Source organism: Anabaena sp. CCY 9910, assembly GCF_963920875.1.
GTDB classification, from domain to species: domain Bacteria; phylum Cyanobacteriota; class Cyanobacteriia; order Cyanobacteriales; family Nostocaceae; genus Trichormus; species Trichormus variabilis.
This window is the reverse complement of sequence record NZ_CAWUDJ010000001.1, coordinates 403,701-461,371: the sequence shown is the minus strand read 5'-3', so window position 1 is coordinate 461,371 and position 57,671 is coordinate 403,701. Positions and strand designations below refer to the sequence as shown.

Here is a 57,671-nt window from a genome sequence, read left to right as displayed (position 1 = left end):
TGGTATTTTCCTCTTAAGGCAAGCTTTTATGGGTGTTCCCAAAGAAATAGAAGAAGCTGCCAGGATGGATGGTAGTTCGGAGTTAGGCTTGTGGTGGCATATTATGTTACCTGCTGTGAGACCAGCATTGGTAACTCTGGCTATCTTCGTATTTATCGGCGCTTGGAGTGACTTTTTGTGGCCGTTGATTGTGATTCAGGATGAGAATTTGTATACCTTACCTTTGGGTGTAGCTAAACTGGCGGGGACGTTTTCCCTTGATTGGCGTTTGGTTGCGGCTGGTTCCGTAATTGCGATCGCTCCTGTACTAGTATTATTTCTTATACTACAGCGTTACATCGTAGAAACAGATATTGGCAGTGGTGTGAAAGGTTAACTAACAAGCACCGCTTTTTTTTAGCACTACCCACACGGTTTTCAATATCAGACTGAGGTCGTAAGTTATAGACCATTTACGTTGATAATCTAAATCCATCTGTACGATAGTTTCAAAATCTTTAATATTGGAACGACCTTTAGTTTGCCATTCTCCCGTCATTCCTGGTTTAACCCGTAATCTTTCCCAGTGGCGTGGTTCATAATGAACGACTTCATCAGGTGTGGGTGGACGGGTTCCCACTAAACTCATATCCCCTTTCAAAACATTCCAAAATTGGGGAAACTCATCTAAGCTGGTACGACGCAAAAATCTACCCATAGGGGTGATACGTGGGTCATTCACCGACTTAAATATGTGACCCTGAGCTTGGTTTTTTACCAAATGCTTCACTTTATCGGCGTTAACCACCATAGACCGGAATTTCCAAATGCGGAAATGTCTGCCGTTTAGACCGCAACGAATTTGAGAATAAAATATGGGGCCAGGATCATTAATAATAGTAAGTATAGCAATGGGAACTGTGATAATAGCTGCAATTATCAGTCCCACAATAGCACCGATAATATCAATTAATCTTTTTCTAATGCTAATAGTTGAATAGTGTACAGGCTGTTGTAAAAAGTCCGCATTCATTGGATGATTCACAATAGCTAATCTATCCATAGTAAAATGTTCCGGCTTAGGCGTAAAATCAGGTACGGACATGACTGTAAAGTAAAATTTTCAGTTTTTGGTCAAATAAATTATTCTATGCTAGGTGTAAATATACACAAAAAGTCACTGGCATTAGAAATTTACTGCCCGGAGTTCATACAATCTTTTAATTTGACTGAGGCATTTTAAGTTTTGGTTATATTTTAATTAAGTATATTCATTAAAATATAGCGGCGATCGCTGCACCATAGATCAGTACTAGTCACAACTAGCTCACATAGCTGAATAATTTTTGGTTCAGTCTCCACCTTGGCAAAATTTTTTTGTCAAACTGAGGTAATTTTTTGATATATGGAGTCAGGATTTATTGTAATCTTGATAAACTATGACGCTTTTAAATTACACACTCACTTGTATAGTTTGTCGATAGTTGATGGTTGACAGTTAACCGTCAACTGTCAACGGCCAACACGAAAAAATGTGCAAGTTAAAGCAAAGGTAGCTTCAGGCTTCTTTTGTTTTCCTTGCCTACTGCCAATCAATTTAGCAACTGTGGGTAACACAATAGGTTAATTTACTATTGACCAATCGTTACTAAGAAGGCTAAAGTGTCAGCTTTAATGTCTTGAGTTTGCAGTGGAACTATTTGCATCTGCAAACGTCTCGATGTCAGAAAATAGGCAAAAATATCACCTTCCCACAGCACTTTCCGGAAAATTAAAAAAACACCGGAAAATATTGCAAATAATCTCTGTAGCTCCTCACAATTCACACGCATGAAGTCACCTTTTCTCTTACTCGGACTCATTAGCACAATTCTTTTATCTACTCCAGCAAATGCAGCTCGCTTAGAATCATGGAAATTTGATCCTAATCGGAATCAACTAAATATCACGACTGATTCAGAAGTTAAGCCCAGAGCTTTTTTAATTAATAATCCAGACAGAATTGTCATCGACTTACCAGGAACAACTTTCAAAGCTAATACTCAACGTAAAAATTTCGGAGCCGCCGTGCGAGAAATTCGCATTGGTAAGGTTGAGAACAATACTGCCAGAATCGTGGTGGAGTTAGCACCAGGTTATACAACTTCTCCCGACAAGTTAGTAATTAAAGGTGACTCTGCCTCACATTGGATTCTCAATTTCTCAGCTATTAAGAAGGACGCTGATAATACAGAAACAAGTGAAGAAAAAATCTCAATTCCTGTAAGTAATAATTTGGAATTTGCAGGTGTTGTTCCTTTAAGTAGAGAAATATCACAGCTAGATTCTCAAATTAAACAATTGATGAATCGCTACAGTTCTCTCTCAGCCGGAATGTTTTTCTTAGATATGGAAACTGGTGAGTACCTGGATATCAATGGTGAAAAAACATTTGCCGCAGCCAGCACAATTAAATTTCCGATTCTCATTGCTTTGTTTGAAGAAATTGATGCTGGTAGAATTAACCCCAATGAAACTTTGGTAATGCGGCGTGACCTGATGACCGGTGGTTCGGGAACAATGCAATATAGAAAAGCAGGCAGTAAATTTAAGCTGATGGAAACTGCCAGCAAAATGATGATTATCAGTGATAATACCGCCACGAACATGATTATTGACCGATTAGGTGGTAAAAACCGATTGAATCAAAGATTTCGCAGTTGGGGATTACAAAATACAGTCATTCGCAATTTACTAGGAGATTTCAAGGGAACTAACAAAACTAGTCCTAAAGATTTAGTAAGATTAGCTGCTTTGATTTCCAACAATAAGTTGCTAAGTGCTACCAGCAACTCACAGGTTATGGACATTATGAGTCGCTGTAAAAATAGAAGCTTGTTGCCCGTAGGACTGGGTAAAGGTGCAGTCATAGCCCATAAAACAGGGACTCTTGGAAGAGTTTTAGGAGATGCAGGAATTATCCAAACACCCTCTGGTAAACGTTATTTGGCAGGTATCATGGTGGCCAGACCTTTTGGTGATGCTAGAGCTAAAGCGTTCATCAATCAAGTTTCTCGCCTAGTATATGGCTATCTAGACCAACCAACATCGGCCAGAAATTTTTGATTATAGCTTCATAGGATATGAGGTAGTAGGGGTGTTGTTGTGCGCCCCTACTGTTATCTCTTTCAGGACTTACGCAACTCGCACAATATTAGGGTGCATTAGATGAGGAATATCCTCTAATGTGTACGAAATTATTAGGGCTGACGCACCCTACAGTTAGTTTAATTATGACGCTTGCATAAGTCCTATCTTTATTGCAAAGATGATTAAAATCGCTATAATCGCCGTTCTTTTTCTAAAGCCTGAAGCAGGCTATCTACATATATTTCCAACTCAGAACTTCGTCTTTGGGTTGATTCAATAATAGGTGGGCTATCAGGAAAATTCACTACATAACCACCGACTGGAATACCTAAAGGTTTTAAGTGACTACCTGCTAAATAACTCTGGAAATCTGTTGGTGGCTTTTTGAAAACATTGATAAACCAGTCACCCGTTGACTTAGCAATATTATCTGATTTGAAGCGAATCAATCCCAGAAGATTAAAGAGATTAGTAGCTTGAATTAAAGCATAAGTTTCTTGAGGGCTGGGTTTAACACCCCAGCCTAATTTATCAATAATATTTGCCAAAAATTTGGGAACTGCACTATCAGTACCAGTATTGACAGGAGCCAAAAGTATAGATGTTTGTCCTTTGATGAAGAGGCTTTTAAAGAAAGTTCTGTTAATACTTGGGTCTTCCATTCTATCCCAGTAAGTATCTGGCTCATACCCAAGATAATATTTAATTAATTGGGTTGCTTTAGCACGTTGTTGCTTGAGATCATTGATGAGGATTTCTAGGTTTTCGACAATAACTTGAATTTTGCGTTCATTTTTCGCCTGCTCTGATGGGTTTGATGTTTTGGCTACTATATCACCAATAAATTCTTCCAATTCTTTGCGCTCTCTTGGTAATGCTGAAAAAGCCTCCAAAAGAGCAACATACTTACAGCCAATGCTATGTCCTATCCATGAAAATTTCCGATCATTTAAATATACTTGATAATCATAATTAGCAAGTTTTGCCATTCTAATTAACTCTGGGGCAATTTCGTATTCTTCCCTGATTAAAAACCCTGCTTCTGCATAATGATTAAAGGTAAAATTAAAAGGTAGAAGAATAATAGTGTAGCCGTTATCAAATAGATATTGTAATAAATAGCGATAGAATAGCATGGGGACAAAAGTACCGAAGAAAGCCCCACCAATAAATTGAATGACACCTTTGGGTTTTGGATGTAAAGCCACCCAGCTATGAGAAACAGGTTGAAACCTCAGTTTTGCTTTCATAATTTTTATACCTGATAAACACAACAAATTGAAGGCATCCTCAAGATTGAGAAGACCATAATTAAATTGAATTGTCCATAAGTACTTCTGCAAGTATGAAACTTTAGTTCATGATGATTACTAAAGTTGAATTCAGAGGTAAAAATATTTACTTTTGTCCGGCAATTGACTTACAACATCATGCTTAGATTAAGTGAGAATACCAAATTTTTGCGATTATTACCTACAACTTATATAGGAATCATATTTGATTTTTGAAAATATCTAAGTATCTGTAGGGTGGGCAATGCCCACCAAAACCATGATACGGTGGGCATTGCCCACCCTACGTATATTTCAGAAATCAAATACTAGTTCTATATCTGTTGATTCTCAGTATAGAGAGTAGACCAAATATAGATGAAATTCAATTCGGCAAAGAATTTATCTCACTTTCGGGTTGACTGATATCGCCTCATCAAATTGTAATTTTTATACCAAATATGAAATTAGTAGCATCAAATTACAAGCGGCATAGGCGAAGCATTATCATAGACATCGCTTAGTTTATTGCCTGACTCCTTACATAACTACTTTACGAACAAGTCTTGATACAACGGCAGAGTTCGTTATTCCTAAAGCTTGTTCATAAACCTATGTAGTTAGTTTTGGTTCAGAAACTTAAAACCCAATGAATTACCCGATGAGAAAGCTCCTCTTTGCTACAATCACCTAAATTTATTTTCCAAATTGGTATTGCTGAATCTTTATCTCAAAATCTTTTTGAAGCAGATTTTGACCATTGCTTAACTTTGTGTCTCTTCAATAGACTGCTGTGATTTAAGCTGAGAAGCTATTAAGGGGACTTTTGGGGCGAGAAAAAAACCAATCAAGCTCGCAAAAAGGATTGGTGTAAAAGGGCTAAAATTAGTCAGTTTTGATAACAACAAAGTTGTACTTATAGGTGTGCGTGTTACTCCTGCATTAAGAGCTGACATTGTACATATCATAGCTAGTGCAGGATTCAACCCCGGAATTAAAATTGCAATTGCTTTGCCAACACAAGCACCAGTAAAAAATAGGGGAATAATGAAACCACCACGCCACCCACCAGTGACCGTTAGACTGATTGATGCCATCTTACCCAAAGCTAAAATCAAGAGAAAAACAACTGAAAAATTAGTAGTTAGAACTGACTCTAATTCTTCATGTCCGAAATAGCGGGTTAGGGGTAAGAAGATGGCTAAAGTGCCTAAGCCCAATCCTGCTAAGGTGGTGCGTACATAGACAGGGACGGGAAGCATCGCCAATAATCTGTCACAGGTGCGAAAAATGGTCATAAAAATCCAGCCTGCAACAGCGCCGATGATTCCGAATAGGATAGCCCAAGCAAAATCATCCATGTTCTCTAAATTGTATTTGGGAAAATGCCAAGTGGGGGCAATTCCCAAATGAGTAATTAAGGCAAATACTAGATAACTCGCGCAACTAGAAACAATAGCTGGCATTAAAGCTTCATAGTATTCGACGATATGCTGATGGTGAAGGATTTCTAGGGCAAACATCGCTCCACCTAATGGTGCGCCAAACAAGGCAGTAAAGCCAGCAGCCATTGCTGCTAGACTCATGGATCTCATATCTTCTCCCTGGAGACCGAGGCGATCGCCTACCCATGTACCAAAAGAACCTGTAACTTGTACTAATGGCGCTTCTGGGCCTGCACTGCCCCCACCAGCTATACTCACCAAAGAGGCAAGAATCATCGCTGGATTTTTTCGTATATCCAAGCGCCCGCCACGAAAATGGATATTATCAACAATGACAGCAATTTCTCCAGGATTGCCTAAAAAGTGGATTACCAAGCCAACAATTAATCCAGCTATTGGCATAACTATTAGCAGACTCACACTCTCAAACCTCTCCAGTTGGTGAGTCATCAGTTCTAAAACATTCCAGTACAAACCAGCAAATAGACCACAAACAGTTCCCACCATTACCCAGCGTAAAACCCATCGTGAAATTAGTAGAGGATTACGTCTTACCAGACCAAAAAGTTGTAAAAACTTCCAGCGTTGAGCTTGGTTTGTGGGAGTACGCTTATTCGGTAGCACTGTTGATTCCCTAGCTAAATGAATCAAATGTTATAGATTCTTGACATTTATTATACTAATGTAGAAGGTAGGACAAAATACATACAAACTGACCAAAATTTTAAATAATTTGCAACCAGCTTTGCTACAAACCTGAGCAATGTTCTTTACTGATGACAATACAGGCTCAAAAGCTCTGCTTGGCTCAAATAAGTTTCATCCCTCACCAGGTTTGTTAACCTATCGAGTACATATCTGCTAATTCTTTCAATTTAAAAAGATTGATTCTTGGCTTATGTTCTCACCGCCTTTGGTTGAATGATAGCAGTACAGGAACTTTAATTAAGGTAGGTATTGAGCAATGGTACGTTTAAAACCGTGGCAGTGGGTGGTATTGGCAATGCCGATCGCCTCCATCATGATTTTCTTGCTAGTATCCGCAGGGATGCAGATTCATACTTGGGGAATAAGTTGGATTTGGGCTGTGTTTACCTTGGTATTTGTGGCTTGGCGTTGGTTGTTGGTGAAATGGACACAACCAGCCATTCGGCAAATAGAAGCTGCATTAGCCGAAGTTAAAGAAGAACTCAAATCTGCGGTGGAGGACACAACACCAAGCGTCAGCAGTGATAAGACACGACAAATAGAAGCAGCTTTACAAGAAATTATCACAATTGCCCAAGGCGATCGCCCGATTTGGGAAGATTGGACAACATTTTGGCAAAGATGTCAAGATTTAGTGAGAGCGATCGCCCTGATTTATTATCCCCAGGTGCAGTATCCCTTATTGAATATCTACGTCCCCCAAGCTTACGGATTGATTCGGGGAACAGTCGATGACTTAGATCAGTGGATGCAGAAGTTATCACCAGCACTCAATCAGGTAACAATTGGGCAAGCATACCAAGCATACGAAGTGTATCGCAAACTAGAACCATCGGCGCGAAAAGTCTGGCGTGCATGGAACTGGGCGCAGTGGTTGTTAAATCCTGTGGCTGCTGCTGCTAACCGGGCAACTAAGGGAACAACTAATCAAGCAAATCAGCAATTATTGGTGAATTTAGGGCAATTACTGCGGGAAGCCGCCTTAAACAACTTGTGTCGCCAGGCGATCGCTCTCTACAGTGGAACTACAGTAAATATCTCCACAGCTACCATTTCTACCCCAACCCTATCTAAAACCAAAACTCAAACACTAGAAAACATCCTCGCACAAGCCCAACCAGTCGAGAAAGTTGCCCAGAAACCCGTAAATATTTTACTGGCAGGAAGAACGGGAGCAGGAAAAAGCAGTTTAATTAATACAATCTTTCAAAGTAATTTGGCAGAAGTGGATGTGTTACCCAGCACCGCCGAGATTCAAAATTACCACTGGCAAACCCAAGATGGGGAAACCTTGAATCTCTTAGATACACCAGGATACGAACAAGTTAAACGGGGCGATTTACGAGATTTAGTATTAGAATATGCCACCAAAGCCGACTTATTACTGTTAGTCACCCCTGTACTTGACCCAGCTTTACAAATGGATGTGGACTTTCTGCAAGAAATTAAAGCCACAGTTGCAGACATCCCCGCGATCGCTGTGGTTACCCAAGTAGATCGCCTGCGTCCCATCCGTGAATGGCAACCGCCTTATGATTGGGAATTGGGTAACAGACCGAAGGAAATTGCCATCCGCGAAGCTACGGAGTATCGTGCTAACTTGTTAGGAGACTTTTGTAATCTAGTCCTACCCGTTGTCACCAGCGATACACAAACAGGTAGACTTGCTTGGGGAATAGAAGCGTTATCCTGGGGATTAATCCAGGCGATCGCCCCAGCTAAACAACTCAGACTCGCCCGCTTCTTGCGTAACCTAGAAGCCCGTACTGTGGCGGCTGCCAAAATCATTGACCACTACACCTTACAAATGGCAACCACCCAAGGATTGACAGCATTACTCAAAAGTCCAGTGCTTCAGTTCATTTCTACCATTTCCACTGGTTCCCCAACTTTAGCTTACCTACTAGCAGAACAAATCCCCGTGGAACAGTTACCCATTGTCATTGGTAAACTGCAAATGGCTTATGATTTATTCTCACTATTAAAAACAGAAGAATCCAGCACCCTCAACTTTGATCTATTGTCTCTGTGGCCACTACTTTTAGAAAACCCCACCACACCAGACCGTAACGCTTGGGCTTTTGGTCATGCAGTAGTTGAATACTGGACTCAGAATCTCACGGTTGAACAATTGCGGCAGCGTTTCGACTATTATTTACAGCAGGTTTGAGATTAACTAAAGAATTGTTTCAGCTTGAATTTCTCGAATAATTGTCAGAACTTCATCTTCTGATTGAATATACCGTGCTAACACTTGAGCAGTTGATTCAAGTACACGCTCAGAAAATAATTTAGCTAAGTCTTGCCGCAAACTCTGCCCAATGTAAAACTTGAGTAGAGCTTCAACTGTCATATCTCGACTAGCTGCAACTTTTTTGAGCGATTCTAATGTATCCGTTGGTATTTTTATTGACACTGTTTCTGTTGCACGGGCTTTTAAATGTAGTTGCAGTTCTTCATCAGGCTTGTTCATATAGTTTTCTTTCTGTGCGAGTAGCTGGACGGGCGGAGATAATACGTGTTCGACTACCACGGGCTAGATAAACTACGAGCAATAAACGTTGAGCAAGAGAATAACCTAAGATGAAATCACGTTGTTCGTTATTAGCAGTAGCATCACCTATTTGGTAAAAAGGGTCAAAGAAAACTTCTGCGGCTTCTTCAAATGTAACACCATGCTTTTCTATGTTACTTTGGGCTTTATTTTCGTTCCATTCAAATTCAACACCTTGTATACGATAAACAATATCCATTTTCCATGAGTGGGGATATATTTAATATTTAAAGCTTTGCCAAGGGAATTACAGATAAAAAATATCCAAAATTTAGGTGCGTCAGTGCCAGAAAAACTAGCTGTACCAAGAAATTATTCATACTGACGCACCCTACTAACTGAAGACATCGAATTTAGTTACTCTTCTTCATAAAGTCCAAATTCCTGGCGGAGTTCATCTATGGTTTGCGGATGATTCGTCTTAGCTTTTACTCGCTGTAAAGCATCTAGAAGTCGTGCTGCATTTTCAGGTGATTGAAATAAGTATGCTGTTTCTATAATGCTATTAAGTTCCGCAGTAGGAATTACAGACACACTTTCAGCACCTTCACGATTAACAATCACAGGTTCACGGCTATTAACTGCCTCTTCATAAATTTTGTCAAAATTATTACACGCCTCTGTATAGTTTGTTTGGCTAGGCATTTGTTATTCCTCAAGTTATCTATTAGTCTTTGGTGGAAGTTGACTATAGAGTTTTTGCATCCTAAATTTCTTTGGGCGGTGAATAGTTGATTCAAGGATGCTTACAGAATATTTTATCTAAATCTTGCCGCAAATCTTTTGCACGCGATTGTATGACCGACCTCCATCGGCGATCGCCTGAAATCTCTCTAATGACAACCCCCCATACAGTAATATGGTTGGCTTATGGAGGATAGGAACGAAAGAGGTAAGGCGATCGTATTTTCATGTTGTCAAAAGTAGTATGATGACATTTATATACCGGAGTCCACACAACAAGATTTGAGGTAGTAGAGTGTGATTATGCAGAATGTTTAATAAATTTATTAAATAAACCATTAAATAATTAAAAAATCAGAAGATGTAGGAACCCTGATCGCAGTTCTTATTTTTTCGCCCAAAAGCCTAATGCAGTAAGGTTTATGGGATTTTTTTGGGAGAGTTGCTATCGGCAGATTGCAACTGTGGTTATCAAAAATTAGATTAAAGGACTAATAGTAACTTCGCCATTTGTTAATTTCGCCCAAATAAAAATCTGTTTTCCGTTGTCACAAGAAACTTGATATTTAGGCGATTCAACAGTCCAAAACTCCCCCTGATTTACCCTGTCAATTTTTTCACATTTGAATCCATTCTTAGCAGCATATTGTTTTATATCTTTGGATATATTCTCTACCGATTCATCGGCTGGAAATGATTTTACATCAAGCTTTTGCTCATTATTATACTGGTTTACTGAAGTGCTGTTTGTGCAACTTAGAGATAGTAATAATGGGATCAATAGTAAAAACTTGAATTTCATTACGAAAAAGTCTACTGCTATAAAAATTGATTTTATCCGGTTTGTTGCACAAAATTTTTACTTTATAAAAATCTACAAATTCTTTTGCAATAGAAAAAATCAAGCCAATACCAAGCTTGATGATTGCTGATGTAATACAGAAATGCACGACTGGCGTGCTTAGTAGTCGCCACAAACACTAACTACTTACTTAGATTATGGCAATAACCTTGGATGGCTACATTATTTTTTATCGAGTTTTTGAAGATAGTGTTGTGGTTGTGCAAGTGTTAGCGGTTATCAGGAATAGAATCCATATTTGCAGATGTGGATGATGAGTAAATTTTTGAGTGGCTGGCAGAAAGTGACAAGTATTAGATTAGCGTGAGTTCGACGGAACCTAGCTCCAATCCCTTCCCTACAAGGGAAGGCTGCTCAAAATCTATAAACTGAGTACTAAATAATCAGGGTTCTAAGCCTCTCCCCGCGTCGGGGAGAGGTTTGGAGAGGGGTTCTTCGGAATTTATAACCCAAAGTTCGTACAAGAGGAAATAAACCAACAAGTTCTATGACTTATCAGCCTACGCTAGGCGATCGCAATTTTCCTACCCTTCTGGTAAACTTGCAAACACTTGTTCAACTAATTCCTTAGTCTTCACTTCCAAACGCTGCCAATCGACCTCACCTGTTTCATCAATTAAACTAGTATCAACATCAACCACCTCACTCCCAGAAGTGTAATTACGGAAACACACCTGATAACACAGTTCCCACAAATCGATACTGGCACTTTGGTCTTGACGTTGCAAACATAAATGATATCCTGGGTGGGGCATTGGCAGTTTAGCTAAAGTCTCTCTGATGGCATCGGCCTGTTCTAAGGTTGCAGATTCCATTTCTTGCAATAACTGTGTCACCAAAGTTTTAGTTTCATCAGTGGTGTTGGGGGGCCAAATCAACACATCTTGGTAAGTTCCTTTCCAAGCAGATTCATCTAGCTGCTTGCGGAGATTATCGACAACGCGGATAAAAGCAGGCTGCATGAGGAGTTCGGCCTGGTGCCAGGTATCTTGGTTTGTTATTCTGGGTGGCATTGGTAATTAACAAAGGCACTAAAAGAAAAATTTACAGTCTTGTTTATTAAAAAGATTGCTTATATAGTCCAAATCTTTTATCAAGATAGCGGATTTCATGTAAAAAAAATTGGAGATATTTATTACCATCGGCGAAATCTAGGTAATAACTCTGGGGAGAGAATATGATTGGCAAGCTACTAGATCATCGATACCAAGTAATTAGAGTCCTGGCAATAGGGGGATTTGGTCAAACTTACATTGCTCAGGATACCCGACGGCCAGGCAACCCCACCTGTGTTGTCAAGCACCTCAAGCCTGCCACATCTGACCCCAGAGTATTTGAAACAGCCAAGCGCCTCTTCAATAGCGAAGCCGAAACTTTAGAAAATCTGGGTCATCATGACCAAATCCCCAGGTTACTGGCTTATTTTGACGAAAATCAAGAATTTTATTTAGTCCAAGAGTTTATCGACGGACATACCCTGACCGAAGAACTTATCCCTGGCAATCGTTGGAGTGAAAGCCAAGTTACTCACCTGTTGCAAGAAATTTTGATTATCTTGGAATTTGTCCATCATCAAGGTGTAATTCACCGCGATATCAAGCCAGATAACATCATTCGCCGCACTGCTGATAATAAGTTAGTTTTAGTAGATTTTGGGGCTGTTAAACAATTGCGTACCCAACTGGTGACAGTTGGCGGACAATCATCGGCTACTGTGGCCATTGGTACTCCTGGCTATATGCCTACAGAACAAGGGCAAGGTAAACCCCGTCCCAACAGCGATATTTATGCCTTGGGAATTATCGCTATTCAAGCCTTGACTGGTATTTCACCTACAGAGTTACAAGAAGACCCCCAAACAGGAGAACTCATTTGGCGGCATTTGGTGAATGTGAGCGATCGCCTGGCAGTAGTCTTAAATAAAATGGTGCGCTATCACTTTAAAGACCGTTACCAAACTGCCACAGAAGCTTTACAAGCCTTACAAAATGCTCTTAATCCTATATCTGTAGCTGTATCCTCTACATCAGCAAAGTCTTTCAATAGCTCCTACTATCAACCAGCTAAACCATCATCCTCCGTCTCTCGTCAACAAACTGTAGCCGTTGCACCAACAAACCCAGTTGTTACTCAACCTGGACGTAAAGACTCTAGCAAATCCGACCCATTACCTCTATTAATTGGGATTGTATTGGCGGGTGGCGCTGCTGCGTTAGTAGCTAACTTTTATCCCAATGTGAAAAATTTTGCTGCTAATGTTTTGGGTAATAATGCTACATCAGGAAATAAATGCCTGGCTGTAGTAGCTGGCAATTCTAATATCCGTTCTGAACCTAGTTCCATTAATACTGATACGGTTTTGCAAACTATTGGTGTTAAGACTAACTTTGAAGTCACAGGTAAACGGACAAAAAGAGGTTGGGTAGAAATAAAATTTAACTCTAGTCGTTTGGCTTGGGCGCATTCGGATGTGATTATTAATAATCAACAGTGGGTTTCTTGCCTACGGGATAAAGGCATTGCGTTGAAAACGGTTGATGATAGTACTTTGATTGCTGCTAGACCAGTACCCAAACGCCAACCGAAATTAGACCCTTTTATTAATTCAGCACCACAACCAGAAGATTCCCCAGATTCTCAGCCAACGGAAGCAGCACAACCGAAGGAAGACACCACTAAAGTCGTGGAACAAGCCAGGAGGAAGTATGAATCAGGGGATTTAGTCGGGGCGATCGCCATGCTAAGATCAATCCCGGCAAATGCTTCTGCTGGTATTAAAGAAACCAGTGCCATGATCAATCAGTGGCAACAAGATTGGCAAAAAGCTGATGCCTTGTTTAATGACATCAACAAAGCCCTAGAAGATGGTCAATGGGATAAAGTTTTAGAATACAAAAATCAGCCAGAAAAGTTACCCAACATTAAATACTGGCGAGATAAACTAGAACCTATATTTAAACAAGCCACCGAAAATATAGCCAAACAAGCACTCCCCAAGACAGAAAATCAAGGGGAGCTAAATAATTCTATGGAAGAATCACCTAATAGTGACGAAGAATCTACCAATGAAACACCTAGTTCTGAAGAACTTCCTCAAGGTGGTTATTAATTAAGCAGTAGGGAGTAAGAGAGATATCAAGTATTATACCTCTTACCTCCTGCCCCCTGCCTTCTTACCTCATTTCGTCATACTCATGAGCTTCAACCCTTCTTGTTTCCATCCCTGCTGGGGGTAGGAATTCAGCCCTACGTACAGGAACCAATGGTGGTGTAGGGCCTTGGTATGGGTGAATAACTTGTACTGTACGGGTGGGGCGTGAACGTGGTGAGAATAAAGATAGTACACCAGCGACAACAATACCACCGCCAATTGTCAAAGTTGCTCCACCAACAGCCCAGACCATAGGTGAATTCCACCAAGAGCTTTGGGGTTGTAATGCAGCAGATGCTACCCTTTGAGTATTTTGTTGGGCTAACTGCATCTGCTGGCTATTGTTCCAGTTTTGGAATTGGAACTGGAGTTGTTGGTTTTGCGCTCTTAGTTGTTCGTTGTCACTCTTTAAGCGTTCAAAATCCATTTTTAAGCGTTCTAATTCCACAGTTTGCACAGGATTTGGTGCAGCTGGTTGTGGGTTAGAATATGGTGCTTGCCCATAAGGTGGGTATTGGGGCGGCATCACCTGGGGCGCTACTAAGTTAGCTGGCATTTGTGAAGCCACACCAAAGTTAGGCTGTAGGGAATTACCTGTACCTCTGAGCATCAAGAGAGCCGCCAGTCCAGCCACGGCGACACCGCCGATAAATGCCATACTTTCACTCATCGCCTTCACCCCTCATCTGCGATGTAAATTCCATAACGTTTGACTGACCTACTCTCACACTCATAATCTTTTAGCCTACTTAATTCACATAATACCCAAAATATTAAGCTGTTGTTTCAGCTAGTTTTTTTACAGATGAATATTCTGATGATAATATTCAAGACCATAAATGTTAAATTGTCCACAAAATAGGTGTAAAAAAACTACACCGTTATACTTTTGTAATCTAATTTATCGTAATCATCAAGATGTTTTGATGGCTGCCTTCAGACTTTGACAAAATTCCGCGATCGCACTGAGTCCTTCTGCTGGTGTTCCTGTGGCTAGGCGCTGGACAAAAGCGCTACCCACAATAGCCGCATCTGCTCCCCAATCTCTCACCTGAGTTGCTTGCGCGGGTTGAGATATGCCAAAACCAACACCGAGGGGTTTATCGGTTACTTGCCGAACTTTTTGTAATAAATCAAGCACACGCCCTTCTACTTGCGATCGCATCCCGGTGACACCTGTGACACTAACCAAATAGATAAATCCTTGTGATGAACGAGCGATCGCTGCTATTCTCTCAGATGAACTTGTAGGGGCAATCAACAGAATTAAATCAATCCCCCGTTCAGTAGCGGGTTTAAGCAGTCCTGCGGCTTCTTCTAAGGGTAAATCAGGCACTACCAAGCCGGCGACACCAGCAGCAGCAACTTGCTCAAGGAAATTGTCAATCCCTCGGTGCAAAATAGAATTGTAATAAGTAAATAAAACAATCGGTGCTTGCAAACTGGGTGTGGTGGCTTTTAACATTTCCAGCACACCTTCCAGTTTTGTACCATTTTGTAAAGCACGAGTAGCGGCTGCTTGAATTACTGGCCCATCTGCCAAAGGATCGGAGTAAGGAATGCCTAATTCAATTATGTCAGCACCATTACTATCTAAAATCTTTAAGGCGGCAGCCGTAGTTTCTAAATCAGGATCACCAGCAGTAATAAACGGAATCAGCGCACACTCTTGATTCTGTTTGAGGGTTTCAAAGCGATCGGAAATGGCTGTCATTAGTCAGTGATCAGTAGTCAGTGGTCAGTAGTCAATAGTAACAAACAACTGACCACCGTAAGACTTACACTCCAATACGAATAGGACTTACCCACCCAGGTTGTCTGTTAAGACTGGGTGTAAGGGGGTAAGGGTATAGGGGTGTAAGGGTTTTAAACATTTACGCCCCTATATCCTTCTTCCCTACACCCTTGTCCAAACCCTTGATTTTTTGCTTTCATACGTAAGTCCTATACGAATTACATTGGCGTTGACCTAGCCGCAGGCCATCACGAATTAATTTGAGTTTGTTTCTCTTGTTCAATCTCAGCTTGAATCTTGGCCAATTCTTCAGGAGTTAACTCGTCTAGCCGTTTTTGGAAGAAAGCTTGTTCATAATCTTCCCGTTGTTGATGGTAGGTCAAATTTTTTCCCACCGCACGCAAGACATAGGTGGCTAACCAGCCAATCAAACCAATGACTAGTAAAACTTGGCTCCAAATACCAGCTTGTTGACCATCTAAACCGAATAGCTGGAATCCCAGATATGCCAAACCACCGACAATGAAAATGCCAATGCCAATTCCAATAGCGTCAATACGTCGCATGAGATTTATGACCTACCAATCTTGATTAAACTTCGATTTTGCGTGGACGGGGGCGCAGGTTTACGAATGGGGATAAAACCAATAGCCCCGGAAAGAACAAGAACACCAGAAAATACATAAAGGTGCGCTCAACAGAGCTAACCACATACCAGCGCTGCTTTAAGTAAAACATTAAAGCAACAGGGACAACTAATAAGTAAGCTCCGGCTAAAGCCAGATATAGCAGGGGTACAATCATAAATCCTTGTCTTTGAGTGGATCAGATCAATTGGTGCATCTATTTTCCATCATAGGCTGAACTGAAAGCCTGGACACACCATAACTATTGGGCTTTTAAATGAGTCCAGCAAAAATTCCTGATTCTTGCTGATCAAAATTATAAGATAATGCTACAATGGCAAAGCCAGTAAAGAAGTAGTATCCTTGTCAGGCAAAGATTGAAGATGCTAAGTCTAGTTAATTGCGAGGAAGCATAAGCAACTCTCAGCTAGCAACAGCAGATTTCTCAAGGGAGATAAAAATTTTTCAATCTAGTTGGACAAAATACGCATTTAATGGTGGAATATATGAGGGGGTATTTGCTGCCTCCAAAATATAGCAAGCTCCCAACACAACGGGGGGGTGTGGCGGAATGGTAGACGCTACGGACTTAAATAATTGAGCCTTAAAGAAGAAATTCTTTAAGTGGACGCTCTCAAACTCAGGGAAACCTAAATCTAGTTATAGACAAGGCAATCCTGAGCCAAGCCGAAGTAGTAATTAGTAAGTTAACAGTAGATAACTTACAGCTAATCGGAAGGTGCAGAGACTCGACGGGAGCTACCCTAACGTCAAGACGAGGGTAAAGAGAGAGTCCAATTCTCAAAGCCAATAGGCAGTAGCGAAAGCTGCGGGAGAATGAAAATCCGTTGACCTTAAACGGTCGTGTGGGTTCAAGTCCCTCCACCCCCATAAAAGTAAGTTCTTGTAACTTTACCCATAACTTTGCCACTGAGGCAATCTTATGGGTTTTGAAAAATTTTTTTGAGTTTGCATAGTGCCAAAGTTAACAATCATTGATTGCCATTTGGGTAGTAGGTAATACTTTGATACTATTCCCCATTTTCTGGTTCGAGGGTTAAACCGCGATAGACTTTTTCAATGGGGAAATTGAGGTTAATGCTTTTAAGTTCGATAGTATCGCCTGGTTTATAGTTGATAATCAACCAATCGCCTGCATCGTTTTTGTGATACAGGTCGATTTCGATGCTAGTAGAACTGACTAGTAGGTAATCGATCAAAGCTGGGTTTTGGCGGTACATTCGGAATTTGCCGCCTCTGTCGTAGGCTTCGGTAGTTTTTGAGAGGACTTCGACGATTAAGCAAGGGTAGGTAATATATTGAGTTGTGGTTTGATCGCGAACGTCGCAGGTAACGCTGGCATCTGGGTAGGTATAGTTATTACTGCCAAAGATATTGACTTTGATCTCAGAATTTCCAGTGATGCAACCTGTATTTTGTAAGTGGTTGTCGAACATGGCGGTGAAGCGGATGGCGATACGCCCGTGATTGACGCTACCGCCAGTCATGGCGTAAACTTCGCCGTTGATATACTCGTGTTTTTCTAGCTGCTGTTCTTCCCAAATAAAGTATTCTTGTGGGGTTAGCTGGGGGGGCTTTGTCTTTGGCTGCGATCATTTTTTTGGTGAGAATTATGTTAGGTAAAGTTGTTGTCTGACGAGATACCCGGATTCGGTGATATACTCCCACACTTACAGTTTGCACCAAGTGTGGGAGTATATCACCTTGTCAACAAGCGCCGCCGTAGTAAATCTAGCGCTGTAGACGCACTTAAATGACGAATAAAAGAGCGATCGCGCATTGTGCCAAAGTTATATTTAAAGCTTGTCACTTCTTCCCCTGGCCCAGCTAAGCCGATATAAACCAAACCAACAGGCTTAGTCGCTGTCCCTCCGTTTGGGCCAGCAATCCCCGTAATACTCAATCCCCAAGTTGTTGATAAACGGGTTTTTACACCTATAGCCATTTGTTCGGCTACAGTATCGCTGACTGCGCCTAATTTTTCTAAATCTTCTGGGTTCACTCCTAACAACCCAGCCTTCACAGAGTTGTCGTAAGAAATTACCCCACCCCAAAAGTAATCAGAACTACCGGAAATCTCCGTCAACATTTGCCCCAACAAACCACCAGTACAGGATTCTGCTACCGATAAGGTTTCCCCTGAACTCCGCAATAACTCACCGACAACGGAAGCTAAACTATCATGATTGACACCATAAAAATCTAAGCCAGCAATGTCTTTAATTTGCTTCTCCACTGGTGCAATCAAAGCCTCTGCGGCTACTTCTGAAGGGGCTTTTGCCGAAACACGTAGCCTGACTTCTCCCTTCCCGGCGTAGGGCGCTACTGTAGGGTTAGGTAAGTTTAAATAAGCTGTCACCTTTTCCGCTAATGCAGATTCCCCAATTCCCCAAAACTTGAGACTGCGACTATAAATAATCTCTTGACCCCAGCCTTGATTTTTGAGAAATGGTACTGCTGTTTCTTGCCACATCCGGTGCATTTCACTAGGCACACCAGGAAAGGTAAAAATTGTCACATCAGGGCGTGGTTCCCAGATGATACCGGGGGCTGTGCCGGTGGGATTAGGTAAGATGTTTGCACCTTGAGGAATTAAAGCTTGTTTGCGGTTGCTTGGTGTCATCACTCGACCGCGTTGAGCAAATTTCTGCGTAATATCTTCGATAATTTCGGGACTTTCTACCAAAGGCGAACCGAAAAAATCAGCGATGGTTTCACAAGTCAGGTCATCTGGTGTAGGGCCTAGACCACCTGTAAAAATCAGAATATTAGCCCTGGAAATAGCAATTTCTATAACTTGCTTAATTCGGACTGAATTATCCCCAACTACCGTTTGATGGTAATGGGGGATACCTAACTGGGCTAGTTGCTGTGCTAAATATTGAGCATTTCCGTTGAGGATGTCACCTAAAAGCAGTTCAGTACCAACACAAATAATTTCTGCACTCATGTAATTTAAGGAAAAAGGCAAAAGATGCTAATACTACTTTATTGCTTTTACCTTTTCACTTTTGCTGAGAAACCCTCCAAGCTCGCCAAATAACGTAACTTAACAGGGATGTCGAACCACCAGCGTAAGCAATACTGCTAGGTACACCAGCCACAACTAACGCTAAACTCCCCACCCACAGAGTTAAGGAATAAATAAACAAAACCGTCCAGCGATGAGATAAACCAGCTTGTAGTAATCGGTGGTGGAGGTGGCGTTTATCTGCAACCCAAGGCAATTTCCCTCGGCGGATGCGAGACAGAATCACAGCTGACATATCCACAATGGGAACTGCCAGAATTAAATAAGGCAAAATAACAGCTGTAAAAGCTGGAATTTTTACCAAACCAATCACACCCACAGCCGCCAAGGTGAAGCCCATAAAATAGGAACCACCATCACCCATAAAAATTTGTGCGGGGTTGAAATTGTAACGGAGAAATCCCAAGGCTGCGCCAGCTAAGGCGGCGGCAATTAAAGCTGCTGCTGGTTGGTGCATAAACAAAGACACAAGCAACATCACCACAGCCGCAATTCCCGATACTCCAGCTGCTAAGCCATCTAGACCATCAATCCAGTTGATGGCATTTACCATGCCTACCAACCAGATAACGGTGATGGGCAAACTGAGGAAATTCAGGTCAACAATTCCCATTGTGGGGATGCTGATGAAATCTATGCTGACACCGGCTTTCCATGCACCAGCCGCAACAATCATTTGTATTAACAAGCGCCCCAAGGGAGATAGGGTTAATAAATCATCGGCTAGACCGATGAGAAAAAAGCCCAAACCACCTAAGATAACACCCCAAATTTGCCATTCTTTTTCTGGCGAGAGATTGTTAAACCCACCTAGCCACCAAACGACCATTAAGGAAATTATTGTACCTGCGAAGATAGAAACTCCTCCCAGACGCACCATCGGATGGTCATGGATTTTGCGATCGCCAGGGCGGTCAACACGTCCACTTTTTATACCAATTTTTCTGACATCGGGCGTAGTCCAGAGAACGACTACTGCCGCTACTAAAAAGGCAATCAGATGATAAATCTGAGCAGGCATCTGTATTTTTAATGAGTAGTTTATGAAACAAAAATGTGATGAGGGAGGTTTCCTACTTATTTTTACTATATTTCAGACCCTGATCAGTCAGGAATTTGGGAATGGGGACTAATTGGGCAGAGGGGCAGGGTGCAGGGGGAAAAGGGGAAATCTTTCTCTAAATTTTTCCCCTTGCTCCCCTGCTTCTTCATCCCTACGCTAAGACTGGTACAGGAATTTCCAAGTGTGGATATAAGGGGAAGCGATCGCACAATGCGGCTACCCGGCGTTTACAATCTTGAGCGACTGTTTCTGAGTCTGGGTTGAGTAGGCGATCGGCGATAATATTACCAATTTCGGTAAATTCTGCCTCTCCCATTCCCCGTGTAGTCATAGCTGGGGAACCCAAGCGCAAACCACTGGTAACAAAAGGTGATTGAGGATCGAAGGGAACGGTATTTTTATTAGCGGTGATATTTACTTCACTCACTAGCTGGTCTGCTCGTTTACCTGTCATGTTCACAGACCGTAAATCTACGAGCATTAGGTGATTATCTGTACCATCAGATACAAGTTTCAATCCGCGATTCTGGAGTTGATTTGCCAAAGCACGGGCATTCTCAATTACTTGGGCGGAATAGCCTTGAAATTCTGGCTTTAAGGCTTCACCAAAAGCAACTGCTTTCCCAGCAATTACGTGTTCTAAAGGTCCCCCTTGGCTTCCAGGAAAAACGGATTTATCCAATTTTTTACCAAGTTCTGCGTCACCGGTCAAAATTAAACCACCTCTGGGACCACGGAGGGTTTTATGGGTGGTGGTTGTGACGACGTGACAGTAAGGTATGGGGTCGGGATGCAGTCCACTTGCGACTAAACCGGCAATGTGGGCAATATCCGCCAGCAAATACGCGCCCACTTCATCGGCGATGCTGCGGAACTTTTCAAAGTCAATAATCCGGGGATAAGCAGAATAACCACAAATCAAGAGCTTAGGACGCTCCCTCAGCGCCAGCTCACGAATTTGGTCATAGTCTAGTTGTTCTGTTTGTTGACTGACACCGTAGTGGCAAACTTGGAACCACTTACCGGAAACGTTTACCGGGGAACCGTGGGTAAGGTGTCCACCATGAGACAAATCCATCCCCATGATTTTGTCTCCTGGTTCGAGTAAAGTCAGGAAAACAGCAAAATTGGCTTGTGCGCCGGAATGGGGTTGGACGTTGGCATGAGCCGCACCAAATAGCTGTTTAGCGCGGTCAATGGCTATTTGCTCGATTTTATCGATAAACTCACAACCACCGTAGTAACGCTTACCTGGCAGCCCCTCAGCGTATTTATTTGTCAATACTGAACCCTGAGCCGCCAAGACAGCAGCCGAGGTAAAGTTTTCACTGGCGATTAACTCCAAGTGGTCGCGTTGACGTTGGAGTTCTTGATTAATCAATCCGGCGATCGCTGGATCAGAATTAGTGAGAAAATCTGAATTTGTTCTAGTCACTTTAACTATACCTAATGGAAATTTGCACAACAGTTGATTTTGTTTGAGCGCAGCACATAACTTAGAGCCACCAATCAAGATTTCTATCTATTTTGGCTACTGTACATATTCGATGAACGCATCTGTACCATTGACTTTTATTTATGCTGATTTATTTATTATTAGCTCCCAGATTGGTTAATGGGATAACCATCATTTGCCTCTTTCCGGAAATATGAATTATAAATACTCTCCATCATTCAATACATCAGTGGGACAAATACTACTAGCTTGATTCAGCTTCTTCGTCAAAAGGAATAATAATTTATATATGAGTGTTCACCCAAAGAGTTAATCTCTGAGATATACAACATACAATAAATTCAGACTCACTTGGCAGTTTTTTATGAATAAAATTTTCCCCAACAATGGTGCTGAACTAAGAGTCCGCCAAGTTACCGACTGCAAAAAAAAAGTATGGATCGGATACATTTATTCACTAATCACTACTCAACCCTAACTTTGAGCCATTTGAGGAGTTACAGGAGGAGATGAGATGCTCGTCATTTTAATGGAAGATCAAATCCTTGCCCCTGAGAGAGTTTGTCCATCTTGTTTACTCGCTAACGGCAGTGGTCAACCCCGATGGCGCGGTGGTAAGCTCACCTGTGGTCAAGCTATTAGTCAACTAGCCCAAGAGCAACCAGAGCAGTACGAATGTCTCATGGGTTTTCGTGTTGCCCATATAGAATAATCATAATTGCTAGTAATGCTGAGTAACTGCGTTATCCTAAGCTCAAGTAGCTCATAAAATTTAGCCACAGGAGAACGCACAATGACATGGCGCGGGTCTACAACGATTAAAGATAGAATTTTTGCTTGTTTACCTTATCTGCTTCCTCTAATTGAAGTATTTGTCTTTGGTGAGTTTTTGTTGAGACAGTTTCCTGTTTTGCAACTGCTGTTTCTGCCCCTCATTCCACTATTGAGAATTTATTACGGCGTTCGCTATGCCGGAATCATCATTTTCTTTGCTTTATGGTTATTGGTAGTGAGGAACGAAAAAATCAATCATTTTATTCGTTTCAACACCATGCAGGCCATATTGTTAGACATCATTATATTTTTGTTTAGCATCCTCACAGATGTAGTTGGATTAATTCCTACTGGTGGCTTTGCCATACAAACCTTATACACAACTATTTTCATCGGCATCATTGCTGCTGTGGTCTATTGTGTGGCTAACTCTTTGTTGGGACGTTACGCAGAAATTCCCGCCATTTCTGATGCTGTTTATATGCAGGTACGCTAGGGTTAATGGGCTGCTACGGTGTTTTCTAGGCGACCGATGCCTTCAATTTCTACACGGATGCGATCGCCTTGTTGTAAAGCTCCTACACCCTCTGGCGTACCCGTTAAAATCACATCTCCGGGAAGCAATGTCATCACCTGACTGATATATGACACCAAAAAATCAGGGGCAAATACCATTTGATCAATTCCCGCCGATTGTACGGGATTAGCATCATCATTGAGAAAGGTTTGTAATCTTGCCCCTGGACTCAATTCGCGGACAATCCAAGGCCCCAATGGACAGAAAGTATCAAAACCTTTGGCTCTTGTCCATTGCCCATCTTTTCGCTGTAAATCCCGTGCTGTCACATCATTGGCAATGGTATAACCCCAAATTTTAGTTTGGGCTTCCTCTGGTGTACAGTTACAAGTGCGATCGCCAATGATCAAGGCTAATTCTCCTTCATAATCCACTCGTTGCGACTGGAGAGGATATTTAATCTCTGTCTCCGAGGCAATAATCGTTGTTGGTGGTTTCAGGAAAATTAGTGGTTCACTTGGAACTGACGTTCCCATTTCGGCTGCATGATCTGCATAATTTTTGCCCACTGCGACAATTTTAGAAGGAGCGCAGGGAGCCAAAATTTGATAATGATCTGGTTCTAAAATTAGGTCTGTGGGTTGTCCATGCAGCCACGGTGGAGCATCTAGAACCTGCACATTGAAAGACAGTTGTAGTAACCCATAGTAAATTTTACCTTCCCGATTTTGAACTCGCACGTAGCGCTGCGCCATAACTTTGATGAATATCCTTGATATTTCGGCGGATTGAGCTGATGATTCAAATTGAAAACTGGTAAGATTATAGTTCCTTGTTGCTCAGATGTTGATTGATGCAAGTAGTTATTATCAAACTATTGTATAAATTAATGCGAGCAGCCAGCTTGTCCAAAAGGAGACTTAGTAACAATGTCCACAGTTTACGAAACCTTATACATCCTACGTCCTGACCTGACAGATGAACAGGTGGAACTAGCGATCGCCAAATATCAAAACCTGCTGCAAGAACAAGGTGCAACTGATCTCGAAGTGCAAAATCGGGGTAAGCGCCGTCTAGCCTATGAAATCAAAAAGCAGCGTGATGGTTTCTACGTGCAGTTTAACTACAATGCACCAGGAAAAGCGATCGCTATTTTAGAACGTGCCATGCGGTTGAGCGAAGAAGTAATTCGCTACTTAACAGTTAAGCAAGAAGTAACAAAAGAAAAAGAAGACAAAGTTGCTGCCACCGCTTAATATAGTCTCTAACTAATCTATACTGGGTGTTGGGTTGTCATAACTCAATACTCAGTAAGAGTCTGTGGAGCAGGGAGCGAAGAAAAAAATTACACCAATCTTTAGTCCCCAATCCCCAGTCCCTGATTCCTTTTACAAAAAATTTTACCATTTGGCTTTTTTTTGATTTAGTTGGGAATGCTAGATTAACAAGTACTTGTCAAAAGCAGTACTATTGCAGTTAGACATAAGGTTCGACATTCGTCAATGGGAACTGTAAGCCACCGTGATCCAAACTGACACACCCAACATCCAATCTCTATCGACAGAAGTATCCCAGCTGCGTCAAGAACTGCAGCTTCGAGATCAACTAGTACAACAGCTATCTCAAGAACTATTTAGGCTAGTCAAGGGCAATACTAATTTTATGCCCCAACGCTTAGAGTCTGAGTATGATTTAAGCCAGTTACAATCACTGCGAGAGCAATTACAAGCTGTTGAACAACAAGTAACATTTTATCAAGAGCAGATCACATCTCGTGACACGGAAATTTACCAACTGCGTCAGTCTGTACAAGAACTCACAGACCGTAGTCGGATGTTGGAGCAAGTAGTGCAGGAACTACCGCAAATTTACCGTCGTAAGTTTGAAGAACGTATGGCTCCCGTCAGAGAAAAAGTCGCAGTTCTACAAAGAGAAAACCGTCAGTTGCAAGCAGAACTCCAAAGTGTGAGTTATCGTCTAGCACTCAAAACCCGTACCTCTAGCCACAGTGGTATTGATTTACCTAATTTCCCACGTCCAACATCGGGACAAGCTAATATTCCTAGCGTACAGAACGCGTGATTTTGTAGTGATTTAACTTAGTTCAATACTAAAGAGTAGATTTTGCTCCTCTATCTTTTTCTAAATACTTCTCATTAAAGGTCTATCAAGTAGACTGACATTTTGTGGGGGGAAAACTTTTTTCCGCGCTAAATTTAAATATATATCAGATAATTTTTTAATATTTTCGGAACTATCATAGACAGTTAAAACTTTCTTGATATGTAAGGTTTATCATAAAAATGACAGTCATATACGCGGTGCAGTATGGGTAGCAAAGAAGCTTAATACTAACTTTGACTGTTTCCCACTGCATCCGCCTTGACAAGCTACTCCAAATAAATAACTGATGAGAGATTAGAAGACCAGAAGTTATAAGTTAGAAATTGTCACTTGACATTAAAAACAAGCTTTTTCCAGTTTGATTCGGTGCGGCTTTGCTGATGGCAAAGTATGTACTGGTACTTCTGTGATGGGAAGATGTGAGATTACGTTTACTCGTAGGTTTTGCTCTCCGGCGATAGGTGCGATTACAGGCAATGGCGGATAAATATGGCTAATAGCTGGATGTTACCACTTAATATTGACATTGCCATACATCTATCGTATTTTTATAGATTAGCTTACTAAAGCAAAACTACTATTGTTGACGAGTGTTAAGACTTCCTCGTAGCTATCAAAAATTTCAAATACAGAGTCTAGCTGAGTCAGTTCTAAAATCAATCGGACTGGAGTTTGTACGTTGCATAGCATCAAGCGACAACCAAGTTGGCGTGCTGAAGTAAGTCCTTTTACTAGTGAAACTAATCCGGAGCTATCCATAAAATCTACCTCCGCTAAATCAAGTACCCAAAGTTGATGCGGTTGAGACCCTGCCTGAGTCATCTGTTCAGTTAAAGCCAAGCCACCTTGCAAATCTATACTGCCTTGGGGCTTAAACAAAACTACTTGTGGTTCTTGAGTGAGTGTCATAAATTTAACTAAGTAAATTGCAAGCTCAACAAAAGCAAGAAACGACATTCATACTGGTTAAGTCTTATCTGCAAATTTATGCTCTACTCGCATAAGCAAAATATAGCAGTCACGCAGTTGACCAGTTATCCGTCAGTATTCATGCCGTATAATTTGTGTTAACTTTTCTCAATATAGGCACAAACGCCTAAGGATTTCGGTATCAATCGTATCTTTTACACAATTTTTATATTTTTCCGTGGTTTTTATAAATTTTTCATAATTAAAAAGTTGATTTATCGCTGTAATTGTGCATTTGTGCTAATAACTGCTGACTATTTGATTGTCAATACTGAATAAGTAATAAATATAATAGATTTGATCTGATCTTATCTCCAAAAGCAGCTTGATTGACACCCCAGCCATAAACGAGCCAAGATAAACTATATGGTAAAAAATTGTAAAGACGGCGGTGCGGGATGTCTCTTGAGCTGATTTCACTAGAAAACATTCAGGAGTTTGCCCATCAGTACGGTTACTGGGCTATTTTCTTAGGAATTTTACTAGAAAATTTGGGTCTTCCCATCCCCGGTGAAACCGTAACTCTAGTGGGTGGCTTTTTGGCTGGCAGTGATGAATTGAGTTACTGGCTGGTTCTCGGTGTCGCCGTTGCTGGAGCCGTAATTGGCGCTAATTGCGGCTACTGGATTGGTAAACTAGGCGGCTGGCCTTTCTTGCTGCAAATAGGGAAAATTTTTCGGATATCTGAAGAAAAACTCTTAAATATCAAAGAACAATTTAGTCAAAATGCTGCTAAAGCTGTATTTTTTGGCCGCTTTTTTGCGTTATTAAGAATTTTTGCGGCACCATTGGCTGGTATAGCTGAAATGCCTTTTGGAAGATTCTTTGCTTACAACGTAGCCGGAGCAACTGCTTGGGCTAGCCTGATGGTGACATTAGCCTTTTTTGCAGGTAAGGTTATATCCCTTGAACAGTTGGTAGCTTGGGTCAGTCAATTTGCAATTTTAGCTGTAGCTATACTTGCGGCATTGATTCTTGTACCTATATGGTTGGAATCGCGCCAGGTTAAACGCGCGGCTGGGGAATAGGGAGTGGGTATTTGTGATTGGGGAATGGGATTCAGAGATGTGAATCTTACTCCCTATCCCTACTCCCTCATCCCTCGTTTTTAACCTCTATCCTGCTGCGCCCAGATACGAGTTGGTAATCCCCAAACGTAAATGAAGCCTTCGGCGGCTTTGTGGTCAAATTGGTCTTCAGCGCCGTAAGTTGCTAAGTCGGGGGTGTAGAGTGAACTATCGCTCCAGCGTCCGACTATGGTGGCGTTACCTTTGAATAGTTTCACTCTGACAGTTCCTGATACCCGTTCTTGGGTCTTTTGAATAAAGGCATCTAAGGCGGCTTTCAGGGGACTGTACCACAAGCCGTTGTAAACTATTTGGCTGTAGGTCTCTTCAATACCACGTTTGTAGTGGCTAACATCGGCGGTTAATGTCAGGCTTTCTAGGTCTCTGTGGGCTTGAATTAGCACCAACATTGCCGGAGATTCGTAAATCTCTCGTGATTTGATTCCCACTAATCGGTTTTCAATCATGTCGATGCGTCCGACACCGTGACTTCCTACCACCTGATTGAGTTCTTGGATGAGTGCTACAGGGTCTTTAGGTGTACCGTTGAGTGTAGTCGGCAGACCCTGAGTAAAACCTATTTCCAGGTATTCTGGCTCGTTGGGGGTGTCGGCGATCGCCTTTGTCATCTCATAAATTTCTTCTGGTGGCTCAAATTTGGGATCTTCCAGCGCACCAGCTTCAATACTGCGACCAAGTAAATTCTTATCAATGCTGTAAGGTGAAGACTTTTTCACAGGTGAGGGAATGCCAAACTTTTCACCGTAGGCGATGGTTGCTTCCCGACTCATACCCCATTCCCGCGCCGGAGCGAGGATCTTCAATTGAGGATTGAGAGCAGTACAGGACACATCAAACCGCACCTGATCATTACCTTTACCTGTACAACCATGTGCGATCGCATCAGCACCGTATTTCGCCGCAGCTTCGACCAATATCTTAGCAATCAACGGACGGGCTAAGGCAGTTCCTAGCGGATAGCGATTTTCATAGAGGGCGTTCGCCTGTATCGCGGGAAAAGCATAATCTTTAATAAAACTTTCTTTGACATCCGCTACGAGGGATTCACTTGCACCCGATTTTAGTGCTTTTTCTCGGATTGGTTCTAATTCATCTCCCTGGCCTAAATCTGCTGCTAGGGTAATTACCTCTTCTACTCCCCACTCTTGTTTTAGGTAGGGAATGCAAACGGAGGTATCTACTCCACCAGAATATGCCAGAACAACCTTTTTGGCGCGACCCATTGCTTTCTCCAGTTAGGAAAACAAATAATGAGTCATTATTATATCTAACTACACCGTGTATATTTTCTTTGTGCAACAACTGATAGGGTAATTAACCAGGGTGATCAATCATCATTCGCTGACATAACAAGCTTTGTGCAAATATTCAGCTAGTGAGTTATGGTCATGCTGCTTAACCATTTATTCTATTGTTTTTAACCTCTTGTCGTTGGTTCAAAGCTTATTTATGTGAGTGAAATCGCCACAATATTCACTTTTTAGCTTTGGAGTTGTTTCTGATGAAGTTAAGCAAAAATTTTGGCATTGCTACTTTTGCGATCGCTATTTCTTTAGCTGCTATTGAAGCTAAACCAACACAAGCTGCCATAGTTAATTATAATTTTGCTGTGAATGCTACTGCTGGGGATAATCCAGGGGTATACGTTGGGTCTTTTAGTTTTGATGACTCGAACTTAAATGGTATTGGCGAAGAGAGTCTGGATGTTAGCAATGGACTATTATCTGTGGTGTTTGATTACTTGGGTACTCAATACACAGAACTGGATGATTTTGATTATCCAACCGGAGTAGCACCTTTAGTTAGCTTTCAAGATGGCAAACTTTTAGGACTTAGCTATTTAGTTGAAGACCAGTTTTTTATCGGTGGTGATTTAGATAATCCATATACAGGGGGCAATCAGTTTTACAGTATTGTGAGCGCTGATTTATTATCTGCTAATGAAGTGGGTACAGTCAGCTATTCTAAAGTACCAGAACCCTTAACTATTTTTGGGACAGCGATCGCCACTTTTGTCGGTTTGTGGTCAAACCGCCAGAAAAAAACTACCCATATTTAAAAGCTATGCAGTATTTCCTGTGTACAGCTTGTTATTTTCTGGATAATATAGTACAATTGTACTGACAAGAAAATCCTGATTGAATCACTCCCCGCTTCAACAGTGGGGTTTTTATTTTGAGTGAAGGGATAAGAGTTAAGAAACAGGGGAAAGAATATCTTACCCGTAACTCAGTACTCAGGACTTTATCATATTACCGTAATTTCACGGTTATGCTATTTGTATTTAACCCTGGGTTTGATATTCCTTAACCTCTTGTGATCATTTGAAGGCTTATTAAGTGTAATTGCGTAACTATTCTTCACTTTTTAGGCTTGGAGTATTTTTTCATGAGATTAGCTAAAGGTTTAGGTATTGCAACTATTGCGGCGATTTCTGTTGTTGCTGTTGAGTTTAAACCAACACAAGCTGCTATTGTTAATTACCGTTTTACGGTAGATGCTACATCTGGCGACAATCGTGGTCAGTACTTCGGTTCTTTTAGATATGATGACTCATTCTTAACTGGTTTAGGACTTGAGACATTAGGAGTTGAAAATGGACTAAGAGTTACATTCAACTACTTGGGTAATACTTATACAGAGGCAGACGATATTGATTTTGATCTTTTCCCCATCGTTACCTTTGAAAATGGTCAGCTTCAGGGACTTAGCTATTTTGTTGCAGACCAGTTTATCATCGGTAGTGATGTAAATACTCCAGAGATTGGCGGAAACAGATTCTATACGATTAATGGATCAGTGTTTACCACAGAAGTAGGTACTGTCAGCTACAGTCAAGTACCAGAACCTTTGGCTGTTAGTGGAACGGCGATCGCCGCTACTATAGGGCTATTCATGAAGCGCAAGAAAAAAGCCACAGTAGCAAGCTAGAAACCATTTTTCTGAATATTGCTAGCAGGGCAGGTGTGTACCTGTCTTTTTTTATAATATAAAAATGTAGAGGCGCTGTAATACAGCGTCTCTACATAGTTAATTAATCAGGAAAATGTAAATTACAGACCGCCAATCACCCCACCATCATTACGGGTAATCACTACAGTTGATGAACGTGGGCGACCAGAAGGCCCATAACCTTGGCTATAAGGCCAGTTACTTGTCTGGGTGGGATTTGAAGGAGGCGCACCTTCACCTGGGTGCTGGATATTGATGAACATTGCTTTGCCATCAGGTGTGCTAGTAATACCAGTCACTTCGCAGTCCGTTGGGCTGGTTAAGAAACGCCTAACTTGTTTAGTATTGGGATCTGCACAGGACATAGTGTTTCCACCAATTTTTTCCCAATCACCGCGACCGTCACCAGCTTGGTCGGTCTGAATCCACAAGCGACCGAAGTCGTCGAACCAAAGACCATCGGGTGCGCCGAGGTCGTCGCCTTTAATGTTGCCTTGTAGATTTGCTTCAGGTCTAGTTTTGTCACCAGCTTCAATAAAAATATCCCATTTGAAGGTGGTAGCTGTGACCCTTTGTCCATCTTCACGCCAGCGAATAATATGGCCATAACGGTTGTCAGGACGGGGGTTAGCGGCATCAACGGGAGGACGTGCGCTAGCTGCCGTTGTTGTACCGTTGGGATTGTTGGAAGAAGGTGGAGTCGCGCCACGACGGTTATTGTTGGTCAATGTGCAGTAGACCTCAATTTCCTTATATCCACCAATGCGAGGGCGTACAGCAGTCCATTCTGGTCTATCCATCATGGTTGCGCCGACTCGATCTGCTGCCTGACGTGTCTTGACCAATACTTCAGCCTGACTTCTAAAACCATTCTCTGGTGTCAGACCATTTTGACCGTAGACCAAAGGTATCCACTGACCAGTACCGTTGTCATTAAACTTGGCAACGTACAGAATACCATTGTCGAGTAAATCGCGGTTAGCAGCGCGATTTCCAGGGTTATAAGACTGGGTGCAAACGAACTTATAGATATACTCGTTACGTTCATCATCACCCATATAGAAAGCAGCACGGTTATTGTCATCAATAACTACTTGAGCGCTTTCATGTTTGAATCGGCCAAGGGCCGTACGCTTGACTGGTGTGCTTTGAGGGTCGTAAGGATCAATTTCTACCACCCAGCCAAATAAGTGGGGTTCTAATGGGTTGGTTTGGGCATTGAAGCGAGGATCAACATCAGGCCAGCGATAGCTAGACTGGCTAGGGATGCCGTAACGTCTCTGTCCGACTAAGATATCAGACTTATCTATCCCAGGAATTGACTCCACGTCAGATGTAGAGTTGGCAGCCAAGGTAGGGTTAGCAAAGTAACCATTCCAATTTTCCTCACAGGTTAGATAAGTACCCCAAGGTGTGTAGCCATTAGCGCAGTTGTTGAGTGTACCGTATGCGGTGTAACCGTCGTTTGTGCCAATCTCAACCGAGCCATTTGGGGTGATGTTAAACTTCTTCGACTGTAACAACGCATCACCAGCAGCAGGCCCGGAAACCCGCATCTGAGTGTTAGCAGTAACACGGCGACCATAAGGCGAATTGCGATTGTAAGTCCAGTCATTACCATTCTTGGTTATTTCCACAACAGAAACACCATGAGCAGCCTGAGACTTACGCACCTTCTGAATTGTCACTGGAGTCAGACCTTCGGAACCATGCAGAATTTCTTCATGGGTATATTCGTGGTTGACGCACAACAAGCCAGTGTTGATTGGCTGATTTAAAAAGCTTCTTAATGATCTTGCTTGTGAACTGACTGTCCGACCAACAGGGTTTCCATAGGATATTGGGAAGTAGTGCATACCATCAGCGTGCATACCAAACTGCTTTTCTTGAGCAGCCGCATCCTGGGAAGCATCTGCTAGCCAAGTTGGGCCTCCAGGCGCAATTGGATCACCCCAAGCAACCAATACTTTGGCTGTGTAACCTTCGGGAACACTGACAAGATCCTTTTCTAGTTTTCCTGTAGCAGGATTGAGTAGATTCGGGGGAATGCTTTTGAACCCAATACCTGCAAATCCAGTTCCCTTGGGAATTGGAGCGGCTTGAACACTTTGGAGAAAACCACCAATAGAAACTTCACCTACAACAGTTAATACTGACGCACTAGCAGCTGTGAAGATGAACTTACGGCGACTCATGCTCATACGGTCAATTACATCACGAATTGACTCGTTACTAGATGGGTTGATAGTTTGATTATTTTTAGGGTGAAAGCGTCCTTTCATTCTGAGTACTCCACTTAAAGTTCACAAATGTTGCTATTTATTTCATTGCTTGATAGCAAGAATGGTTGAGTAAATAAAAACTCTACAGATTTACATAGAACACTCAGAAACAGCTTGATTAATCGTGTATTTTTAACGGCAAAAGTCCGTAGTGAATACAGGAGATGCAAGCGTAGATTCCTGTAGTTACGACATTTTCCAAGCTTTTAGTGAATTTAAGTAACCAGTGTTAACGTCAGGTTATATATTGATTAATGGGAATTTATTAATAGGGATTATTTGAGCAAAAATATATTTTTTTATGAAAATTACTGCTTTAGTAATGAATATATATCCCCTTATTTAGAATAAGATTTCAGTAGCTTCAGCAGTATCCATGAGGCAAGTATCTCCGTAACCAGAGTTAGATAAGGAACAGTCGGAAGTACCACACTGTCCTATTCTGGAGATGGGTAGTACTGTTGTGGGTGAGACTGTGTTTATTAGTGTTGTGATACCGACTTATAATCGCCAGCCGATTTTAGAAAAATGCCTCCGCGCACTAGAGGCGCAACAACTCAGTGCATCAACTGTAATTAACGAATATGAAATTGTTTTAGTCGATGATGGTTCGACAGATGGCACATTAGATTGGTTAGCAGCACATAAAGAAGAGTTTCCCCATGTACGCTGGTTCGAGCAAGATCATGCAGGCCCGGCGGCCGCACGGAACTTGGGCGTAGAACAGGCGCAAGGAGACATCATTATATTTATAGATAGTGATTTAGTTGTATTAGAAAATTTCTTGCAAGCTCATGCAGATGCGTTGTTGCAAGGCCAAGAGAAATTGGGGAGCGATCGCTTTTTTACATACGGTGCAGTAATTAATACTTGTAATTTCGATAATCCCACGGCTGAACCTTATAAAATCACCGACTTTTCCGCCGCTTTTTTCGCTACCGGTAATGTCGCCATCCCTAAGCATTGGCTAGAACAAGCTGGACTATTTGACACTGGCTTTCAACTCTACGGTTGGGAAGATTTAGAGTTAGGTGTCAGACTCAAAAACCTTGGACTACAACTAATTAAATGTCCGGCGGCTGTCGGCTATCATTGGCATCCACCATTTAATTTAGAACAAGTACCTAACTTAATTGAGAAAGAAATTCAACGGGGACGCATGGGTGTTTTGTTCTACAAAAAACATCCCACCTGGGAAGTGCGGATGATGATCCAAATGACATGGTTACACCGTGTACTTTGGGGGATTCTTTCACTTAATGGTGCATTGAATGAAAAAACAATGGCTCCCCTGTTGCGGTGGTTAATTAAGTCAGGTAAACCCCAGTTAGCTTTGGAAATCGCGCGAATTTTCCTTAACTGGTACAACGTTAAGGGTGTCTATCAAGCTTATTCCCAAATGCAGAAAGTATCCTAAAAAATTAGGTTGACATAAGAGGATAACCTGTGTGTTACCCTAGTATGGCTAACCAAATTCCGCACATCTGGGAATTCGGGTGTTTCCTGCTGAGGAAATACACCCAGGTGGAGGTTTAACCCGAATAGGAGTTATAAAAATATGCCAGTAGTTTCATTGGCTCAGATGATGGAGTCTGGGGTTCACTTTGGGCATCAAACCCGACGTTGGAACCCAAAAATGTCTCCTTACATTTACACCTCTCGCAATGGTGTACACATCATCGACTTGGTGCAGACAGCCCACTTGATGGATGAGGCTTATAACTATATGCGATCGCAAGCCGAACAAGGGAAGAAATTTCTCTTTGTCGGTACAAAGCGGCAAGCAGCAGGGATTATCGCTCAGGAAGCTGCTCGTTGTGGTTCCCACTACATTAACCAGCGTTGGTTGGGTGGAATGCTCACCAACTGGGCAACCATCAAAACCAGAGTAGACCGCCTAAAAGACTTAGAACGTCGGGAAGAAAGCGGCGCTTTAGATTTACTGCCGAAAAAAGAAGCATCCATGCTACGGCGGGAACTGGCGAAACTACAAAAATACTTGGGTGGCATTAAAACAATGCGGAAAGTCCCCGATGTAGTGGTAATTGTAGACCAACGCCGGGAGTACAACGCAGTTCAAGAATGCCAAAAACTCAGCATTCCCATTGTGTCTATGTTGGATACAAACTGTGATCCAGACGTAGTAGATATCCCCATCCCCGCAAATGACGATGCTATCAGATCAATTAAGCTGATAGTGGGTAAATTAGCGGATGCTATTTATGAAGGCCGTCATGGTCAGTTGGATGTAGAAGAAGAGTACGAAGATTACGAAGGCGCTGAGGACGATTACGACTACGATGAAACCGAGTACACTGACTCGGTGATTCCCGACGACGAAGAGGAAGCAGAATAAGCCAAATTGTAGGATGAAAGATGAAGTTTATCTGCTCACGCTTCATATTTCATCCTTCAGGCTTGAGATTTCATCGCTTTTTCTTCCCCAGCCCTGAGTAAGATAGAAATACTCAACACACTTGTATGGTGCTGGGTATGATCCCAAAATAAATGTTGAGAAAATTCAGCAAAAAAATGGTTGGTTTTCCCAGCAAACAACGGGAGTAAAAAGTACGTACTGTTGTTTAAGTACTTTTACTTGGCATACAGCACTATATAACTCAGCACTGTTTCAGTGAGCGATTACAACTCAAGGTCAAGTTAGGAATTGAGGCAACATGGCGGAAATATCTGCAAAACTCGTCCAAGAGCTACGCCAAAAGACTGGTGCTGGCATGATGGACTGCAAAAAAGCGCTGAAAGAAACTGAAGGCGATGTCGAACAAGCCATAGATTGGCTACGTAAAAAAGGTATCGCTTCTGCGGGTAAAAAAAGCGATCGCATTGCGGCAGAAGGTCTAGTAGACACCTACATTCAACCTGGTGGTAAAGTGGGTGTACTGATAGAAGTGAACTGCCAGACAGATTTCGTCGCCCGTAACGATGCTTTTAAAACTCTAGTTAAAAACTTAGCTCAACAAGCAGCAACAGCCGATAGTGTTGAGTCTTTGCTAGCTCAACCATACATTGAAGATGCTAACCTCACTGTAGATGAAGCCATCAAGCAAACTATTGCTAACTTGGGTGAGAACATCCAGGTACGGCGCTTCATCAATTTTGCGCTCACAGATAAGACAGGAGTCGTAGACAGCTACATTCACACCGGCGGTAGAGTTGGTGTGTTAGTTGAACTAAACTCTCAATCTGAAGCTGGTGCTGCTAACGAAGAAGTGCAGAATTTAGCAAGAAACGCAGCTATGCAGGTTGCAGCTTGTCCCAACGTTGAGTATGTCAGCGTCGAGCAAATCCCTGCTGAAGTTGTTCAGAGAGAAAAAGACGTTGAATCTGGTAAAGAAGACATAGCAAATAAACCAGAGAACATTAGAGAAAAAATTGTTCAAGGACGGATTGAAAAACGCCTAAAAGAACTAACTCTAGTTGATCAGCCTTATATTCGTGATCAAAGTATTTCTGTAGAAGACTTGGTGAAACAAGTTAAGGCTAAGGCGGGTGAAGAAGTTGAAGTCAGCCGTTTTGTCCGCTACATACTGGGTGAAGGCATCGAAAAGCAAGAAAGCAACTTTGCTGAAGAAGTCGCCGCCCAAATGGGTGTGAAGTAATTAATTAGTCATTAGTCATCTCTTACAAAGTTCTGTTCGGAGGAAACCTCCGCTCAACGCCACTTGCTTTCCGACGCAGAGCGACAGGAACGCAGTGGCTCGACTTTGCGCTTAGTCATTAGTCATTATTTATGAGTTTTTTGACTGTGGACTGCGGACTTTTGACTCTTATGCAGCAGGTCAAGCAGATAGCCTGGCCTGCATTTTATTAATCAGAGCTATATTAAATTTTCTCGCTAGTTATTTTAAAATAATTGCGTACATTTGTACCATAAATAGGTTCAGGTGGACAAACACAAGATATGGGAAGAGCAATTGAGCGAATTGAGCAGGATATTGCAGCTTTACAAGAAGCGATACAAGCGATCGCCTCAGAACTCCATAGCGCTTATGCTAGTTATCTAGGTGTTTTGGGTCAAGCACTAGGTAAACAGTTAATTCTGGCAAGTTACCATTTGTGTACACAAGGGTATCCCGAAAACTTTTTGAAGTTGTCGTTAAATCAACGCCAGCAATTACAACAAAGCATCCGCAAACTGGGTAAGCAGGCGGCTGAAAGATTACTACTCCAGCTGATGAGTCAGGAAATTAAGGGAGATGGAGAAGATGAGGGAGATGAGGAAGATACAGAAGTAGGAGAAGAGGAGGCGCTAACATCTGCGGCTGAAGTCTCTCAGGTTTATGTATTAGATACTTCTAATCCCGTAGTGCTAGCAAAGTGGCAACAGTATATAGAGGAAGAAACCCAACGGACATTGAGAAAAGTTTCCCATGAAACTAACGTTTTGCTGCAAAAAGCTCAGGTTTTGCCCCAAAAATTACCAGAACCCATTTTAGAAGCGGCTGCGGCTGCATCGGAAGCTTCTGGAGAAATGATGCCAGGGCCACCTAACCTTTTAAACTTGGTGATTGAAATTGAAAATGAGCAAGATGACGAAGAATCCAGCCTAACGCAAATTACAACAGTTAATTTAAGGTTAGGAGAAATAGAATTTGCTGACCCCACCCTTTCCTCTAGTCGCAAGCAAATTCGCCATGTATTAGGAAAGCTCAACCAGCTAGGAAGAGAATACCAGAAAAAACAGCGAGAACGTTCAATTGCGGAAGCTGAAGCCGCATGGCGTTCAAGTTGGTATGAGGATTAGTTAGTTGTCAGTTGTCGGTTGTCAGTTGTTATTAGCATTAGTCTAGGACTTAGGCATGAAAACGAAAGATCAAGGGTTTGGAGAAGGGTATAGGGGTATAGGGGTGTAGGGATATAAATGTTTGAAACCCTTACACCCCTACACCCTTACACCCTTACACCCAGCCTCAACAGAAAATCTGGGTGCGTAAGTCCTATGGTCATAATACTGACTTTGATTGTATTGATTTTGAATTTTGAATTCCCCTTAGGGGTTGACTAATGAGCAATGACCAACCAGATTGGATAAGACTGCATAAAGCCTTAGCCGTAGAAGCAGAACACGGCTTTACAGACTTGCTAGGTAAGCAATACCGCTTTAGTGAATTTCTCGGCTTGACTTTTGGGAAATTCCCGACGGTTTTACCTGCAATTGAACGTCGTCGTTGGCAAGAATTGGCAGAGAAGTTTGCTAACTATCCCAATTTGGTACAGAAAGAAAGACAACATCTCATAGCTGAGACTCGTAGGTATCTTTACCAACTGCAAAAAGAGCAAGAAGAACCTAAGGAGGTGCAAGCAACTAGTTATAAATCAAAAATTCCTAATGCTACCCCAGTTGTAGCGGAGGTGAGTCGGAGGTTAGCTCCAAAAATTGACCAGAAACTCAGTGATTTACCAGAAATAGGCATTCGCAAAGCAGATAAATTAGCGGCTTTGCGTTTGTATACAGTGCGCGACTTGCTTTTTTACTATCCCCGTGACCATATCGACTATGCGCGTCAGGTAAATATCCGCGAGTTGGAAGCGGGTGAGACGGTGACCATAGTAGCCACAGTAAAAAAGTGTAATTGTTTTACTAGCCCCAAGAATCAAAAATTATCGATTTTAGAGTTAATACTTAAAGATAATACAGGTCAAATTAAAATCAGTCGTTTCTCTGCGGGGGCGCGCTTTACCAGTCGCGCTTGGCAGGAAAGTTTAAAGCGCCGTTATCCTGTTGGTAGTGTGTTGGCGGCTTGTGGGTTAGTTAAAGGGACTAAATACGGCTTGACGCTGGATAACCCCGAATTGGAAGTTTTAGCGAACCCTGGAGACACTATCGAGTCTTTGACAATGGGGCGGGTAGTGCCGATTTACAGCCTCACTGAGGGTGTAATGGCTAGTATGGTCAGACAGGCGGTACTGGCGGCTTTACCTGCGGCGGTGCATTTAAAAGACCCATTACCCAAGGGTTTGCGGGAAAAGTATGGTTTGATGGAATTGAAGGATGCGATCGCTAACATCCATTTTCCTGATGAAAGTGCTACCTTGCAAGTTGCCCGTCGTCGCCTCGTTTTTGATGAGTTTTTCTACCTACAACTTGGTTTATTGCAACGTCAGCAGCAAGCGAAGGCAATTCAAACTAGTGCAATTCTGGCTCCTAAAGGTCAGTTAATCGAAAATTTCTACGAAATACTACCATTTCAACTCACAGGCGCACAGCAACGAGTTCTGAACGACATCCTCAACGACTTACAAAAATCCACACCGATGAATCGTTTAGTACAGGGTGATGTGGGTTCAGGTAAAACTGTGGTAGCAGTGGTAGCAATTTTAGCCGCAATTCAATCTGGCTACCAAGCTGCCCTCATGGCTCCTACGGAAGTATTAGCAGAGCAACATTACCGTAAGTTAGTTAGCTGGTTTAACCTGCTGCATTTACCTGTGGAATTACTTACAGGTTCTACCAAAACTGTGAAAAGAAGACAGATACATTCTCAATTAGAAACAGGTGAATTACCTTTGCTGGTGGGAACTCACGCCTTAATTCAAGACCCGGTAAACTTCCAGCGCTTAGGTTTAGTTGTCATTGATGAACAGCATCGTTTTGGTGTGAAACAACGGGCGTTATTGCAGCAAAAAGGCGAACAACCCCATGTATTAACTATGACTGCTACACCCATTCCTCGGACATTGGCGTTAACCATACACGGGGATATGAACGTCAGTCAAATTGATGAGTTACCACCAGGACGACAAAAGATTCAGACCACAATGTTAAGCGGTCAACAACGTCCCCAAGCTTACGACCTCATCCGCCGGGAAATTGCCCAAGGTAGACAAACTTATGTAGTCTTGCCATTGGTAGAAGAATCAGAGAAACTAGATTTGCGATCGGCTGTAGAAGAACACCAAAAGTTACAAGAGAGCGTTTTTCCAGAGTTTCAAGTCGGTTTGCTGCATGGTCGCATGAGTTCGGCGGAAAAAGACGAAGCGATTACCAAATTCCGCGATAATGAAACGCAGATTCTTGTATCTACAACAGTTGTTGAAGTTGGTGTGGACGTACCAAATGCAACAGTGATGCTCATAGAAAATGCGGAAAGATTTGGCTTGTCGCAACTGCATCAATTGCGTGGGCGTGTGGGTCGAGGTGCAGCCCAGTCTTACTGTTTATTAATGAGCAGTTCTAGAAGTCCCGACGCTCAACAACGTCTGAAAGTATTAGAACAGTCCCAAGACGGCTTTTTCATCTCCGAAATGGATATGCGTTTTCGCGGCCCTGGTGAAGTGTTAGGAACAAGGCAATCTGGTGTGCCTGATTTTACCTTAGCAAGTTTAGTAGAAGATGAAGAAGTTTTATTATTAGCAAGGCAAGCCGCCGAGAAAGTAATAGAAATGGATGCAACTTTAGAACGTTGGCCTTTAATGAAAGCAGAGTTGAAATATCGCTATGAACGCTTGATGGGTGGAGCAATTTTAACCTGATAAACTCAGCGCTCACAATAGTAATTGATCCTTACCAATTACTAATTACCAACCCCCACAGATATTATTCACTCTCCATCATTATTTCGATTATTCCCCCACAATAAAAACCCAAAATTTCTACCAGAACGACGGTAACGCCGAACGGGTCTTCTTGTTTGTCGCTTGGTGATTCTGTCGCTCGACTCTTCACTCACAACTTCTTGTGAAGCATTAACAGGTAATTGAGTTTTCGTTTCTTCTTTGCTTCGCCACCAAGCAATAATCCAGCCTCCCCCAACAGCACCTATTCCACCCAGTAAAATACTCATGGGTGCAGGATACCCTAATAATCCAAACCCTAGCAAGAAAAATAACCAGTATTTCAATCCAGCATCAATACCATCCGAAGAAGCGACAACAGGCGCTTGAGGACTACTTTTAGTAGAATTGGTAAACCAGCCTAAGGCGAAACCACCAATAATTCCCAGAAAAATACTTAAAGATGGTGGCGAACCTGTTGTGATTAAAATAAATATTAAAAATGCCCCAAATATTAACTGCGACAGGAATTCGGGAGTGAAATTGAATAGGTTGTTATTGTTAGCCATAAATGAACTAGGGGTGTGGGGGTGTGGGGGGATAGGGGTGTAGGGGTAAGTTTTTTAACCTACACTTGTTTCCCCGTAAATAAGCTTGCGGTAAATTACCGATTACCAATTACGTGTGGTGGTTGAGTTGTGTCCCAAGTTTGCACGTAAGGTTTTTCTGGGTCGGTAAAGGGTTCAGTTTGTTGGAGTTGGGAAGATAACAAATCAACTGTAGCATCGGCAATATCGCCTGTACGCTTAATTAGGCGTTCTTGTATAACTTCTATGGGTGCTGTGCAGTGAATAATCTGGAGGGGGAGGTGATGCTTTTCGGCTTGAGCGATCGCCTCTGCTCGTAAATTCTGTTTATCATATTTAGCATCCAAAATTACTGTGTAGCCTTGATTAGCTAGTATAGTCCCCAAGTTTAATAACCTTGCATAGGTTTTCTGTGTCATTTCGGGTGTATACAAGTCATCACCACCACGTTCCCACAGAGAAATTCCCCCCAAGTGTTTGCGGACTGCATCTGAGCGAATATGAATTGCATCTAGTTGACGGGCTAAATATTTTGCAGTCGTACTCTTCCCAGAACCAGATAACCCGGACATTAAGATAAGTTTTCCTTGTTTGGGTTTGGTATATTCCCACGCCAGTTTGTAATATGTAGATGCTGTTTTCGTCGCTTCTTCTTTCACCGTTGCGGGGACGCTGGGGTCATCTAGCAAAAACGAAGTTACTTTAGCTCGCACATAAGATTGACGATTTAAGTATATGGGTAGCACTTCTAACCCTTCCCAGTCGCCAGTCTGCTCTAGATAGGTATTCAAATATGCGTTACTCAGGTCTGGACGTTGCTGTGCGTCTAAATCCATCACCGCATAGGCAACATCGAACATCACATCAACGAAGCGGAAAGGCTCGTTAAATTCAATGCAATCAAACAAGAAAATTTTATCTTGCCATAGGCAAATATTTCTTAGGTGTAAGTCTCCATGACATTCCCGAATATAGTTATTTTGGATTCGGCGCTGAAATAATTCTTGTTTATCTACGAAAAAACCCTCGGTGTAGGCTTTAGTTTCATCAAATTGCAATTGTGTCTGAGGCCCACCGATATATTTCTCAGTTTGCTGATAATTCTCATCAAATGCAGCCTGCACTTGAGGAACTTCCCCAAAACTGCGAATATAATCATTCGTCTCAGTTTTAGCATGGTATTGAGCCACGACCTTTCCTAATTCTTCGAGGTGTGACTCAGTTAGCTTACCTTGGGCAAAAAGTTCGCTGAATAAACCCTCCTGGGGAAACTGGCGCATTTTCAGCACATACTCCACAGCCTCACCTGTTCCCCCTAGAGTATATTGCTCACCTACCAAACTGATTGGTAAGACTTCTAAATATAGTTCAGATGCTCCTCGTTGATTCAGACGCAGTTCTTCCTGACAAAAATGTTGTCGCTTTTCTAAAGTGGAGAAATCCAAAAAGCCAAAATTTACCGGTTTTTTTAGTTTATAGGCGTACTCTCCTGTGAGTAACACAGAAGAAACATGAGTCTGAATTAGTTGAATAGGTTCTGTTACTTCATGAGGATAAAATCCTGGTTGTAACATCTGCTGAATTAAGGGTGGGAGAGTCGCTTCTGTCATAGAAATTTTAAATTCACCTGAGTTCAGGATATGCTGAAACCTTGATTATGGTACTTTTTTTAGGAGAGTAAAAGCATCAACGTCGAACCCACAAGCATTTGATGAAGATTTTATTTAAAAACTTCCACAAAAGGCGATCGCTTATTGTAAATGTCTGTGGAAGAACTGTGTCAGCTCATTCCATGAGTCTTCGGCTGCTGAACGGTTATAGGAAGAACGCTCATGGCAGAAAAAACCATGATCAGCATGAGGATAAACCTTCAATGTGTATTCCTTACTAAGTTCTTGGAACCGCGTCTCAATTTGCTGAACCCGTTCCAGTGGAATAAATGGATCGATACCACCGTAAAATAAGTATATGGGTACTGAGATGTTTGTTATCGCTTCTATCCAATCATCCAGAACCATTCCGTAGAAGGAAGCTACCGCCGCAATTTCGTTTGAAAATTTGCAAGCGCTGAGAAAAGACAGACCACCACCCAAGCAAAACCCAGTCACGCCAATCTTTTCTGGGAATACATAAGGCTGTAACTTGAGATAAGCGATCGCTGCTCTAATATCCTCCTCAATTGGTTTACCGAAGTCAAGGCGGTACATCATCGCCATAGCTTGCTCAACTTCTTCATATCCAAACTTGTTGTTTGTCAATTCACGATAGTACAAATCTGGAGTAAGAACTACGTAGCCTTCGTTAGCAATTCGAGCTGCTACATCCTGAATGTGAGAAGTTAAGCCAAATGCTTCCATTAAAAGAATTACGGCTGGCTTTTGTCCATGTTCACAAGGCTGATACAAGAACGCAGGCATTTGTCCATCAGGCGTAGAAATTTCCACCTCTGTTTTTTCAATTTGCACTTTATTGCTCCTGCCTATTTGATTTACTAACATTTTCACTTAACGATTAAAATCGCGATTTGGTGCAAGATGTCAGTTTAAGTACTATCGTAAGATACGGGATTGAGACTTAATCTGTCTAAAAAAGTTGAGAAAGGCAAACAACAAAAAACCAGGGTTTTAACCCTGGCTTATCAGCAATTATCACAAACTTTAAATGGCAAGTAAGACAAATTTTGCACTTGCTTTAGCCTTTGGCAGTGGCAAGGAAGCTGATGTGATACGGTGTACCTTTAGCTGGATGTATCTGAACTTCTTGAAGAACGGTTTTACCAGTCCATTCCAGTTCAGGAATATTGAGTTCGATCTCTGTTTTTTTAACAGCAGCTGCTTTGAGTAATCTTTCAACTACTTTGGCATCAACTACCAAAGAAATTGATTCTCTACCGTTGTGTCCGTACAAATTAGCGGGGATAAATCCAGAGCGGCGCAAAGCTTTAGGCTTGCTGCCTTCTGGACGTTTTTTAGTTTCGACTGTCAGAGCCATATTAGTTTAGTTGTCGGTTGTTGTTAGTCAATAGTCAATAGTCAATAGTCAATAGTCAATAGTCAATCTGGACTGTAGACTTCTGACTAAGCACTCAATAAGGAAGCAGGTGTACCATCGGGGTGCAGTAAGGCACGTTTTGGCCCGTGGATGGGGTCTTCAACGATGATAGTTTGGTCGCGGCTTGCGCCTAAAGAAACGATCGCAATTGGGACTTCCATCAATTCTGCGAGGAATTTTAGATAGTCCAGTGCTTGTTGGGGTAAGTCTTCCAGGGTGCGACATTCGCTTGTTGGCACTTGCCAGCCTGGGAGGGTTTTGTAAATGGGACGACACCGGGCAAACTGACGAGCGCTAGTTGGGAAATGGTCGCAGCGATCGCCGTCTATTTCATAGGCTATACAAACTTGAATTTCCTCTAACTCGTCAAGGACATCCAGTTTGGTGATAGCCATACAATCCATGCCGTTAATTCGCACAGCATAGCGACCGATAACCGCGTCAAACCAACCACAGCGACGCTTACGTCCGGTAGTTGTGCCAAATTCTGCCCCGCGATCGCACAATAATTCCCCTAACTCCCCATCCAGTTCAGTGGGGAATGGGCCTTCTCCGACTCGCGTTGTGTAGGCTTTGGAAACCCCAATTACCCGATCTATCATTGTCGGGCCTAGACCTGTACCTACGCAAGCCCCCCCAGCTACGGGGTTGGAAGAAGTGACATAGGGATAAGTCCCATGATCCAAGTCTAAGAGCGTACCTTGTGCGCCTTCAAACAATATGTTACGCCGCCGTTGAATGGCATCATATATCTTTAAAGATGTATCAACAACGTGAGGTCTCAAACGTTCTGCATACCCTAAATATTCTTTGACTACCTCTTCTGTATCTAGAGGTGGCAGGTTATACAGCTTTTCTAAAATGAGGTTCTTATTATTTATTGTCCATGCCAACTGGTCGCGGAGGGCCGCCGGGTCCATCAAGTCTAATACCCTGATACCTGTGCGCTCGGATTTATCAGCGTAGGTAGGGCCAATCCCTCGACCAGTGGTTCCAATTTTATGGCTTCCGCGTCGCTCTTCTGATGCCTTGTCAATTAGCCGATGATAGGGCATGGTGACATGGGCTGTTTCAGAGATGAGCAGATTTTTAGTAGAAATATTTAAACTTTCTAATTGGTCGAGTTCTTTTATCAAAACTTGTGGATCGATGACCGTCCCACAGCCGATCATACATTCCGTATCGGGGTACAAAATACCAGAGGGAATCAAATGCAGTTTAAAGGTCTGACCTTTGACTACAATTGTGTGTCCAGCATTGACACCCCCTTGATAGCGTACTACCACATCTGCGGAGCGGCTGAGTAAGTCAGTTATTTTACCTTTTCCTTCATCGCCCCATTGAGCGCCTATTACAATGACGTTAGCCAAGTGTTTATTTTATTGAGGTAAAGTTTCCACAAAGAATCATTATCAACATAATCTGCGACAAATGTCAATAGTTTTTAGTGATTTTTTCTGCTGCACTAGGTCACAATGACTGGAAAGCTCATACCAATTCTCTATGAAGTTGCGCCAAATAAGTAGAGACGTTGCACGCAACGTCTCTACAGTAAAGAATAAAGTGCATCTATGGCTACGCCAGGCAAGCTACATCAAGAAACGGTATGACCCCAATTACGACAAATCACAGACCAAGTCTGCCTATTTAGGCTGAGTTTATCGCGTAGATCGCCCATTTTGAAGAGAAGAGAGCGATCGCTTATATAGATTTATGACTTACGCATGAAAACGAAAGATCAAGGGTTTGGCGAAGGGTATAGGGATATAAATCAATTCAAAATTCAAAATTCAAAATCGATATTTAAAATTCTTACACCCGGTCTCAACAGAAAATCTGGATGCGTAAATCCTAATTTAATATGAATTTTATAGTCAGGAAAGTAGGAATGACAAATTGAATTTTCCCTACTTTCCAGCCACTCAATTAAAGACTTGATGTTTTCCCTGTTTGTGCTTGTGTTTCAATTGGTTTGACATCTGTGTGTCCCATCTCTCCAGCAATAGTCCGAAAGATAGACATTTGTGCTTCAAAATCTAAGTCTTCAACTTGCGAAAGTAAATCATTTATAGCTTCTGTGGGCTGATAATTATCTGGCATTCCCACCACTGTATCGCCCATAGCTACAGCCCATACATACCAAATTAATAATTGATTATTTTCTTTTAATGCTCCATAAGCACGAGAATATTCTGTATCTTCACGATTAACTATTTGCCGCATAATATTGAGTTGCTCTTCGTCTGATAACTGAAAGTAGTTACCTAATAAAAGGGGAGCTAATTCTGGTTCGGCGGCTGCGGGTGCGGCGGGAGTGATAGAATCACCCATTTTTTTATAAACATAGTAAAACCAAGCTAACTTAGCATCGGTATCTAATTTATTAAAAGCTTCTACTAAACTACGGGTTTCATTACTGAGAGCTTGAGAAACATTTTTTTCGTAACTAGCAGTCATAATTTATATTTCCAAGTGGTTTTTAAGTTCTCCAAGTAATAATTAGCAACATTCTGTTTGTTTTATCTACTTTCCAGAGAAATAATTATATTTGCTACATCTAAGTATTTATATCTATCTTTTAATAGAGGTAATAATCTTTCTAGAGGGAGCTAAGAACTAGCCCATCACTTTGTTACCATCGCTACAACGATTTAAAAACAATTGAAGGTATTAGCGATGTCTGAAGAAATAAAACCTAATCTTATTGAAGCTCCTACCCACGACGCACAATTAGCTGCTGAAAATATAGCTAGTGGCGAAGAAAAAGCACCGAAAGTTGATTTTGATGCTGATTACGCAGCTGCACAACAGTTTAGTATTAGTGATGTTGATCGCACTGGTGAAGGCGCTGCGGCGGCCGAAGCGGCTACTGCACCTCAGCAAGAAATCCCTGTACCTGAAGAAACCAGAACCGAAGCTCAATCTACTAGCAATCCTGACGATTATGTAGAGTTAGCAAAAGAAATAGGCGCGTCTAGAGAAGATGCAGTCACTAGCGTTAGCGATGATTTAGTAAAACAAGCTTTAGAAAAAGGTCAAGCTAAGAAATAGTAATTGCAGTGCTGTTAAAACCCTTATTTTCATTTGAGGTTTAGTAGGGTGCGTCAGTATGAATAATTTCTGAGGATAGTTAGGTTCTATGGTACTGACGCACCCTACATTTCGGATATTTTTCTATTTGTAATCCCAAATTAATATGAGGCTGCATCAAATAAATGATGTAGAGAATAAAGCGCATCTTCATCAAGAAACTGTACAATTACCTAATAATTAAAATTAAGAAGCTAATTTTTAGGAAATATTGCTAAATCAGTATCAGGGTCAAAAAAGTGAATTTTATCCAGTGTTAGTGATAACCAGATTTGCTCTCCCACATTGATGATTCGGTCTGATGGAACTCGTACTTGCAAAGGTTTAATTGTATGAGCAAATCGAGATTCAGCCTCAGTTAGTACCACATTAATAAAAGAATCATTACCTAAGTTTTCTACTAAATCTACTTGTACTGGCAAATTTTTAGTCGCGGGTACACTCACAGTTAAATGTTCTGGACGAATGCCTAAAATGAGGGTTTGCCCATCATATTTTTGCAACGCACTTGCCCATATCTCTGGAAGGGTGAGACGGAACTGGGAATGGGTAATTAACAATGGTGCGTGGAACTCTACGGGAATAAAATTCATGGGTGGTGTACCAATGAATTCAGCTACAAAGCGATTGGCCGGATGATTGTAGAGTTCTAGGGGAGAAGCTACTTGTTGAATTTGGCCTTGATTCATGATGGCGATACGATCGCCCATTGTCATGGCTTCTGTTTGGTCGTGGGTAACGTAAATGGTTGTTGTGCCTAGCTGGCGTTGCAATTTGACGATTTGAGCGCGGGTTTCTGCCCTTAACTTGGCATCTAGGTTAGAAAGCGGCTCATCCATTAAGAATACCTGAGGATTACGGGCGATCGCTCTTCCTAAAGCTACCCGTTGTCTTTGTCCTCCAGATAATTGTTTGGGTAAGCGATTTAGCAAGGTTTCCATTTGTAACAAATGCGCTACAGACCGTACTTGCTCGTCTACTTCTCGTTCTTGATCCGAAATGTAACGCAGTCCTTTGGGAAGCTTTCTTGTCGCACCTACTAGTAGATTTTCCGCCCAGGTGGGGAATTGGGACTGGGAACTGGGGTGAGAATTGTCTCTGTGTTGTTCAGAACTAGAACGACGACGCAAACCAAAGGCGATGTTGTCATATACCGTCATGTGGGGATAGAGGGCGTAATTTTGAAACACCATTGCAATATCCCGTTCCTTGGGTGGTAAATCATTAACCAAGCGATCGCCTACCCAAATATTGCCGCCTGTCATCACTTCTAACCCCGCAATTAACCGTAGCAGGGTACTTTTACCGCAACCAGAAGGCCCCACCAACACCATAAATTCCCCATCAGGAATAGTCAGGTTAATCCGTCGCAAAACATTGACGGTTCCTGCTGGTTCTGCGTCAGTTTTCTTCGCGGATGGAGTTTGCGAACTCACATTTTCCCCTCTGCGGGGAGGGAAACTTTTGTAAACGTTTTCTAAAACAACTTGCGCCACAGTATTGTTACTAGTCATTGGTCATTAGTCATTGGTCATTAGTCAAGAAAGCTCTGAACTTGGAACTATTGACTATGGACTAATCACTAAATGGACATTTTAGCGTCCATGATACACATTCTCTATCGCTACGAAAAATTAAAAAAAGTACTCGCACCACCCAAAGCACACTAACCTTGATTTTAGGGCTGTCTGGAGGTGTTGTGATGACTACCGATTTGCTGACTAATCCTGCCCATGAAATTGTAGACGTAAAAAATACAGATTGTTGCATTGTTGGGGGTGGCCCGGCTGGTGCAGTCTTAGCTTTATTATTGGCGCGTCAAGGTGTTTCTGTCATATTGCTGGAAGCCCATAAAGACTTTGATCGGGATTTTCGTGGAGATACAATTCACCCATCGGTGATGGAAATTATGGAGGAATTGGGATTAAGCGATCGCTTGCTACAATTACCCCATGCCAAAATGCGGCAAATTCGGCTAAAAACAACTGAAAATACCTTCACTTTGGCTGATTTTAGTCGCCTAAAAACCCGCTATCCCTACATTACAATGTTGCCTCAGGTGAAATTTCTAGAGTTTATTACCCAAGAAGCGCAAAAATATCCAAGCTTTCAGTTAGTCATGGGTGCGAATGTGCAGGAATTAGTTGAGGAAAACGGAGTAATTCAAGGTGTACGTTATCGAAGCGGCGGTGGTTGGCACGAAATTCGGGCAATATTGACCGTAGGTGCAGATGGTCGTCACTCACGGTTACGACAATTGGGTGATTTTGCCGCAACAGAAACCTCACCGCCAATGGATATTCTCTGGTTCCGCCTACCGCGTCAACCGGAAGATGGTGAGGGCGGAATGGGGCGTTTTGCCCCTGGTCATATCATCGCTATGCTTGATCGTGGTAATGAATGGCAAATGGCTTATGTGATTCCTAAGGGAGGCTATCAGCAGTTACGGTCTCAAGGTTTAGAAGCGCTGAAAAAATCTGTTGTGGAAGTTGTCCCAGAATTAGCAAATCGTATCCACAATTTACACGACTGGTCACAGGTAGCATTTCTCTGCGTCGAATCAAACCTTGTGCAGCGCTGGTATCGTCCAGGGTTGCTACTGATTGGTGATGCAGCCCATATCATGTCACCTGTTGGTGGGGTGGGTATTAATTATGCCATTCAAGATGCGGTGGTAGCTGCTAATGTCCTGACAAAACCACTGCAAAACCACCATGTAGAACTTAGGGACTTAGCCAAAGTCCAGCGTCTACGGGAATTGCCTACACGAATCATTCAAGCATTTCAAACCTTCATTCAAAAGCGAGTATTTGCTCCTGTACTAGCCGACAATCTGACTTTTCAGCCCCCGGTGCTGTTGCGCTTGCCAATATTGCGCGATCTACCAGCCAGATTAATTGCCTTGGGCGTTTTTCCTGTTCATGTGAAATGAAGGTTTCCTTTGGGGAAAAAGCACAAGCAAACTAAACTATTTTCTCTGACATCGCAGAATTTATGGGTTGGATTTTAAGCCAGAAATCTCCCAATTCTTTTGGCTGTATGTTGCTGTATATTATAGTGGAAATTTAGGGGATGACGAGTTTAAAAATCAAAAATAATACTTTTATTTGATACGATTAATCGCATCTTAAAATCTCAAGCAATAATGATATTGTGTTGGGTAAATTTTCTTTAACTAATACCAGAATATATCCCCTAATGATTTTTTCATTAAATACAAGTAAATAATTCCACTTTATACAATAATTAGATTTGAAAAGATTTACTATGGACTATTTGATTTACAAATTGTACTAATTCCGAAACATAAAAAAATCTTCTTTGTTACTAATTCAATAGTTAAATAAAAAGGAAAATATTACTATATATCTTTCTTTATTGTGTATCCTAATAACTTAATCTCGAAAATCAACTATTCCACCTATAAAAATCGTCGCCGATGACAATGACGGAGTAAACCCATGACTGAATGTAATTCCATATCTTTGCAATTAACAAAGGTGATTTCTGATGTGAAAACTGAAAATATGACTAATAAAGGAATTCTTATCGCTTTTTTTATTATAACTTTGTGGGGCAGCAATTTAACACTATTACTATCATTGGATACCGCTAAAATCCAGCTTCCATTGATAGTATTAGCTATAATTTGGCAAACATTCTTATATACAGGATTATTTATTACTGCTCATGATGCTATGCACTGTCTTGTTGTTGCCAAAAATCCTCAAATCAATCATTGGATAGGCAAGATATCGGTAATACTTTATGCGCTATTTTCCTATAATAACTTAGTGGAAAAACATAGTTTGCATCACCAATATCCTGCAACTGAAAGTGATCCAGATTTCGACCATAATCAAAACCAAAATGTCTTTATTTGGTATTTTAAATTTATGATGTCGTACTGGGATTGGCGACAAATTGTCGGCTTAACATTGACTTTTCATCTTTCACATCATGTCTTGCATATATCCTACATAAATCTTATTTTGTTTTGGGTTACACCCTCTATTTTGAGTTCCATACAATTATTTTATTTTGGGACATTTCTACCACATAAAAGACGAGAAGGCGGATATACCAATTTACATTGCACACAAAGTACTCCACTTCCTGTTTTTTGGTCGTTTATAACTTGCTACCACTTTGGTTATCACAAAGAACATCATGAATATCCTCAGATTCCTTGGTGGAGATTACCCGATGTTTATAATAGTAATTAGGACTCCTATTTAATTTATGAATATTTAGGGTTTCATATCCCCGACTTTTTGCAAAAGTCGGGGATATAGATGGTTTTATAGAGAACAAAGGTAAGTATCTGTAGGGTGGGCATTGGCCACCAAAACCCGGATATGGTGGCCAATGCCCTTTTTTATCTGGAAGTCCCTAACGTCAGATAAATACTCTTAATTATCTGTTCGCGGGTGCAATTTTATCGCTAGAAACCCACTCACAATGGAAGCCAAAGGGGACTCTTTGAGGAAGAATAACACGGGCGACGGGTTCGGCAGTGATATTCTGGGCATCTAACACAATAAATTCCGATCGCTTGTTAACGGCATCATAAATATAAGTCAATACCCATCCGTCATCTTCAGTTGTGCCACCAGGACGAGGTGCAAAGACACATTCACCACCAAAGCGTCCACGACCAAAATAAACAGATTGGGCTGTTCCGGTTTCTAAGTCATACTTCTTGACTCCATCAAATAGCGGGCGTTCCATATACATAGCCCCTATTCCGGAGTACACATAACGCATCTTGCGTCCAATTAAGCGATCGTTGATGCGGGGGAACTCACAAATTTCGTCTTTGTCAAGTATTTCCTCCTTGACTTGACCAGTAGAAAGATTAAACCGCCAACGATACAATTTCGTCATTTCTGGGGCAAGTTTTTCTGACGAGGTGTCGGTGTTGACAAAATCCAGGGGGTTTTCTCTGTCAGGGATAAATAGTTGTGTCCAATCCATGCGATAGGCAACTAAAATTACCTCGTTACCTTCTTCATAGGCGTTGACTACATGGTAGACCATACAGCTCGGCACGGTAAACCAGCGTATTTCTCCCCCATGCCGAGGAATAATCCCAAAACGACTCGGTTTATTGCGTTCAAACACGAGGGGAACTTTGCCCTGCATAACTCGCATCGGTTTGAGGGCTAGAGGCATATCGAGGAAAATAGTATATTTTTCCGTAATAGCAAAGTCGTGCATACTAATTGGAGAAGGAATGTCAATTGGTATGGTTTTGACAATTTTTCCTTCTGGTGAGACGATGCCATATTGAACGTAGGGCTTGGTTAGGGGTTGATAACCAAAGAACATCATTTCCCCGGTTTTAGCATCGACTTTGGGGTGGGCGCAAAAAGGGAAGGTTAACTGCTCATTAAAAGTATAAGAACCGACGGTGTCTAAATTGGGAAGACTGATTTCATAAGGTTCGCCTCCTTCCCAAAGAGCGAGTAACCGTCCATGATGCCAAACTAAAGCTGTATTGGCTACATTTTTCATCATGATGCCGTGGGGTTCATCGAAGCGAGGTAGATTCAGCAATCCTGGCCAGATAGCTTGACCTTCTTTTTCTTCAATCTTCCATCCTTCAGTACGAACGTAACGATTACGATAGCTGGCCTTACCATTTGTAATGTTTACCCCGTGAATCATACCGTCTCCATCAAACCAATGATAAAGACCCAAAGGAGCGAAGCGGGGGTTCGGCCCAATCCGGAGAAACGTACCTGACAACTCTTGCGGTAGTTTACCAATCACTTCTAGGTTATCAGCCGTAATTTCTTTGCGGACTGGAGCATAGTTGAGAGTTAAAAAGCGATGGGCTAATTCTTCTTTGACTTGTGGATCAGACTGTGCAGATGTGAGTTTACTTAAAACTGCTTGGGGAACACGAGCGTAAGCAAAGCCTTTTTTGAGGTTTTTACGGGCAGTTTGTGGGGAATCTGGGGTGTCAGGAGTAACTTTAGCTAAGAAATCTGGATCGAGGAAAATGCTGCCTAGTCTTTCCTGAAAAACAGTTTGGCGAGTATTTTTGTCAGCAAAAGCCGCTAACATTTCTTTTTCTCGTTCGTCTATTTCTGCGCCACTGGTGAATAAGCTTTCTAAAACTTCATCTAAAGCCTCAAATTTGTAAGGGCTAGGATTTTTGCCTAAATAAGCTTGTAACCAATCAAAACACTGCTGGGGCTGTATTGGCTTGTTATCAGATAATAAACTTTTAATTTCTGCATCTTCAGTTAATCTTTTTTGATCTGCGATTTTGGATAAATATTCTTTTTCTCCAGGTTCGAGTTCCCCATCTAGCCAGGCCATTCCCACCAGGATTTTTAATAGTTGTTTATTTTCTTGAGTTGATCGTTCTTGATAAGCTATTAAAGTTGTTTTGGGAATAGATACGTCGAAATGCTCATTTGTGCTAGCATCAGGACGGATATTCTTCTCACTACTATACAAAATATTGGACAGGTCTGGAGTTTTGACAACTATATATAAATCGGGATTACCTTCAAATTTTTCTAATGCGCTTTTGAAATTTGCTTCTGAATAATTAATTGCAAACTTGCCATCTTGATCAGTTTTCGTTTGACCAAGTTTATCATTTTTGAGGATATCTTTATCAAATGCTTCGACAACTAAATTAGCAATGCCTACTCCGCTTTCTTCCTCGTAAATTCTTCCAGTTACTTTAAAAAGCATGGCAATTCCCCTGTTTTCTTAGATTAAGTCGATTGATGTAAAGGTAGTCCATTTTTACAGCAGTCACATTATCTTATCGTTGCTCGCAAATGACAACGAAAAATAAGACATTTAAGCAGATATTTGTATGAATAATTGCAAAGATTAAAAGGCACTTGAGACAGTTAAAGCATCTTTCGGGTAAATTTATTAGGTTTCAATAAGAAGCCCACACTCACCGGAAAAGGCGTGTTTGAAGTACGTCACTTCACATAAAATGCGATCGCCTATATGGTTGATTCAATGTCTGCGCGTTGCTTATAATAAATAAAGATGCGTGTACCTCCTCTACTGCTTGTTGAGGTAGGTCTGGGATACTTCTTATTGTCTCAACAAAATTTAATCGTCTTATCGCTCTAGAGGCAACCAGTATTTTCGTGTAACATCAAGTTGGCAAAAATGTGAAGAAATATTTCGCCAACATTATCTTTTTGTTCTCACACCCATATACCCATACACCAAGTATTGGCAAGGGTTTCACATGAGTCTTAGTGACCTTTCCCTCGTACCCTCAACCTCTACTGCAACGAAATTTTTCTCGCTAACTCCGATCCAAATCAAGTATTTTTTCTGTCAACAAGTGGTACAATTATACTACTCATGCAGAAATCAATGCTCTTTTAGTCAGGCGGGAGTGGCAAACAGCATCTAAAAAATGCTGTTCAAAACTGTCGCTTGGCTTTTATGCTAAAACAGACTCTTATTAGAGAGTTTTTTATTAGAGATTACTAATTTTAGAAGCAGCCAACTATTAAATATTAAGTATTGCTTGGCACTACATTCAAAAATCTCTAATTTTTCACTAGTGGGAAGAAATTTAATCAAGGGAAAATCTCACAATCAAAAACAGAAATCTTTCTTCCCTAATTTCTATTTCTCATACAGTCAGGAGGATTTAATGAACAGCTGTGTTTTATTAGCGGAAATCGTTCAAGAACCGCAACTGCGCTATACATCTGATAATTTAGCAGTCACAGAAATGTTGGTGCAATTTCCCAATTCCCAAAAATCAGATGACCCACCAGCGACTTTAAAAGTTGTTGGCTGGGGAAATTTAGCTACAGAAATCCAGCAAAACTATCATCAAGGCGATCGCGTCATCATTGCTGGACGTTTAGGGATGAATACCATCGAGCGTCCAGAAGGATTTAAGGAAAAACGGGCTGAATTAACAGTACAACAGATTCAATCAATTAGTGGTAACTTCACCTCATCATCAACAGTAGCCAGAACACCAGCCGTCACCGAAACCCCTTCTCGTCCACCATCCCCGGCTGTTACTACCCAAAATGATACTCCTAGCTATGAATCACCACGTCCAGCACCAACTCCAGCCTCTAGTACAGTTAGTGTTGCACCCCAAGTAAATAACTACCAACCAGCGCCCAAGACTAACTACCCACCAGTAGAAGAACCAGACCCAGATGATATTCCATTTTAGGTAATGGGTGTAGGGGTTTGGGGGTGTAGGGGTGTAGGGGTTGAGGATTTCAAAGATTTATTGCACTGCGTATGTCAGTTGTTAGTCGTCAGTTGTCAGTTGTGGAAATGATCTGGTCTAATACCCCAACCCGCAAATGGCGTGGTTTCTACATATCTTTGCCACTGACTACTGACAACTGACTACTGACAAAACTCTACCCACAAAGGGATAGAGTTTTTATTTTGAATTTTGAATTGATTTATCCCCCCTCCCCAGTCCCGAATTTTCCCAACTACTGCTAGAATCCAAATAATTTTTACTCAATATCACTGGCTCCTATGAGAGAAACTGTCCTAGAGGTTCGCAATCTACAAGTAGAATTTTCCGGTGATGGCAATGCTGTCAAAGCTGTTGATGGTGTTTCTTTTCAGCTGCATCGGGGTGAAACTCTAGGAATAGTGGGTGAATCTGGGAGTGGTAAATCAGTCACATCATTGGCGGTGATGGGTTTGTTGCAACATCCTGGGAGAGTTAGCGGCGGAGAAATTCTGTTTTGTCCCCAAGCCAACGCTAACCCCATCAATTTATCGGCGTTATCTGCTGAGGAAATGCAACTATACCGGGGTGGCGACATCGCCATGATTTTCCAAGAACCGATGAGTTCTCTGAACCCGGTTTATGATATCGGGTTTCAACTGACGGAAGCAATTCTCCGTCATCAGAATGTTAGCCAGACAGAAGCAAAACAGATTGCGATCGCAGGTCTGCAAGAGGTTAAACTTTTACCTAGTGATGAGCAAATCAAACAGCAATATATTGAAACTTGGCCACAAACCAACCCCAACTCGCCCCTGGATGAGTTCAAGTTAGCGCAGTTGGTGAAGCAGCATAAAGAAACCATGCTGGAACGCTACCCCCACCAGTTATCTGGGGGACAGTTGCAACGGGTAATGATTGCAATGGCGATTTCCTGTAATCCCTTGCTATTGATTGCAGATGAACCGACGACAGCCTTAGATGTGACTGTACAAGCAACAATTATTGAACTGTTGCGCGAGTTGCAGCAAAAGCGGGAAATGGCGTTAATTTTCATTACCCACGACTTGGGTTTAATTTCAGAAATTGCTGACCAAGTAGCGGTAATGTACAAAGGTAAGGTTGTCGAATATGGTGCAGCCGAGCAAATTTTTAGTAATCCCCAACATCCATATACTAAAGGCTTGGTAGCTTGTCGCCCCACCCTCAACCGCCGTCCCCATAAATTACTCACCGTTTCTGACTACATGAGTGTAGAAGAAACATCAAGTGGACAGTTAATTATCCAAGCCAAAGAACCTGCACACCCACCAGAAATTACCGTTGAGGAAATATCTGCCAGATTAGAAAATCTGGAAGAAAAGAAACCTTTATTACAAATCAAGAACTTGAAAGTGGGTTTCCCTGTAAAAGGTTGGTTTGGTGGGACAAAACGCTATCAAATGGCGGTTAATGATGTTTCCTTTGATGTGAAACCAGGGGAAACACTAGGATTAGTAGGGGAATCTGGTTGCGGTAAAACTACTCTGGGTAGAACTCTGCTGCGGTTAATTGAGCCAATAAGTGGTCAAATTATCTTTGACGGGCAAGATATTACTAATTTTAAAGGCGAGCCGTTGCAAAAACTACGGCGGGAAATGCAAATAGTCTTTCAAAATCCCTTTAGTTCCCTTGACCCCCGGATGAAGGTTGGGGATGCAGTGATGGAACCGTTGTTAATTCACTCTGTAGGTAAGACAACAAGACAACGGCGCGAACGAGTTGCAGAACTCTTGGAACGGGTGGGTTTGAGTGCAGATGCAATGAATCGCTATCCACATCAATTTTCTGGTGGTCAGCGTCAACGGGTTTGTATTGCCCGTTCTTTGGCATTGAATCCTAAGTTTATCATTTGTGATGAGTCGGTTTCGGCGTTGGATGTGTCAGTACAAGCCCAGGTATTGAATCTGTTAAAAGAGTTACAGGACGAATTTCAGTTAACTTATATTTTTATTTCCCATGACTTAAGTGTGGTTAAATTTATGAGCGATCGCATTTTAGTTATGAATCGTGGTCAAATAGTGGAACAAGGTACAGCCGAAAGCATCTACCGTGAACCAAAGGAAGCCTATACCCAGAAATTAATCGCCTCAATTCCTACGGGTAGTCCTGAACGAGTGCGTAGCCACCACCTGAAAACTTCTTGATTTGTATGGGAGGTTTTTAAACGTGGAGGAACGCAAAGTTCGCGCGGAGGTACGCGGAGTTTTAGTTAGGTACAGCCGGATTTAGTTGGAGTAATAACCAAGTTAGATAAGTACCAAATGGCCCCCAGAGAGCGTAGGGAAGGAATAACCAAGAGGCTTTTGGGGAAATGGGCTTGACTACGAAGGCTAAAATATATACGAGTAGTGTTGCCAAGCCACCCATAAATATTCCTCCTGTTAAGCTTCGCAGTTCTACTACAATGGGACTGTACGCAGAGGTGGATATAGCGATCGCTGCATAAATAGCCATCAAAGACCAAGGTCGAAAACCCTGTCTTGTCCTTTTTTCCCAAACAATAATCGCAGAAATGGTTGTACAAGCCCAAATGAACGTCCAAACAAACGGGATGATAAATTCAAATGTCAGCCAGTCGGGACGTTGTAAGTTTTGAAACCAGGGGTCGCGCAGCGATGTAAACAGGCTACCACCAAAAAACAATGCTGCTGAAACTGCTGTGATGATCCATCTCGCTTTCACAAGGTTTATCTAAAATAATGGTCTACTTGCAGTTTAGACAATTATCAGCGATCGCTGCATATTTAAGGCCATCC

General features: G+C 41.9%; 51 protein-coding genes and 2 pseudogenes (2 of these 53 cut by a window edge). 21 read left to right on the top strand and 32 right to left on the bottom strand.

The window, feature by feature from the left end; translation table 11 throughout:
- Positions 1-376 carry the 3' end of a carbohydrate ABC transporter permease gene (locus tag ACM5QX_RS02035; protein WP_414752153.1) on the top strand. The gene continues 464 nt to the left of window position 1, outside the view, so 376 of the gene's 840 nt are visible here — the last part of the coding sequence; its start codon lies beyond the left edge, outside the window; the stop codon is at positions 374-376.
- Here the strand turns inward: ACM5QX_RS02035 and ACM5QX_RS02030 are convergent, their stop codons facing one another.
- Together ACM5QX_RS02030 and ACM5QX_RS02025 are read right to left on the bottom strand one after the other, a co-directional pair.
- On the bottom strand, positions 377-1,042 hold the full coding sequence (locus tag ACM5QX_RS02030; RefSeq protein WP_414752152.1) for a sugar transferase: 666 nt from the start codon (positions 1,040-1,042) through the stop codon (positions 377-379).
- 568 nt (positions 1,043-1,610) lie between these two features.
- On the bottom strand, positions 1,611-1,811 hold the full coding sequence (locus ACM5QX_RS02025) for a hypothetical protein (protein ID WP_041456192.1): 201 nt from the start codon (positions 1,809-1,811) through the stop codon (positions 1,611-1,613).
- Here ACM5QX_RS02025 and ACM5QX_RS02020 point away from each other — a divergent pair.
- Positions 1,810-3,084, top strand: coding sequence for a serine hydrolase (locus tag ACM5QX_RS02020; RefSeq protein ID WP_414752151.1), 1,275 nt, complete (start codon positions 1,810-1,812; stop codon positions 3,082-3,084). The genes ACM5QX_RS02025 and ACM5QX_RS02020 overlap by 2 nt on opposite strands.
- A gap of 215 nt (positions 3,085-3,299) precedes the next feature.
- On the opposite strand, the gene ACM5QX_RS02015 is transcribed toward ACM5QX_RS02020, so the two are convergent.
- Together ACM5QX_RS02015 and ACM5QX_RS02010 are read right to left on the bottom strand one after the other, a co-directional pair.
- On the bottom strand, positions 3,300-4,358 hold the full coding sequence (locus tag ACM5QX_RS02015; RefSeq protein WP_414752150.1) for a DUF1350 family protein: 1,059 nt from the start codon (positions 4,356-4,358) through the stop codon (positions 3,300-3,302).
- 785 nt (positions 4,359-5,143) lie between these two features.
- Positions 5,144-6,448: a chloride channel protein gene (locus ACM5QX_RS02010; protein ID WP_414752149.1), complete on the bottom strand. Its 1,305-nt coding sequence runs from the start codon at positions 6,446-6,448 to the stop codon at positions 5,144-5,146.
- A 340-nt stretch (positions 6,449-6,788) separates the two neighbouring features.
- Between ACM5QX_RS02010 and ACM5QX_RS02005 the strand changes: the two genes are divergently transcribed.
- The gene (locus tag ACM5QX_RS02005; RefSeq protein ID WP_414752148.1) at positions 6,789-8,702 is read left to right on the top strand and encodes a GTPase family protein; all 1,914 of its coding nucleotides are present in this window, start codon (positions 6,789-6,791) and stop codon (positions 8,700-8,702) included.
- Between the two features lie 6 nt (positions 8,703-8,708).
- Here ACM5QX_RS02005 and ACM5QX_RS02000 read toward each other — a convergent pair whose 3' ends face one another.
- The 5 genes from ACM5QX_RS02000 to ACM5QX_RS01980 all read right to left on the bottom strand — a co-directional run bounded on the left by ACM5QX_RS02000 (position 8,709) and on the right by ACM5QX_RS01980 (position 11,645).
- Positions 8,709-9,005 (bottom strand): hypothetical protein, encoded by a 297-nt coding sequence (locus tag ACM5QX_RS02000; protein ID WP_414752147.1) that lies wholly within the window; start codon positions 9,003-9,005, stop codon positions 8,709-8,711.
- Positions 8,992-9,285 carry a BrnT family toxin gene (locus ACM5QX_RS01995; RefSeq protein ID WP_414752146.1) on the bottom strand — a complete coding sequence of 98 codons (294 nt, stop codon included), beginning with the start codon at positions 9,283-9,285 and terminating at the stop codon, positions 8,992-8,994. Before ACM5QX_RS01995 ends, ACM5QX_RS02000 begins: the two co-directional genes overlap by 14 nt.
- Before the next feature lie 158 nt (positions 9,286-9,443).
- Complete coding sequence (locus tag ACM5QX_RS01990; RefSeq protein ID WP_011318878.1) at positions 9,444-9,731, bottom strand: type II toxin-antitoxin system Phd/YefM family antitoxin; 288 nt, start codon at positions 9,729-9,731, stop codon at positions 9,444-9,446.
- A 517-nt stretch (positions 9,732-10,248) separates the two neighbouring features.
- On the bottom strand, positions 10,249-10,572 hold the full coding sequence (locus ACM5QX_RS01985) for a hypothetical protein (RefSeq protein ID WP_414752145.1): 324 nt from the start codon (positions 10,570-10,572) through the stop codon (positions 10,249-10,251).
- Between the two features lie 584 nt (positions 10,573-11,156).
- Positions 11,157-11,645, bottom strand: coding sequence for a hypothetical protein (locus tag ACM5QX_RS01980; RefSeq protein WP_414752144.1), 489 nt, complete (start codon positions 11,643-11,645; stop codon positions 11,157-11,159).
- A gap of 164 nt (positions 11,646-11,809) precedes the next feature.
- Between ACM5QX_RS01980 and ACM5QX_RS01975 the strand changes: the two genes are divergently transcribed.
- A complete protein-coding gene (locus ACM5QX_RS01975) occupies positions 11,810-13,741 on the top strand; it encodes a protein kinase domain-containing protein (RefSeq protein ID WP_414752143.1) in 1,932 nt (643 codons plus the stop codon).
- Between the two features lie 64 nt (positions 13,742-13,805).
- Here the strand turns inward: ACM5QX_RS01975 and ACM5QX_RS01970 are convergent, their stop codons facing one another.
- The 8 genes and pseudogenes from ACM5QX_RS01970 to glyA form a co-directional block, all read right to left on the bottom strand.
- On the bottom strand, positions 13,806-14,453 hold the full coding sequence (locus tag ACM5QX_RS01970; protein WP_414752142.1) for a heterocyst differentiation related protein: 648 nt from the start codon (positions 14,451-14,453) through the stop codon (positions 13,806-13,808).
- Between the two features lie 243 nt (positions 14,454-14,696).
- Positions 14,697-15,497 carry a tryptophan synthase subunit alpha gene (gene trpA / locus ACM5QX_RS01965; protein ID WP_414752141.1) on the bottom strand — a complete coding sequence of 267 codons (801 nt, stop codon included), beginning with the start codon at positions 15,495-15,497 and terminating at the stop codon, positions 14,697-14,699.
- Between the two features lie 269 nt (positions 15,498-15,766).
- On the bottom strand, positions 15,767-16,084 hold the full coding sequence (locus tag ACM5QX_RS01960) for a DUF3007 family protein (RefSeq protein WP_414752140.1): 318 nt from the start codon (positions 16,082-16,084) through the stop codon (positions 15,767-15,769).
- A gap of 25 nt (positions 16,085-16,109) precedes the next feature.
- On the bottom strand, positions 16,110-16,322 hold the full coding sequence (ndhL, locus tag ACM5QX_RS01955; RefSeq protein ID WP_011318871.1) for an NAD(P)H-quinone oxidoreductase subunit L: 213 nt from the start codon (positions 16,320-16,322) through the stop codon (positions 16,110-16,112).
- A gap of 853 nt (positions 16,323-17,175) precedes the next feature.
- A pseudogene (locus ACM5QX_RS01950) lies at positions 17,176-17,761 on the bottom strand (Uma2 family endonuclease).
- A gap of 103 nt (positions 17,762-17,864) precedes the next feature.
- On the bottom strand, positions 17,865-19,115 hold the full coding sequence (locus ACM5QX_RS01945; RefSeq protein WP_414752139.1) for a competence/damage-inducible protein A: 1,251 nt from the start codon (positions 19,113-19,115) through the stop codon (positions 17,865-17,867).
- A gap of 55 nt (positions 19,116-19,170) precedes the next feature.
- The gene (locus ACM5QX_RS01940) at positions 19,171-20,217 is read right to left on the bottom strand and encodes a glycosyltransferase family 4 protein (RefSeq protein WP_414752138.1); all 1,047 of its coding nucleotides are present in this window, start codon (positions 20,215-20,217) and stop codon (positions 19,171-19,173) included.
- A 193-nt stretch (positions 20,218-20,410) separates the two neighbouring features.
- On the bottom strand, positions 20,411-21,694 hold the full coding sequence (gene glyA, locus ACM5QX_RS01935; protein ID WP_414752137.1) for a serine hydroxymethyltransferase: 1,284 nt from the start codon (positions 21,692-21,694) through the stop codon (positions 20,411-20,413).
- A gap of 535 nt (positions 21,695-22,229) precedes the next feature.
- On the opposite strand from glyA, the gene ACM5QX_RS01930 reads away from it, so the two are divergent.
- Both ACM5QX_RS01930 and ACM5QX_RS01925 read left to right on the top strand, forming a co-directional pair.
- Positions 22,230-22,427, top strand: a complete 198-nt coding sequence (locus tag ACM5QX_RS01930) for a hypothetical protein (protein ID WP_010998935.1) — start codon at positions 22,230-22,232, stop codon at positions 22,425-22,427.
- Positions 22,428-22,508: 81 nt separating this feature from the next.
- Complete coding sequence (locus ACM5QX_RS01925) at positions 22,509-22,985, top strand: Tic20 family protein (RefSeq protein WP_011318866.1); 477 nt, start codon at positions 22,509-22,511, stop codon at positions 22,983-22,985.
- A gap of 2 nt (positions 22,986-22,987) precedes the next feature.
- On the opposite strand, the gene ACM5QX_RS01920 is transcribed toward ACM5QX_RS01925, so the two are convergent.
- Positions 22,988-23,761 (bottom strand): fumarylacetoacetate hydrolase family protein, encoded by a 774-nt coding sequence (locus tag ACM5QX_RS01920; protein ID WP_011318865.1) that lies wholly within the window; start codon positions 23,759-23,761, stop codon positions 22,988-22,990.
- A 174-nt stretch (positions 23,762-23,935) separates the two neighbouring features.
- Here ACM5QX_RS01920 and rpsF point away from each other — a divergent pair, with 174 nt between their 5' ends.
- Positions 23,936-24,262, top strand: coding sequence for a 30S ribosomal protein S6 (gene rpsF / locus ACM5QX_RS01915; RefSeq protein ID WP_414752136.1), 327 nt, complete (start codon positions 23,936-23,938; stop codon positions 24,260-24,262).
- A 265-nt stretch (positions 24,263-24,527) separates the two neighbouring features.
- Positions 24,528-25,088 carry an Npun_F5560 family protein gene (locus tag ACM5QX_RS01910; protein ID WP_414752135.1) on the top strand — a complete coding sequence of 187 codons (561 nt, stop codon included), beginning with the start codon at positions 24,528-24,530 and terminating at the stop codon, positions 25,086-25,088.
- Between the two features lie 597 nt (positions 25,089-25,685).
- Here ACM5QX_RS01910 and ACM5QX_RS01905 read toward each other — a convergent pair.
- Positions 25,686-26,039: an STAS domain-containing protein gene (locus tag ACM5QX_RS01905; RefSeq protein WP_414752134.1), complete on the bottom strand. Its 354-nt coding sequence runs from the start codon at positions 26,037-26,039 to the stop codon at positions 25,686-25,688.
- A gap of 458 nt (positions 26,040-26,497) precedes the next feature.
- Here ACM5QX_RS01905 and ACM5QX_RS01900 point away from each other — a divergent pair, with 458 nt between their 5' ends.
- A complete protein-coding gene (locus ACM5QX_RS01900) occupies positions 26,498-27,127 on the top strand; it encodes a DedA family protein (protein WP_011318861.1) in 630 nt (209 codons plus the stop codon).
- Between the two features lie 80 nt (positions 27,128-27,207).
- On the opposite strand, the gene ACM5QX_RS01895 is transcribed toward ACM5QX_RS01900, so the two are convergent.
- Entirely contained in the window at positions 27,208-28,410 is a 1,203-nt protein-coding gene (locus tag ACM5QX_RS01895; RefSeq protein ID WP_414752133.1) for an argininosuccinate synthase, read from the bottom strand.
- Between the two features lie 278 nt (positions 28,411-28,688).
- Between ACM5QX_RS01895 and ACM5QX_RS01890 the strand changes: the two genes are divergently transcribed.
- Entirely contained in the window at positions 28,689-29,246 is a 558-nt protein-coding gene (locus ACM5QX_RS01890; RefSeq protein ID WP_414752132.1) for a PEP-CTERM sorting domain-containing protein, read from the top strand.
- Positions 29,247-29,575: 329 nt separating this feature from the next.
- Positions 29,576-30,118 carry a PEP-CTERM sorting domain-containing protein gene (locus tag ACM5QX_RS01885; RefSeq protein ID WP_414752131.1) on the top strand — a complete coding sequence of 181 codons (543 nt, stop codon included), beginning with the start codon at positions 29,576-29,578 and terminating at the stop codon, positions 30,116-30,118.
- 122 nt (positions 30,119-30,240) lie between these two features.
- Here the strand turns inward: ACM5QX_RS01885 and ACM5QX_RS01880 are convergent, their stop codons facing one another.
- Positions 30,241-32,421, bottom strand: coding sequence for a PhoX family protein (locus tag ACM5QX_RS01880; RefSeq protein WP_414752130.1), 2,181 nt, complete (start codon positions 32,419-32,421; stop codon positions 30,241-30,243).
- A 448-nt stretch (positions 32,422-32,869) separates the two neighbouring features.
- On the opposite strand from ACM5QX_RS01880, the gene ACM5QX_RS01875 reads away from it, so the two are divergent.
- From ACM5QX_RS01875 to recG, 5 genes are all read left to right on the top strand, one after another.
- Positions 32,870-33,838, top strand: a complete 969-nt coding sequence (locus ACM5QX_RS01875) for a glycosyltransferase family 2 protein (protein ID WP_414752129.1) — start codon at positions 32,870-32,872, stop codon at positions 33,836-33,838.
- 141 nt (positions 33,839-33,979) lie between these two features.
- Positions 33,980-34,777 carry a 30S ribosomal protein S2 gene (gene rpsB, locus ACM5QX_RS01870; RefSeq protein WP_414752128.1) on the top strand — a complete coding sequence of 266 codons (798 nt, stop codon included), beginning with the start codon at positions 33,980-33,982 and terminating at the stop codon, positions 34,775-34,777.
- 319 nt (positions 34,778-35,096) lie between these two features.
- On the top strand, positions 35,097-36,038 hold the full coding sequence (gene tsf / locus ACM5QX_RS01865; RefSeq protein WP_414752127.1) for a translation elongation factor Ts: 942 nt from the start codon (positions 35,097-35,099) through the stop codon (positions 36,036-36,038).
- A gap of 302 nt (positions 36,039-36,340) precedes the next feature.
- Positions 36,341-37,183, top strand: a complete 843-nt coding sequence (locus ACM5QX_RS01860; protein ID WP_414752126.1) for a hypothetical protein — start codon at positions 36,341-36,343, stop codon at positions 37,181-37,183.
- A 260-nt stretch (positions 37,184-37,443) separates the two neighbouring features.
- Positions 37,444-39,912: an ATP-dependent DNA helicase RecG gene (recG, locus tag ACM5QX_RS01855; protein WP_414752125.1), complete on the top strand. Its 2,469-nt coding sequence runs from the start codon at positions 37,444-37,446 to the stop codon at positions 39,910-39,912.
- A 68-nt stretch (positions 39,913-39,980) separates the two neighbouring features.
- On the opposite strand, the gene ACM5QX_RS01850 is transcribed toward recG, so the two are convergent.
- From ACM5QX_RS01850 to ACM5QX_RS01825, 6 genes are all read right to left on the bottom strand, one after another.
- On the bottom strand, positions 39,981-40,502 hold the full coding sequence (locus ACM5QX_RS01850) for a hypothetical protein (RefSeq protein ID WP_414752124.1): 522 nt from the start codon (positions 40,500-40,502) through the stop codon (positions 39,981-39,983).
- Between the two features lie 95 nt (positions 40,503-40,597).
- Positions 40,598-42,130, bottom strand: a complete 1,533-nt coding sequence (locus tag ACM5QX_RS01845) for an AAA family ATPase (protein WP_414752123.1) — start codon at positions 42,128-42,130, stop codon at positions 40,598-40,600.
- Positions 42,131-42,271: 141 nt separating this feature from the next.
- Positions 42,272-42,985, bottom strand: a complete 714-nt coding sequence (locus ACM5QX_RS01840) for a dienelactone hydrolase family protein (RefSeq protein ID WP_414752122.1) — start codon at positions 42,983-42,985, stop codon at positions 42,272-42,274.
- 226 nt (positions 42,986-43,211) lie between these two features.
- A complete protein-coding gene (gene rplY, locus ACM5QX_RS01835) occupies positions 43,212-43,511 on the bottom strand; it encodes a 50S ribosomal protein L25 (protein ID WP_011318846.1) in 300 nt (99 codons plus the stop codon).
- An 86-nt stretch (positions 43,512-43,597) separates the two neighbouring features.
- On the bottom strand, positions 43,598-44,941 hold the full coding sequence (locus ACM5QX_RS01830; protein WP_011318845.1) for an adenylosuccinate synthase: 1,344 nt from the start codon (positions 44,939-44,941) through the stop codon (positions 43,598-43,600).
- Between the two features lie 556 nt (positions 44,942-45,497).
- The gene (locus ACM5QX_RS01825) at positions 45,498-46,028 is read right to left on the bottom strand and encodes an orange carotenoid protein N-terminal domain-containing protein (protein WP_190566163.1); all 531 of its coding nucleotides are present in this window, start codon (positions 46,026-46,028) and stop codon (positions 45,498-45,500) included.
- Positions 46,029-46,247: 219 nt separating this feature from the next.
- Between ACM5QX_RS01825 and ACM5QX_RS01820 the strand changes: the two genes are divergently transcribed.
- The gene (locus ACM5QX_RS01820; protein WP_414752121.1) at positions 46,248-46,622 is read left to right on the top strand and encodes a hypothetical protein; all 375 of its coding nucleotides are present in this window, start codon (positions 46,248-46,250) and stop codon (positions 46,620-46,622) included.
- 233 nt (positions 46,623-46,855) lie between these two features.
- Here the strand turns inward: ACM5QX_RS01820 and ACM5QX_RS01815 are convergent, their stop codons facing one another.
- Together ACM5QX_RS01815 and ACM5QX_RS01810 are read right to left on the bottom strand one after the other, a co-directional pair.
- Positions 46,856-47,254, bottom strand: coding sequence for a TOBE domain-containing protein (locus tag ACM5QX_RS01815; RefSeq protein WP_390817099.1), 399 nt, complete (start codon positions 47,252-47,254; stop codon positions 46,856-46,858).
- Positions 47,255-47,497: 243 nt separating this feature from the next.
- A pseudogene (locus ACM5QX_RS01810) lies at positions 47,498-48,175 on the bottom strand (ABC transporter ATP-binding protein); the annotation flags it as partial.
- 188 nt (positions 48,176-48,363) lie between these two features.
- Here ACM5QX_RS01810 and ACM5QX_RS01805 point away from each other — a divergent pair.
- Together ACM5QX_RS01805 and crtW are read left to right on the top strand one after the other, a co-directional pair.
- Entirely contained in the window at positions 48,364-49,593 is a 1,230-nt protein-coding gene (locus ACM5QX_RS01805) for an FAD-dependent oxidoreductase (protein WP_414752120.1), read from the top strand.
- Between the two features lie 529 nt (positions 49,594-50,122).
- The gene (gene crtW, locus ACM5QX_RS01800) at positions 50,123-50,887 is read left to right on the top strand and encodes a beta-carotene ketolase CrtW (protein WP_414752119.1); all 765 of its coding nucleotides are present in this window, start codon (positions 50,123-50,125) and stop codon (positions 50,885-50,887) included.
- 190 nt (positions 50,888-51,077) lie between these two features.
- Here crtW and ACM5QX_RS01795 read toward each other — a convergent pair whose 3' ends face one another.
- On the bottom strand, positions 51,078-53,375 hold the full coding sequence (locus tag ACM5QX_RS01795; protein WP_414752118.1) for a carotenoid oxygenase family protein: 2,298 nt from the start codon (positions 53,373-53,375) through the stop codon (positions 51,078-51,080).
- Between the two features lie 937 nt (positions 53,376-54,312).
- On the opposite strand from ACM5QX_RS01795, the gene ACM5QX_RS01790 reads away from it, so the two are divergent.
- Both ACM5QX_RS01790 and ACM5QX_RS01785 read left to right on the top strand, forming a co-directional pair.
- Positions 54,313-54,855, top strand: coding sequence for a single-stranded DNA-binding protein (locus ACM5QX_RS01790; protein WP_414752117.1), 543 nt, complete (start codon positions 54,313-54,315; stop codon positions 54,853-54,855).
- Positions 54,856-55,175: 320 nt separating this feature from the next.
- Complete coding sequence (locus ACM5QX_RS01785; protein ID WP_414752116.1) at positions 55,176-57,059, top strand: ABC transporter ATP-binding protein; 1,884 nt, start codon at positions 55,176-55,178, stop codon at positions 57,057-57,059.
- A 61-nt stretch (positions 57,060-57,120) separates the two neighbouring features.
- On the opposite strand, the gene ACM5QX_RS01780 is transcribed toward ACM5QX_RS01785, so the two are convergent.
- Positions 57,121-57,597 (bottom strand): TspO/MBR family protein, encoded by a 477-nt coding sequence (locus tag ACM5QX_RS01780; RefSeq protein WP_414752115.1) that lies wholly within the window; start codon positions 57,595-57,597, stop codon positions 57,121-57,123.
- Between the two features lie 62 nt (positions 57,598-57,659).
- On the bottom strand, positions 57,660-57,671 hold the 3' end of the coding sequence (locus tag ACM5QX_RS01775; protein WP_414752114.1) for a CAP domain-containing protein. 579 nt of this gene lie beyond the right edge of the window; the window shows 12 of its 591 coding nt (coding positions 580-591); its start codon lies off the right edge, out of view; its stop codon occupies positions 57,660-57,662.

Coding starts and splice junctions, on each gene's coding strand:
- ACM5QX_RS02030 (WP_414752152.1), bottom strand. CDS start 1,042: ATGGATAGATTAGCTATTGTGAATCATCCAATGAATGCGGACTTTTTA.
- ACM5QX_RS02020 (WP_414752151.1), top strand. CDS start 1,810: ATGAAGTCACCTTTTCTCTTACTCGGACTCATTAGCACAATTCTTTTA.
- ACM5QX_RS02025 (WP_041456192.1), bottom strand. CDS start 1,811: ATGCGTGTGAATTGTGAGGAGCTACAGAGATTATTTGCAATATTTTCC.
- ACM5QX_RS02015 (WP_414752150.1), bottom strand. CDS start 4,358: ATGAAAGCAAAACTGAGGTTTCAACCTGTTTCTCATAGCTGGGTGGCT.
- ACM5QX_RS02005 (WP_414752148.1), top strand. CDS start 6,789: ATGGTACGTTTAAAACCGTGGCAGTGGGTGGTATTGGCAATGCCGATC.
- ACM5QX_RS02000 (WP_414752147.1), bottom strand. CDS start 9,005: ATGAACAAGCCTGATGAAGAACTGCAACTACATTTAAAAGCCCGTGCA.
- ACM5QX_RS01995 (WP_414752146.1), bottom strand. CDS start 9,285: ATGGATATTGTTTATCGTATACAAGGTGTTGAATTTGAATGGAACGAA.
- ACM5QX_RS01990 (WP_011318878.1), bottom strand. CDS start 9,731: ATGCCTAGCCAAACAAACTATACAGAGGCGTGTAATAATTTTGACAAA.
- ACM5QX_RS01985 (WP_414752145.1), bottom strand. CDS start 10,572: ATGAAATTCAAGTTTTTACTATTGATCCCATTATTACTATCTCTAAGT.
- ACM5QX_RS01980 (WP_414752144.1), bottom strand. CDS start 11,645: ATGCCACCCAGAATAACAAACCAAGATACCTGGCACCAGGCCGAACTC.
- ACM5QX_RS01975 (WP_414752143.1), top strand. CDS start 11,810: ATGATTGGCAAGCTACTAGATCATCGATACCAAGTAATTAGAGTCCTG.
- ACM5QX_RS01970 (WP_414752142.1), bottom strand. CDS start 14,453: ATGAGTGAAAGTATGGCATTTATCGGCGGTGTCGCCGTGGCTGGACTG.
- trpA (WP_414752141.1), bottom strand. CDS start 15,497: ATGACAGCCATTTCCGATCGCTTTGAAACCCTCAAACAGAATCAAGAG.
- ACM5QX_RS01960 (WP_414752140.1), bottom strand. CDS start 16,084: ATGCGACGTATTGACGCTATTGGAATTGGCATTGGCATTTTCATTGTC.
- ndhL (WP_011318871.1), bottom strand. CDS start 16,322: ATGATTGTACCCCTGCTATATCTGGCTTTAGCCGGAGCTTACTTATTA.
- ACM5QX_RS01945 (WP_414752139.1), bottom strand. CDS start 19,115: ATGAGTGCAGAAATTATTTGTGTTGGTACTGAACTGCTTTTAGGTGAC.
- ACM5QX_RS01940 (WP_414752138.1), bottom strand. CDS start 20,217: ATGCCTGCTCAGATTTATCATCTGATTGCCTTTTTAGTAGCGGCAGTA.
- ACM5QX_RS01930 (WP_010998935.1), top strand. CDS start 22,230: ATGCTCGTCATTTTAATGGAAGATCAAATCCTTGCCCCTGAGAGAGTT.
- ACM5QX_RS01925 (WP_011318866.1), top strand. CDS start 22,509: ATGACATGGCGCGGGTCTACAACGATTAAAGATAGAATTTTTGCTTGT.
- ACM5QX_RS01920 (WP_011318865.1), bottom strand. CDS start 23,761: ATGGCGCAGCGCTACGTGCGAGTTCAAAATCGGGAAGGTAAAATTTAC.
- rpsF (WP_414752136.1), top strand. CDS start 23,936: ATGTCCACAGTTTACGAAACCTTATACATCCTACGTCCTGACCTGACA.
- ACM5QX_RS01905 (WP_414752134.1), bottom strand. CDS start 26,039: ATGACACTCACTCAAGAACCACAAGTAGTTTTGTTTAAGCCCCAAGGC.
- ACM5QX_RS01900 (WP_011318861.1), top strand. CDS start 26,498: ATGTCTCTTGAGCTGATTTCACTAGAAAACATTCAGGAGTTTGCCCAT.
- ACM5QX_RS01895 (WP_414752133.1), bottom strand. CDS start 28,410: ATGGGTCGCGCCAAAAAGGTTGTTCTGGCATATTCTGGTGGAGTAGAT.
- ACM5QX_RS01890 (WP_414752132.1), top strand. CDS start 28,689: ATGAAGTTAAGCAAAAATTTTGGCATTGCTACTTTTGCGATCGCTATT.
- ACM5QX_RS01885 (WP_414752131.1), top strand. CDS start 29,576: ATGAGATTAGCTAAAGGTTTAGGTATTGCAACTATTGCGGCGATTTCT.
- ACM5QX_RS01880 (WP_414752130.1), bottom strand. CDS start 32,421: ATGAAAGGACGCTTTCACCCTAAAAATAATCAAACTATCAACCCATCT.
- ACM5QX_RS01875 (WP_414752129.1), top strand. CDS start 32,870: ATGGGTAGTACTGTTGTGGGTGAGACTGTGTTTATTAGTGTTGTGATA.
- rpsB (WP_414752128.1), top strand. CDS start 33,980: ATGCCAGTAGTTTCATTGGCTCAGATGATGGAGTCTGGGGTTCACTTT.
- tsf (WP_414752127.1), top strand. CDS start 35,097: ATGGCGGAAATATCTGCAAAACTCGTCCAAGAGCTACGCCAAAAGACT.
- ACM5QX_RS01860 (WP_414752126.1), top strand. CDS start 36,341: ATGGGAAGAGCAATTGAGCGAATTGAGCAGGATATTGCAGCTTTACAA.
- recG (WP_414752125.1), top strand. CDS start 37,444: ATGAGCAATGACCAACCAGATTGGATAAGACTGCATAAAGCCTTAGCC.
- ACM5QX_RS01850 (WP_414752124.1), bottom strand. CDS start 40,502: ATGGCTAACAATAACAACCTATTCAATTTCACTCCCGAATTCCTGTCG.
- ACM5QX_RS01845 (WP_414752123.1), bottom strand. CDS start 42,130: ATGACAGAAGCGACTCTCCCACCCTTAATTCAGCAGATGTTACAACCA.
- rplY (WP_011318846.1), bottom strand. CDS start 43,511: ATGGCTCTGACAGTCGAAACTAAAAAACGTCCAGAAGGCAGCAAGCCT.
- ACM5QX_RS01825 (WP_190566163.1), bottom strand. CDS start 46,028: ATGACTGCTAGTTACGAAAAAAATGTTTCTCAAGCTCTCAGTAATGAA.
- ACM5QX_RS01820 (WP_414752121.1), top strand. CDS start 46,248: ATGTCTGAAGAAATAAAACCTAATCTTATTGAAGCTCCTACCCACGAC.
- ACM5QX_RS01815 (WP_390817099.1), bottom strand. CDS start 47,254: ATGAATTTTATTCCCGTAGAGTTCCACGCACCATTGTTAATTACCCAT.
- ACM5QX_RS01805 (WP_414752120.1), top strand. CDS start 48,364: ATGACTACCGATTTGCTGACTAATCCTGCCCATGAAATTGTAGACGTA.
- crtW (WP_414752119.1), top strand. CDS start 50,123: ATGACTGAATGTAATTCCATATCTTTGCAATTAACAAAGGTGATTTCT.
- ACM5QX_RS01795 (WP_414752118.1), bottom strand. CDS start 53,375: ATGCTTTTTAAAGTAACTGGAAGAATTTACGAGGAAGAAAGCGGAGTA.
- ACM5QX_RS01790 (WP_414752117.1), top strand. CDS start 54,313: ATGAACAGCTGTGTTTTATTAGCGGAAATCGTTCAAGAACCGCAACTG.
- ACM5QX_RS01785 (WP_414752116.1), top strand. CDS start 55,176: ATGAGAGAAACTGTCCTAGAGGTTCGCAATCTACAAGTAGAATTTTCC.